This is a genomic window from Streptomyces sp. TSRI0281, from assembly GCF_001905125.1.
GTDB lineage: Bacteria > Actinomycetota > Actinomycetes > Streptomycetales > Streptomycetaceae > Streptomyces.
The window spans coordinates 1-55,249 of record NZ_LWLE01000006.1 but is presented as its reverse complement, the minus strand read 5'-3'; the positions used below and the strand labels follow the sequence as shown (position 1 = coordinate 55,249).

The window sequence follows — 55,249 nt, the reverse complement described above, 5'->3', positions numbered from 1 at the left end:
GGTCCCGGCCGCCGGGACGCCACCCTAGGATCCCCGCATGAGCGATTCCCGCACGAGCGTGAGCGATCAGTCCCGGGACGCGATCGAACAGGCCTGGCGGAGCGTGGTCGACACGGCCCGCCGGTCCGCGGCGGACGGCCTGGTCGTGGGCACGTCGGGCAATGTCTCGGCGCGCGTCGGCGGGACCGTCCTGGTCACCCCCAGCGGGGTGCCCTACGACCGGCTCCGGCCCGAGGACGCGGTCGGCGTCGACCTCGAAGGGCGCCAGATCCTCGGTGAGCTGGCCCCGACCAGCGAACTTCCCCTCCATCTGGCGGTGTACCGCAACAGCTCCGCCGCCGCCGTCGTCCACACCCACGCGGTGCACGCCACCGCCGTCTCCACCCTGGTCACCGAGGTCCCGTCGGTGCACTACGCGGCCGCCCTGCTCGGCGGACCCGTCCGGACGGCCGCCTACGCGCGCTACGGAACGCGGGAGCTGGCCGACAACATGCTCACCGCCCTGCGCGACCGCACCGGCTGCCTCCTCCAGAACCACGGCACCGTCACCTACGGGGGCACCCTCGACGAGGCGTACGACCGCACCGCCCAGCTCGAATGGCTGTGCAGGCTCTGGCTCACCGCGAGTTCCGTACCGGGCCACCGCCCGACCCTGCTCTCCCCGGCCCAGCTGCGCGAGGTGACCGACGCCCTGAAGGGGTACGGCCAGCCCGGCCGGCCCGGCTGATCCCCGCGGCCCTCCCGGTGCGGCCCCCGCACCGGACGGCCCCCGCCCACTGGCACCGCGCACCGCACGCCACGACACTGAAGCCGTGCGCCCGGCAACAGCGACGGCAGCGGCCGTCACCACGATCCTCGGCGCCGGCGCGGCAGCGGTCGCGGCCGGCCGGTACGCCAGCGACGCCGCCCTCAAGGTGCCGTCCGGACGTCCCCTCCCCGCCGACCGCAGAGTCACCGTGCATGCCACGGCGGCCGGGCAGGTCACCCTGACCCGCTCGTTCGCCGCGCTCCGGCCCGGCACGTACGGGCTGGTGGGCCCCGGTGTGCACGCCGTCGTCGGGCCGGTGACCGAACAGGCACCACATGCCCCGGACACCGTCGTCCGCAGGCTGGAACGGGTGAACCACGGCACCCTCAAGGCGGGCACCAAGGTCCGCCTCACCCCCGAGCTGTACAGCGGCGACCCCGGCAGCGCCCTCGGTCTCGACCACAAGGAGGTCGAGATCCCCGGCGAACTCGGCATCCTGCCCGCATGGTTCGTGCCCGGCGCCCGGGACACCTGGGTGATCACCGTGCACGGCCTCGGCACCACCCGGGAACACCCCATGAACCTGATGGGCTTCCTGCACGACCAACGGCTCCCCGTGCTCGGCCTCGCCTACCGCGGCGACGCCGGAGCCCCCCGCTCCGCCGACGGCCTCGGCCACCTCGGCGCCTCCGAATGGCGCGACCTGGACGCCGCCATCCGCTACGCCCTGCGCTACGGCGCCGAGAACGTCGTCCTGTACGGCTGGTCGACCGGCGCCTCGATGGCACTGCACGCCGCGGTCGACTCCGCGCTCCGGGACCGCATCAGCGGCCTCGTCCTGGACTCCCCGGTCATGGACTGGCAGGTCACCCTGCGCGCCCTCGCCGCGGCCCGCCACGTCCCTTCCGCCCTGCTGCCGCTCGCCGTGCGCGCCGCCCAGGGCCGGACGGGGCTGAGCGCGGCCCCGCTGCTGGACACCGCCCTGCCGTCCGCCCTGCACACCCCGACGCTGATCTTCCACGGCCCGGACGACTCCCTGGCCCCCTGGCAGCCGTCCCGCGAGCTCGCCGCCCGCCGTCCCGACCTGGTCAGCCTCCACCCCGTACCGCAGGCTCCGCATGCGGCGATGTGGAATGCCGACCCGGCACGGTACGAAGAGACGCTGCGGCGCTTCCTCACGCCCCTGATGTGAGCCGATACGGGGGGACAGGACCGGTCGGTACCAGGCCGAACACCCCCTCCACGGACCGGTGAACCAGCTTCCGTTTGGGCTTTCGGGCCGTCAGAGGCAAGACTGCTCCCCGTGACGTCCCGTACCCCGCGCGACTCCAGGCTGCGACTTGTCCGCCCGCGACCCCTTGCCACCGCCCGCAAGGCCGTGACCACCCGGCGCACCAGGCCGGCCCCCCGGCCTCCCGAGGGCACTCCGCCCCGGACGGAACTGGCCCGGCAGGCCAGGGCGGTCCTCGCCGATGCCGTACGGATCGCCCACTGGGCCGCCGACGGCCCGAGCCCCGGCACCGCACCCCCGGCCGCCCAGGCCCTGGAACGGGCCGCGGCGGCACTGGAACTCTCCCCGGCCCAGGCACGCGCGGGCTGGGACCGCGCCAGGCTGGCCGGCCTCGTGGAACTGCACGGCGACACCGCACGCCCCGGCTGGCGGCTGCGCGCCTGGGACCGTGACGACTCCGCCGTGCTCCGCGGCTGGGTGGCGCTGTTCGACGCCTGGTCGCTCGTCCACGCCGCGCCCGAGGGCATCGAGGCCACCGCCGTCGCCGAGGCCGTCGAGGCCGTACCCCAGGTACTTTCCCTCCTCCAGCTCTCCGCGGGCCCGGTCACCGTGCCCGCCCTCCTCGACCTCCTCGGCCAGCGCGTCGCGGAACTCCACGAGGAGCGGTGCGAGGTGCCGTACGGCCCCGAGCAGCAGCTCGCGCCGAGCGCGCCGGCCGTCGAGCACACCGACCCGGCAGGGGACGCCGATCTCAACGCGCTCCTGCTCGACTGGGCCCTGGAGGGCCTGGCCGCGGTCGGCGCCCTCACCCTCGGGGCAGGTCACGCCACCCTCACCCCGCTCGGCAACTGGGCGGTCTGGGTCAAGCTGGAACAGATCTGCGTCGCGGCCCAGAGCCCCGCCGGAAACATCGAGCAGTCCGCCGCCGACATGCTGCTCGGCTGCGCACGCCTCACCCCGGGACCGGCCCGCGACGAATACCGGGCCTGGCTCGCCGCCCGGCCCGTCGGCAGCGCCGTCACGGAACTGCTCGCCGTCGCCCGCGGCGAGGACGCCCTGCTGCGCGGCCTGGCCTTCGAGGCGCTCCGGGTGGTCGGCGCCCCGGCCGAACCCGTGGTGCGCTCCGTGGCCACCGACCAGACGCTGCGGCCCTACGCCCTGCTCTGGCTCGCCGAGTACGAGGGGGCCGACCCGGACGACGCCCAGGAGGTCCTGAGCCGCGAGGAAGCCACCTGGCTCTGGGTCGACACCGCCGCCGCCGTCGCCGACCACGGCGAGACCGGACTGCTGGTCCGCCACCTCGACTCCGCCGTCCAGGGCACGGTTCCCGCCCTGCTCGACGAGGTCAGGGCCGTCGGCCACCCGCGCACCGTCCAGGTCCTGGTCGCCCTGGCCGCCGCGCACCCGGACCCGGCCCTGGCCAAGGCCGTGCGCCGCGCAGCCTTCCAGGTCCACACGGGCGGCGCGTAGAGGACCGGGGCGGTCCGGCCGTCCGGCGTCCGTCCATCGGGCGCCCGCCCGGCCGGGCAGCCGATCATCCGCGCATCCGACCGGCCGGGCGTCCGGTCCACCGGACGCCCGGAGCACCGGCGCGGGGAGCTTCGGGGCCTCGGAGCTTCGGGGCTCGGATTTCCGGCGCCGTAGGCCCTGTCACCCCGGGGTCAGCCTGCCGACCCCGGGGCGTACGTCCCGAAGCTCCACACATTGCCCTCCGCGTCGCGCGCCATGTAGTCCCGTGAGCCGTAGTCCTGGTCCGTGGGCGGCATCAGGATCTCCACGCCGTGCTCCACCGCCCGCGCGTGGTGCTCGTCCACCTCGTCCACGACCACGTACACGCCCACCGGGCCCGCGCCCGCCATCGCCCTGGCGAAGACGCCCTCACGGCTCCTGGAGCCGAGCATCACCCGGCCGTTGCCGCAGGACAGCTCGGCGTGCAGCACGCTGCCGTCCTCGCCCTCGTACACCGCTTCCTCGGTGAAGCCGAGGGCCTGCGTCAGCGTTCTGATCGCGGCCTTCGCGTCGTCGTACAGGATCGTCGGGAAGACCGTCGGTACGCCGTCCGCCGCACCAGCCATCACGCTCACCCTCTTCTGCCGTTCGCCCCCGCTCTGTGGTGATCTGCGTCTCAGTCTTCCACCGGCCACCGACAATGCCCTCCCGGACGGCATCCACGCAGGTCGGCCGGAGACGTGGGAGCGCGCCGAGTATCGGCCGGTTCGTCCCGGCGAACGTGCGGAAAAGCAGTTGCACACCGCCAGTAGAATGGGCTGTATGGCCATTCTCCTTGTGCATTAGCGGCGTCGAGAGACCTCCGCCCCTCGTCCCTCCGCCGTCCATAACTGCCCTGGAGTTTTTCCGTGATCACCGCTTCCGGCATCGAGCTGCGCGCCGGCGCCCGCATCCTGATCGAGTCCGCTTCCTTCCGAGTCGCCAAGGGCGACCGCATCGGCCTCGTCGGCCGCAACGGGGCGGGCAAGACCACCCTCACCAAGTGCCTCGCGGGCGAGGGCACCCCCGCGGGCGGCACCATCACCCGGTCCGGCGAGGTCGGCTACCTCCCGCAGGACCCGCGCACCGGCGACCTCGACATCCTCGCCCGGGACCGCATCCTCTCCGCCCGCGGCCTCGACGCGATCCTGCGCAAGATGCGCGAGAACGAGGACCGGATGGCGAGCGGCCAGGGCGCCACCCGCGAGAAGGCGATGAAGAAGTACGAGCGTCTGGAGACGGAGTTCCTCACCAAGGGCGGATACGCCGCCGAGGCAGAGGCCGCCACCATCGCCGCCGCGCTCAGCCTGCCCGACCGGGTGCTCGGCCAGCCCCTCCACACACTCTCCGGCGGTCAGCGCCGGCGTGTCGAGCTGGCTCGCATCCTCTTCTCGGACGCCGACACCCTGCTCCTCGACGAGCCCACCAACCACCTCGACGCGGACTCGATCGTCTGGCTGCGCGACTACCTCAAGACCTACCGCGGCGGCTTCATCGTGATCTCCCACGATGTCGACCTCGTCGAGACCGTCGTCAACAAGGTCTTCTATCTCGACGCCAACCGTGCGCAGATCGACGTCTACAACATGGGCTGGAAGCTCTACCAGCAGCAGCGCGAGGCCGACGAGAAGCGCCGCAAGCGCGAGCGCCAGAACGCCGAGAAGAAGGCCGCGACCCTCAACGCGCAGGCCGACAAGATGCGCGCCAAGGCCACCAAGACGGTCGCCGCCCAGAACATGGCCAAGCGCGCCGACCGGCTGCTGTCCGGACTGGAGGCCGTCCGGGTCTCCGACAAGGTCGCCAAGCTGCGCTTCCCCGACCCCTCGCCGTGCGGCAAGACCCCGCTGATGGCGGAGGGCCTGTCCAAGTCCTACGGCTCGCTCGAAATCTTCACCGACGTCGACCTCGCCATCGACAAGGGTTCCCGCGTCGTCATCCTCGGTCTCAACGGTGCGGGCAAGACCACGCTGCTGCGCCTCCTCGGCGGTGCCGAGAAGGCGGACACCGGCGAGATCATCGAGGGCCACGGACTCAAGCTCGGCTACTACGCCCAGGAGCACGAGACCCTGGACCCGGAGCGCACCGTCCTGGAGAACATGCGCTCCGCCGCGCCCGACCTCGATCTGGTCGAGGTCCGCAAGACGCTCGGCTCGTTCCTCTTCTCCGGCGACGACGTCGACAAGCCCGCCGGCGTGCTCTCCGGCGGCGAGAAGACCCGGCTCGCGCTCGCGACCCTGGTCGTCTCCTCGGCCAACGTCCTGCTCCTCGACGAGCCGACGAACAACCTCGACCCGGCCAGCCGCGAGGAGATCCTCGGCGCGCTGCGTACGTACAAGGGCGCCGTCGTCCTCGTCACCCACGACGAGGGAGCGGTCGAGGCGCTCCAGCCGGAGCGGATCATCCTGCTTCCGGACGGGGTCGAGGACCTGTGGGGTGCGGACTACCGGGACCTCGTCGCCCTGGCCTGATCCACCGGGGATAGATCATTCGGCCTACGCGTGATCCATCATCTGAGTGAGTGCGTCTCATACCTCGGCGTGGCGCCCGGTAGATAGCTGCCGGGCGCACCCATTTCGCTCCGTTCACCCCGCACGGCCCTGACCTGGCGGTTCTCTCGGGCGCTCGTCCCGAGGGCCTTCGGATCCCTGCGGAATGTGCGATTCCGATCGTGTTGGCCGCCTCTCCGGCCGCGAATCCGGTCGTACGTACCTTGCTGAATGGGTGGCCATGAAGCTCATGAGGGGTGATCATGAGAGTCCAGAGCGCACTTCCCATGAGGAGGCACGGGTGGCCGAGACTCTGAAGAAGGGCAGCCGGGTAACCGGCGCCGCGCGCGACAAGCTCGCGGCAGACCTGAAGAAGAAGTACGACTCCGGTGCGAGCATCCGGGCGTTGGCCGAAGAGACCGGCCGCTCCTACGGATTCGTCCACCGGATGCTCAGCGAGTCCGGAGTGACGCTGCGGGGACGTGGCGGAGCTACACGCGGCAAGAAGGCCGCTGCGGCCTGAGGCCGACAGCGGTCGGGGCAGCCGTGGGGCAGGCTCCGGGGCTCACCGGGATACGTGGTGGCCACCCGGCCGGTCAAGCGGTCGTCCGGGTGGTTACTGTTCAGTCACTTAATTTTTGAGTGCTGACTGCACCCGATCCGGAGGCGCCCCATGACCTCGCTCGACTCTGTGCTCGACAAGGACGGCGTACGGCTCACCGTCGAAGACGCGGTTGCCACGGTGACACTCACCAACCCGGCCAGGCGCAACGCTCAGTCTCCCGCTCTGTGGCGGGCGTTGACAGAGGCCGGACGGGTACTCCCCGGCAACGTGCGGGTCGTTGTGCTCCGCGGCGAAGGCAAGTCCTTCTCCGCGGGCCTCGACCGGCAGGCGTTCACCCCCGAGGGGTTCGACGGTGAGCCGTCCTTCCTCGACATGGCGCGCGGCCCGGAGGCCGAGCTCGACGCGACCATCGCCGAGTACCAGGAGGCGTTCACCTGGTGGCGCCGCAACGACATCGTGTCGATCGCGGTCGTCCAGGGTCATGCCATCGGCGCCGGATTCCAGCTCGCCCTCGCCTGTGATCTGCGGATCGCCGCCGAGGACGTGCAGTTCGCCATGCGCGAGACCAGTCTCGGTCTCGTCCCGGACCTCACGGGCACCCACCCCCTGGTGAACCTCGTGGGGTACGCCCGCGCGCTCGAAATCTGCGCCACCGGGCGCTTCGTGTACGCCGAGGAGGCCGAGCGCACCGGCCTCGCCAACCTCGTCGTCCCGGCCGACCAGCTCGACGCGGCCGCCCACGATCTGGCCGCCGCCCTGCTGGCCGCCCCGCGCGACGCCGTCATCGAGACCAAGGCCCTGCTCAGCGGCGCGGCCTCCCGCGGCTACGAGGAGCAGCGCAGCGCCGAGCGCGCCGCTCAGGGCCGCAGGCTGCGCGACCTGGCCGGTCTCACCGACTGACCCGGAGCGATCCGGCCGTCTCACCGACTGACCCGGAGCGATCCGGCCGGTCCCACCGACCGGCCCGGTGCACCGGCCGGCGGGGTCCCGCAGGCCGGACCGGCCTCGACGACCGCACCGGCGGGCGCACCCGTCAGTCCCGCTCCACCACGGCGGTGACCAGTACGGCGACCGGTGGGTGGCCCTCCACGGCCGCCGTCACCGCCGTGCGCACCGCCCGCGCCACATCCAGGGCCCGGTGGTCCCCGGCCGTCGCCACCTCGACCCGCAGATGATCCGCGCCGGTGTGCACGGCACTGCCCAGGACCTGGGTCAGTGCGACGACACCGGGCACCCCGGCGGCGGCGTCGCCCGCCGCCCCGCCGGCCTTCGCGGCCCGTACCTCGTCCTCCGCCGGGGCCGTCACCCGGTCGGGCGCGTCGTCCTCCAGCAGTCCCGTCACCCGCAGGTCCACCTCGGTGACCAGCAGGCCGAGCCGGGCGGAGGCCGCGGTCATCAGCGCGGTGCGCAGGGCCTCGGCGGCATCCGGCAGCGGCCGGTCGGCCGTGGCCGCGAATTCCGCCTCGATCCGCAGCGGCCCGGACGGCAAGGCGCTCGGCGGCGCCGGAACACCCGCGTCCCTGTCCGCCCCGTCCACATCCAGGACCGTTCCGTTCGCTTCCATGGCCACCCCGATCCTGAGCCTGCCGAGTACCGTGCCGGGCCCGGCCGCCGCGCTCCGCAGCACCGAGGCCGCCGCCCGCTCCGCGATCCAGACGCCGTCGGCCGGACCGCCCAGAGGGAGCAGACGGCCGAGGCCGAGCCGTTGACGTACCGCCGCCGTCCATCCGTCGGCCTGCTGTGGGCCGTGCGCCGTTGTCATTGCTCCACCCTGCCGCATCCACGGCGCGAGACGGGGCAAGCGCACCTAATGTGGGCAGGGAAGTCCACACCTGCCCCGAAGGGAAGAGCGGCGATGACTGACACCCCACAGCGGAACCGGCCCGAGAACCCCGGCAAGGACACGGGCGACGACCGGGGCAAAAGCCCGCTGGGCAAGCGCGGCGGGGGAGACCCCGCCACCCGTGGCCGTACCACGATCGCCGACGGCGTGGTCGAGAAGATCGCCGGAATGGCCGCACGCGATGTCGTCGGTGTCCACGCGATGGGCAGCGGCCTCTCCCGGACCTTCGGAGCGGTGCGCGACCGGGTCCCCGGCGGCGGCAAGTCCGTCACCCGCGGGGTCAAGGCCGAGGTCGGCGAATCGCAGACCGCCCTGGACCTGGAGATCGTCGTCGACTACGGCGTGTCGATCGCCGATGTCGCCCGCGATGTACGGGAGAACGTCATCGCGGCGGTCGAGCGCATGGCCGGCCTCGAAGTCGTCGAGGTCAACATCGCGGTGAGCGACGTCAAGCTGCCCGATGAGGACGACGACGAGGACGAGCCCGAACCACGCCTCCAGTAGGTCTCGCGAAAGCCAGTTGAGGAGTCACGATGAGCATGGCTGTGGTCGGCCTGTTGGCCGGCATGGCGCTGGGATTCGCCGGGTACTTCGGCGGGTTCGGTGCCTTCCTACTGGTGGCCGCGCTGGGCGCGGTCGGCTTCATCGCCGGCCGCTTCCTGGACGGTGACCTGGAGCCCGGCGACTTCTTCCGGAGTCGCGAGCGCGGCGACCGGCGACGGTGACGGCGGTGACCGGCGGGGTCGCCGCCGCCGAACGCGGGCAGACCCGGATCGCCGACCGGGTCGTCGCGAAGATCGCCGCGCAGGCGGCGAAGGAAGCGGTCGACGAGCCGCCCGAGGAGGGCTCGTCGCCGCGCGCCACGGTCACCGTTCACCGGGACTCCGCCCGGGTACGGGTCAGTCTGGAGCTCGGCTACCCCAGCGACCTCGGCCGCCAGTGCGGCGCGGTGCGTCGCCGTGTCAGCGAGCGGGTGAAGACCTTGGCGGGGATGGAAGTGCCCGAAGTGACGGTGCAGATCGAGCGACTGCACCCCGCCGGATCGAGCGCCGCGGCACAGGGGAGGATCCGATGACCGAACCTCATGAGCCGACGGGCAGCACCCAGCGGCTGCCCGCGACCGGCCCGCGGAGCGACACGGACGTGCGCGAACCGGACGGGAGCGCGGGCTCGTCCGCCGCCCACGACCCGGCACCCGCACCGGAGAAGGGCGGAGGCAGGGCGGGCCGGTTCTGGTCGGCACGCCGGATTCCCGCGGCCCTGCTCGCCCTGGTGGTCCTGGGCGGCGCCGGTCTGCTGCTCTACGACATCGCCGCGGTACGGGCCGACCACCCGGCGATGCAATGGCGGCGCTCACTCGCCGACGATCTGGCGGAACGGCCGCTGGACAACGTCTGGGTGCTGGTCGGGGCCGGTATCGCGGCCGCCCTCGGCCTCTGGCTGATCCTGCTCGCCCTCACCCCCGGACTGCGCGATCTGCTGCCGATGCGCCGTGACCGTGCCGGTGTACGGGCCGCACTCGACCGGACCGCGGCCGCCCTGGTCCTGCGCGACCGGGCCGTGGAGGTGTCCGGGGTGCAGTCCGTTCGGGTCCGGATGGGACGTGGCAAGGCGGCCGTGCGCGCGGTGTCCCACTTCCGGGAACTCGACGACGTACGGACGGACCTGGACGCCGCGTTGGGGGCGGGTATCAAGGAACTGGGCCTGGCCAGGCAGCCGAGTCTGTCCGTCCAGGTCCGCCGTCCGACGAAGAAGGGGTGAACGGCGTGCTCAGGACCGTCAACCGGGTACTGCTGGGCCTTGCCGGGCTCCTGCTGATCATCGTGGGCGGCGCCGTGCTCGCCGTCGGCCTCGGCGCGTCGCTGCCCTCCTGGTGGCCGTGGGACGCAAAGCACGACGTGCTGCTCAGCGAGGCCGACCGGGACCGCTGGCGGGACGACGGCTGGTGGTGGCCGACCGTCATCGCGGTCCTCGCCGTCCTGGTCGTCCTCGCCCTGTGGTGGCTGCTCGCCCAGCTGCGGCGCGCCCGCCTCTCGGAGGTGCTGGTCGACAGCGGCGACGGCGAGGGCGCGGTGCTGCGGGGCCGGGCGCTGGAGGGCGTGCTCTCCGACGAGGCGGGCGCCCTGGACGGGGTGGCCCGCGCCCAGGTCGCGCTGCTCGGCCGGCGCACCGCGCCCCGGACCAGGGTCCGGCTGCTGATGGAGCCGCACGCGGCCCCGGAACAGACGCTGCGGGTCCTGTCCGACGAGGCGCTGGCCCACGCCAGGGAATCGGCAGGTCTGGCCGAACTGCCCGCCGAGGTACGGCTGAAGGCCGTCAAGCACCGTGCGGAACGGGTGTCCTGACGGCCCTTCGCGGGGGCCTTCGCGCCCGGCACGGGGCCCCTTCGGACGGGTCCGGGCCCGCTCTCAGAACCCGTGCCGTGAGCCGCCGTCGACCGGCACCATGATGCCCGTGAGATAGGACGCGGCGGGGGAGAGCAGGAAGGCCGCGGTCTTCCCGAACTCCTCCGGCGTCCCGTAGCGGCGCAGCGGGATGCGGGCCTCCTTGGCCGTACGGGCAGCCTCCGCGTCGCCGGACAGCGCGTCCAGTTCGCGTACCCGGTCCGTGTCGATCAGCGCGGGCAGCACCCCGATGACGCGGATGCCGCGCGGGCCCAGTTCGTCGGCCAGGGACTTGGCGAAGCCGGCCAGGCCGGGGCGCAGCCCGTTGGAGATGGTCAGCCCGGCGATCGGCTCATGGACCGAGCCGGAGAGCACGAAGCCGATGACGCCGCCCTCGCCGAGCGTGGCGGCCGTCGTCCGGGCGAGCCGCACGGCCCCCAGGAACACCGACTCGAAGGCCGTCTGCCACTGGTCGTCCGTGTTGTCCGCGAGGAAGCCGGGCGCCGGACCGCCGACGCTGATGAGGATGCCGTCCAGACGGCCGAACCGTTCCGTCGCCGTGTCCACCAGACGCTGCGCCGCGCTCGGGTCGGCGTTGTCCGCGGCGACCCCCACGGCGTCCGGCCCCAGTTCGGCGGCGGCCTCCGCGGCCCCCTTCTCGTCCCGGCCGCTGATGATCACCTTCGCCCCGTCGGCGGTCAGGGCACGCGCCGTGGCGTTGCCCAGCCCACGGGTGGCGCCGGTGACGATGTAGACACGGTCCTTCAGTCCAAGATCCATGGCCCTATCCTGCCGCGTCGTCGGCGGTGAGGGCGACAGCGCTGTTCACCAGTCCGATGTGGCTGAAGGCCTGCGGGAAGTTGCCCAGCTGGCGCCGCGCGACCTGGTCGTACTCCTCGGCCAGCAGCCCCACGTCGTTGCGGAGCTCCAGCAGCCGCTCGAACAGCTCCTCGGCCTCGGCCGCCCGCCCGGTCCCGCGCAGCGCGTCGGCCAGCCAGAACGAGCAGACGATGAAGGCCCCTTCGTCACCGGGCAGTCCGTCGACGGAGGTGCCGTCGGTGCTGTAGCGGCGGACCAGGCCGTCGCGGCCCAGCTCCTTGCGTACCGCGTCGACGGTGCCGATGACCCGGGGATCGTCCGGCGGCAGGAATCCCGTCCGGACGATCAGGAGGGTCGCGGCGTCCAGCTCGCGCGAACCGTAGGACTGGGTGAAGGTGTTGCGTTCGGGGTCGTACCCCTCGGCACAGACCTCGGCGTGCACGGCGGACCGCATCGCCCGCCACCGCTCCGCGTCGCCCGGCAGGCTGGGGTTCTCCTCCAGGGTGCGCACCGCGCGGTCGGCGGCGACCCAGGCCATCACCTTGGAGTGCACGAAGTGGCGGCGTTCCCCGCGGATCTCCCACAGCCCCTCGTCCGGCTCGCGCCAGGTGGACTCCAGGAAGCCCAGGAGGCTGAGCTGAAGACTCCAGGCGTGCGGCTTGTCGTCGAGGCCCGCCTCCCGGGCCAGCCGGAGCGAGTCGATGACCTCGCCGTACACATCGAGCTGCCGCTGCCGGACCGCCGCGTTGCCGGTGCGGACCGGCCGGGAGTTCTCGTACCCGGCCAGCCACGGCAACTCCGTCTCCGGGAGCCTGCGCTCGCCCGCCAGGCCGTACATGATCTGGAGGTCGGCGGGGTCCCCGGCGACGGCCCGCAGCAGCCAGTCCCGCCAGGCCGACGCCTCCTTCACATAGCCGGCGGACAGCAGGGCGCCGAGGGTCAGCGTGGCGTCCCGCAGCCAGCAGAAGCGGTAGTCCCAGTTCCGTACGCCGCCGATCTCCTCCGGCAGTGAGGTGGTCGGGGCCGCCACGATGCCGCCGGTCGGTCCGTAGGTGAGGGCCTTCAGGGTGATCAGCGAGCGGAGCACGGCGTCGCGGTACTTGCCCTGGTACGTGCATTTCGCCGACCACTTCGCCCAGTCGGCCAGGGCGTGCTTCAGCGCCTTGTGCGGGTCGACCAGTTTCGGGCGCGGCGAGTGCGAGGGGTGCCAGGTGAGGACGAAGGACACCGACTCGCCCTCGGCGACCGTGAACGAGGAGCAGGTGCTGAACTGCTGCCCCCACGTCTTGACCGGCGGCTCGCTGCGCAGCCAGACGGAGTCGGGACCCGCGACCGCCACCCGGTGGCCGTGCGAGCGGCGCATCCAGGGCACGACCGAACCGAAGTCGAAGCGCAGCCGCAGGACGGAGCGCATGTCGACACTGCCGCTCACCCCCTCGATGATCCGAATGACGTCGGGCGCCTTGTCGCGCTGCGGCATGAAGTCGATGACCTTGACCGTGCCGGTCCGGGTCTCCCAGTACGTCTCCAGCACGAGCGAGTCACCCAGATAGCCGCGCCGGGTGCAGGTGTCCGTGCTGTCCGTGCCCTTGGGGGCGATGCGCCAGTGGCCGTTGTCCTCATCGCCGAGCAGCGCCGCGAAGCAGGCGCCGGAGTCGAAGCGGGGCAGGCAGAGCCAGTCGATGGAACCGTTCCTGCCGACCAGGGCCGCGGTCTGGAGATCGCCGATGAGGGCGTAGTCCTCGATACGTGGAGTCACGCTCTGGCGTGTTCCCTGACCTGCGCCCGGCTAAGCAGACCGGTAGGTGCGCGAGGTGGTTTCCGCGGCCTTCCAAGCGGTCGCGGGCTCGGGCTGCTCGGCCGCTTCGTCCTGCGCGGCGGCCTGCTTCACGGCCTCCAGACGGTCGCGCTTCTCCCGGCGTACGAGAATCACCCAGCCGACCGGGACCCCGGCGGCGAACAGCCACCACTGGACCGCGTACGCCATGTGCGGGCCGATGGAGCTGTCGTCGGGGGAGGCGATCGGCTCGGGCGTGCCGTCGGTCGGCTCGGGCGAGGTCTGCTCGATGTACCCGCCGAGGACCGGCCGGGAGAGCAGCTGGGACTGCTGGGAGCTGTTGATCAGCATCACCTGGCGGTCCGGCAGGCCGGCCAGGTCCTTGATGCCGCTGCTGCCCGTCGTCTCGTCGGCCTTGAGCCGGCCGGCGACGGTCACCTCGCCCCTGGGCGCGGCCGGGACCTTCGGGAATGTCTGCTGGCTCGCGGCGGTGGGGATCCAGCCGCGGTTGACCAGGACGGTGCCGCCGCCCTTGAGGTCCAGCGGGGTCAGGACGTGGAAGCCGATCCGGTCGTCGTCCGAGGTGCGGCGCCGTACGACGACTTCGTGCGCGGTGTCGAACGTCCCCGTGGCGGTGACCGCGCGCCAGTAGTCGGCGCGCGGAACGGTGTGTCCCGGAGAGGTGATCCGGGCGACCGGGACCGGATCCGCCTTCAGGTTCTGCGAGATCAGGGAGTTCTGCGCGACCCGGTGCTGGTGCCGGTGCAGCTGCCAGAAACCCAGCTCGACCATGGTGGGAATCAGGACGAGCGTGAGGAGGGTGAGAATCACCCACTGCCGGGTCAACAGGAAGCGGTACACCCCATGACCGTACAACCGGGGTCATGGGGTGCGGCACTCAGGGGTGGGGCCGGAGCGGCCCCAGGGAGGAACGTTCCGTCATGCTTTGTCCACGATGCCCGCCTTCCCTTCGGCACGGGCGCAGTGGCCCCCGCAGTACCAGTGACCGTCGACCTCCACGCCCTGGCCGATGACCTGGACCCGGCAGTGCTCACAGATGGGCGCCATGCGGTGAATGGCGCAGGAGAAGCAGTCGAAGACATGCACCGCGCCCTGCGCGTGCACCTCGAAGGACATCCCGTAATCGTTTCCGCAGACCTCACAACGTGCCATGCGCCACAGGGTGGGACGCGGGGCGACGGCGGGCGAGCGGATGCCGGGCGAGTCGCGCCCGGTTCACTCCGATGACGGTGCGGGCGCGGGCGCCGTCGCGCCCGGAGAAGCGGGCGGGGGAACGGACGGAGAGGCGGCCGGGGAGGCGGGGGCGACGTCGCGCAGCAGATGGGTGAAGGCGCTCTCCTCCAGCACCGGTGTGCCGAACGACTTCGCCTTCAGCGTCTTGGACGTCGCCGCGTCGGGGTCGTTGGTGACCAGCAGGCTGGTCAGCCGCGACACACTGGTCGCCACATGCAGCCCGGCCTCCACGGCGCGGTCCTCCAGCAGCTCGCGGTCGATCGAGGTGTCCCCGGAGAACGCCACCCGCATGCCCTGCCGGAGGGGCTTGTCCTTCTCGTACCGCCCCGGATTGGGATACGGGCAGGCCGGCCTCTTGCGCGAGGGCCGCCAGCTGTTCTGCTGGTACGAAGCCTGATACCCGATGCGCGGGGTGACCGGGGAATCGGACCACTCGGTCAGCGGGCGGCACTCCAGCAACGGCAGCCGCACCCCGTCACGGGCGGCGGCGTGCAGACTCGGCCGGAACGCCTCGGCCAGCACCCGGGCGTCGTCCAGGGCGTGGTGGGCGTGCTGCTGCACGACGCCGAAGTGGGCGGCGAGCGAGGACAGCTTGTGGTTGGGCAGCGGCAGCCGCAGCTCCTTGGCGAGCGCGATCGTGCACAGCCGCTGCTCGACGGGCGCGACGACCGCGGCGCGGGCGTACTCCCGGGCGAGCATCGACCAGTCGAAGGCCGCGTTGTGCGCGACGAGCACCCGGTCCGCGAGCCGTTCGGAGAGCGCGGCCGCGACCTCCGGGAAGAGCGGTGCGCCCTCCAGCACCTCGCTGGTCAGACCGTGGATCCAGACGGGACCCGGGTCCCGCTCCGGATTGACCAGGGTGTACCAGTGGTCCTCGACGTTGCCCTGGGCGTCGAGACGGTAGACAGCAGCGGACACTATCCGGTCGTCTCGGGCGAGTCCGGTCGTCTCCACGTCGACGACCGCGTACCCCTGTGGGTAGGCGGTCGGCCACGGCGCTGCAATCTGGCGGTCGTCGAGCATGGTCACAGAGAATACGGGCCGCGACTGACAGTCCCCTATTCGGCCGTCTCCGCGACCGGCGGCCCCGGGCGGGTCGGACCGGGGCCGGAGCACGTGAATGAGACCCTCCCCGGGTGACGGACGGACAGGTTCACCACGAACCCCACGGCAATGTACGCGGCTCCCGGCTGAACTGGCTCCGGGCCGCGGTCCTCGGCGCCAACGACGGTGTGGTCTCCACCGCGGGACTCGTCGTCGGCGTCGCCGGAGCAACCGGCGACCGCGGCGCGCTCCTCACCGCGGGCCTGGCCGGACTGCTGGCCGGGTCCATGTCCATGGCGGCGGGCGAGTACGTCTCGGTCTCCACCCAGCGCGACTCGGAGAAGGCGGCGCTGGCCACCGAGAAACGGGAGCTCCAGGAGACCCCCGAGGCCGAACTCGTCGAGCTCACGGGCCTGTTGCAGGGCAAGGGGCTGAGCGAGAAGGTCGCCCGCGAGGCCGCGGTCCAGCTCACCGAGCGCGACGCGCTGCGCGCCCACGCGGAGGTCGAGCTGGGCATCGACCCGGACGACCTGACGAACCCCTGGCACGCGGCGGGCGCGAGCTTCCTGGCGTTCACCGTGGGCGCCCTGCTGCCCCTGCTGGCGATGGTGCTGCCGCCCTCCTCGCTCCGGCTCCCGGTCACGGTGGCGTCCGTGCTGGTGGCGCTCGCCCTGACCGGCTGGTGGAGCGCCCGCCTCGGCGACGCGGCCCCCGGCCCGGCGGTGCTGCGCAACATGTGCGGGGGAGCGGTGGCCATGGGAGTGACGTACGGGGCGGGGGCGTTGCTGGGGGCGGTGGGGGCCTGAGGGCTGTCCGGGCCGTGCTCAGGGGAGATGGACGATGCGCTCCTGCGTGAAGAGTTCCGTGCCGAGGACCGGGACACCGCGGCCGGTTCTGATCGTGAGCCCGTCGAGACTCACGAGCGGACTGAGGTCGATGGGGGCATGGGAGGGGTCCAGGTAGAGGTGCAGCTCCATCAGCGCGGTGAGGTCACGCAGCGGTGCCAGCCCGGCCGAGGACAGTGAACAGCCTCTGAGCGTCAGGGTTTCCAGTGAGGACAGCTCGGCGAGTTCCGCCAGATCCAGTGAGTCCTGGAAGTGGATGTCGAGCCGGGTGAGCCGCCGCCCCAGGGCGGCGCGGCCAAGTTCCAGACAGTGCCCCCGGCTGTAGAGACCGAGCTCGTCAAGGTCGGGCCACCGGTCCAGGCCGTCCAGGCTCATGCCGTCCGTTTCCTTGCCCAAGGACAAGGACCGCAGGTGAGGACCGAGAGGAAGTTCGCCGACACCGGCGACCGGGAACCGGTGATCGAGATGCAGCCGGCGGATCTCGGCGAGCGGCTCCAGTTGGGCCGTCGGCACATCCGGGTGCAGTCCGACCAGCGAGAGCCAGCTCAGCGGAAGCGCGGCCAAGGGGTTCAGGTCGCGCACGGCGGGGCACAGGCTCAGGCCCAGCTCGGTGAGCGAACGCATCGAGGCGAGCGGGCCGAGGTCGGTGAGCGTCTCGTTGGCGTAGACGAAGAGCCGATTCATTCCCTGTCGGAAGAGCAGCGGTGACAGGTCTTCGTGGTCGCCCTGAAGCCGCATGTTCCGGGCCTCGGGGACGTACCGCAGGGCGGCCGTCATCTGCTCGTCGGTCGCCACGGGGAGATGGACCTCGTCCCAGGTGCGCGCCGCCAGTACCTCCCGGGCGTAGGTCTCGGTGTCGAAGGCGCTCCAGCCGTCGCCCAGCTCCTGCGCGACCCACTCCCGCGGGTCGTCCCGGTACCGCTTCACCATGCCGTACGCCGCGTCGCCCCCGATCAGGGCCGCCGTCCGCACCACGAATCCCGCCGCGTACTCATCCTCCACCTCCTCCGGCCCCGGCAGCAGTTCGAGGACCAGCTCCCCGACCTTCGCCAGCTCCTCCGCCTCCTGCGGAGTCCGGGGCGGGAGCAGCTCCGACGTTCTGCGCTCGACCTCCGCCCGTACCGCCGGGTCCAGCTCCGGCGCGTGCGCCAGGCTCGCCGCCGCCAGCAGCACCAGCCGGTGGCGGTGCCTGCGGACCTGGTCGGCCCGCTTCAGCAACTGCCGTAGCAGCCGCCCCCGTTCCTCCACCCGCGCGTGCCCCACCGCCATCTGCACCACGTCGTCCCACTGGTCGTCGTGCGCGTGACGCACCAGCACCCCGAAGTCCCGCGCCTCGACCGCAGCCTTCGCGCCCAGGTAGTCCTGGAACGTCCGGTGGACGAACCCCACCGCGCCCGGCGCGGGTTCGCGGAGCAGACCGCTGCGGATCAGCAGATGCGCGAACACCTGCTCCGGCGTGCCCCGTACCTGGGACATGGACGCCATCCACTCCGCGAGCATCCCCACGACCTCGCCGTGCTCCGCCTCCGCCAGCCCGTTGCGGATCAGCCAGTACGCCAGCCGCTGGAGCAGTGCCGTCTGCTCCTCCCGGGTCAGGTCCACGCCCTCGACGCCGATGATCTCGCGCTCCGAGTCGCGGCGTACGAGCAGCATGTCCAGCGCCGCGTCGTACAGCTCCTTGCGGGCCCTCGGCAGCTGCATCCGGCGGTCGCGGTTCAGGGCGCAGAGCAGGGCGCACATCAGCGGGTTCGTCGCGAGCCGGCCCAGGTCGCGCCGGGTCCCCACCGCATGCCGCAGCGAGCTCTCGTACGTGTCGAGCTCATCGCGCTCCTGCGGCGACCGGCACTCCGAACGGGCGGCCCGGTGCCAGTGCCCGACGAAGGCGCGGATGTCGTCCCGCTCCATCGGCAACAGCGTGTGCGCCTCGAACCCGGCTCCGGACAGCCATCCTTCGGGCACCGCCGACGGCCTGGTCGTGACCACGTAGCGGGCCCGCGGGTAGGCGGCGATGAGGTCCTTGAGCCAGCGCTCCGTACGGTTGCGCAGCCGCTGCGGAACCTCGTCGACCCCGTCCACCAGGACCAGCGCACGGCCGTCCGTCAGCAGCCGGTCCACCCAGCCGGACGGGGCCGCACCGTGCAGCGGGATGCCCGCCGCGCGCAGGAAGTCCTCCGGAGCGGGCAACGTCTCCTGCGCGGTGAAGGCGCGCAGCCGCAGCACGAACGGCACACAGCGGTTCCACTCGGCGAGTTCGTCGCCGAACGTGCGGCGGGCGGCGTTCAGGGCCAGCCACTGCACCAGCGTGCTCTTGCCCGAACCCGCCGGACCGCGCAGCAGCAACCGGTCCGTCCGCCCCAGCGCCTGCTCGATCCTGACCGTCACCCGCTCCGGATGTTCCGGGCCGACGCCGCTGCCGCCGCTGCCGCCGCCGAGCGCGGCACCGTAACCGCTCACCGCCAGGCTGAGGTAGGCCGTCTCCAGCGGCCATTCGCCAGCCGACCGCCCGAGCGTCAGGCCGAACAGTCCCAACCGGCTGTTGGCCGTCGCCACGAAATCCGCGTAGCGCCGCTCGAAGTCCATCGCCGCCGCATCGGGGCGCGGGCCGACCCGGGAGCGTACGTCCTCCACCAGCTCCCGGGTCCGTCCGGCCTCGCGGACCTGCTCCACCGCCGCCCGTGCCGCGAACGAGGGGTGCGCGGTCAGCTGTTCCACGGCATGGGCGCAGCACCGGCCGAGCAGCTCCTCGTACAGTTCGGCCGCGCGCGACGAGAGCCCGGCGGCGGGGGCCGACAGCTCCGCACGCAGCCGGTCGGGCTCCAGCTCCAGGGCGAACAGCCGCTCCGCGCCCAGCTCGCCCGCCGACGCGAAGGTGTCCTGTACGGAGGCGAGGGCGGCCAGGCGCTCGTGCTCGGGCAGATCGGCGTACGACTCCGCGAGGCGTCCGCCGAGAACCTTCGCCAGCCGGTCGGGCTTCGCCGGGCGGGGGAGCGGGCGGACCGGATCGGTGACCAGCCCCGCGCCCGGCCTGGGAGTCAGCAATGACTTGGCCACCGCCCCGAGGACCGTGGTGGCCAGCCGAATCAGGGCAACTTCCGTACCGGACACGTGCGTTCCTCCCCGTTGCCGACGCGCGTGCCGGAAATCCTACGACGGGACGATTGGTGGAAAGTGCCAAATACTGCTGACGCCATGTCTCGCATACTTGTGGGTAACAACGTCTAGCCCTGGCAGACCGGCGGCTCTACGGTGCTGGGATGGAGCCGAACCTGCCCGATGTCGTGCTGTGGTCGATACCGGCCTTCGTCCTGCTCGCCGTGATCGAGATGGTCAGCTACCGGTTCCATCCGGACGACGAGGCCGCCGGATACGACACCAAGGACGCCGCCACGAGCGTCACCATGGGGCTCGGCAGCATCGGCTTCGACCTGCTGTGGAAGCTGCCCGTCGTCGCGGTCTACATGGCCCTGTACGAACTGACCCCGCTGCGCGTGCCCGTCCTGTGGTGGACGGTCCCGCTGATGCTGCTGGCCCAGGACTTCTTCTACTACTGGTCCCACCGCGGCCACCATGTCATCCGGATCCTCTGGGCCTGCCATGTGGTCCACCACTCCAGCCGGAAGTTCAACCTCACCACCGCGCTGCGCCAGCCCTGGACCTCCGCGACCGTCTGGCCGTTCTACCTCCCCCTGATCGCCTGCGGGGTGCACCCGGCTGCGCTCGCCTTCTGCCAGTCGGCCAACCTCGTCTACCAGTTCTGGGTGCACACCGAGCGCATCGACAAGCTGCCCCGGCCCTTCGAGTACGTCCTCAACACGCCCTCCCACCACCGGGTGCACCACGCGTCGCAGGGCAGCTATCTGGACCGCAACTTCGGCGGCATCCTGATCGTCTGGGACCGGCTCTTCAAGTCGTTCACCGCCGAGACGGAGCGGCCCGTCTTCGGGCTCACCAAGAACATCGCCACCCACAACCCCCTGCGCGTCGCGACCCATGAGTACGCGGCCATCGCCCGCGACGTACGGGCGGCGGAGAGCTGGGGCGAGCGGGCCGGGCGGATCTTCCGCGGCCCGGGATGGCAGCCCACGGCAGTCTCCGGCGCCACGGCAGTCTCCGGCACCACGGCAGTCTCCGGCGCCACACCCGGCACCGGCACCACACCTGCCTCCACGTCGGCCCCCGGCACCGTCCCCGCCGTCACCCAGGGCACCACGTCCGCCTCCACCCTCCCCTCCACCCTCCCCTCCGCCTCTGCCTCTGCCTCCGTTCCCGCCCCGAAGCGCGCCGCCGCCCCCGAGGCCACCCGATGACCGCCGAGGCCCCCGGACGCGGGCAGCGGTTCGCCCGCCCCCTGCTCATCGCCTTCCTCGTCGCCGCGGCCGTCGACCTCGCCGGGCTGCTGGCCGACGCGGGGACCGTCCACCTCGTCGCCAAGCCCCTGCTGATGCCGCTGCTCGCCGCGTACGCCGCGGCCCGCGGCGGCCCCGGGCCGCTCATCGCCGCCCTGCTCTTCGGCTGGGGCGGCGACACCCTGCTGCTGCCCGACCACGACCTCGCCTTCCTCGCCGGCATGGGCTCCTTCGCCGCGGGCCACGTCTGCTACCTGTGGCTGTTCGGGCGCACCCGCGCCCCGCTGCCGACAGCCCTCGGATACGCGGTCGTCCTCGCCGCCTTCCTCGTACCGATCTGGCCCGATCTGCCGGCCGAACTGCGCGTCCCGCTGACCGGCTACAGCCTGCTGCTCACCGCCATGGCCTGGCGGGCGGGCACGCGGGGCCGCCGGGCCGCGCTCGGCGGCGCGCTCTTCCTGCTCTCCGACGCGCTCATCGCCACCGGCATCGCCCACTGGCCGCAGCTGCCCGTGCCCGACTTCTGGGTCATGCTCACCTACATCGCGGCCCAGCTCCTGCTCACCGTCGGGATCCTCGCATCGGGGGCGAAAGCGACCGATGCCGGACCCGGGGCGTACCGTGAGCGAAGTATCAGCAGATGAGATGAACAAGGACCCCCACGCATGCGCGCCACCGTGATCCACGCCCCCCACGACATCCGGGTGCAGGAGGTGCCGGACCCGACGATTCAGCAGCCCACCGACGTGGTGCTGCGGGTCCTGCGGGCCTGTATCTGCGGCAGCGACCTGTGGGCCTACCGCGGTGAGTCCGCCCGACAGCCGGGCCAGCGCATCGGTCATGAATTCCTCGGCGTCGTCGAGGAGGCGGGCTCCGGGGTCAACGGCTTCGCCGTCGGCGACCTCGTCGTCGCCCCGTTCGTCTGGTCCGACGGCACCTGCGCCTACTGCGCACAGGGCCTCACCACCTCCTGCCCGCAGGGCGGCTTCTGGGGCTCCGTGGGCTCCGACGGCGGGCAGGGCGAGGCCGTGCGCGTGCCGTTCGCCGACGGCACCCTGGTCAAGCTCCCGGCCGCCGCCGCGTCCGACGACCGGCTCCTCACCGCCCTGCTCGCCCTCTCCGACGTGCTGGGCACCGGCCACCACGCCGCCGTCGGCGCGGAGGTGCGCCCCGGCAGCACCGTCGCGGTCGTCGGTGACGGCGCGGTCGGCCTGTGCGGGGTCATGGCCGCCAAGCGGCTCGGCGCCGAGCGGATCATCGCGCTGGGCCGGCACACGGCCCGCACCGACATAGCCCGCGCCTTCGGTGCCACCGACGTGGTCGCCGAGCGCGGGGACGCGGCCCTCGCGGCCGTACGGGAGCTGACCCGCGGCGAGGGCGCCCACTGCGTGATCGAGGCCGTCGGAACCGAGCAGTCGATGCGCACCGCCATCGGCATCGTCCGCGACGGCGGCTCCATCGGCTACGTCGGCGTTCCGCACGGCAGCGGCACCGGTCTGGACCTCGGCGTCATGTTCGACCGGAACATCGCGCTGCGCGGGGGCGTCGCCCCCGTACGCGCGTACATCCCGGAGCTGCTGCCCGACGTGCTGGACGGCACGATCGACCCCTCGCCCGTCTTCGACGTGACCGTCGGCCTCGACGAAGTGCCCGGCGGCTACAAGGCGATGGACGAGCGCACGGCCCTGAAGGTGCTCATCAAGCCGTAGCCGTACCCGCCCCGTCATCGGGACGGCGGAAGGGGCCGGAAGCACCTGCTTCCGGCCCCTCCTCGTCCCCTACGATGTCAGCGGCGGACCGCGTCCAGCGCGTCCACGATTCCGGCTCCGTAGAAGCCGTTGTTCTGCTTGCCGCCCTCGCAGACCGCGTCGATCTTGCCGTCACCGTTGTAGTCGTACGGTGCGCCGCACGCGGTGGCGTCGGCCTGGTGCGTCAGCAGCCACTTGACCTCGGCCGCCGAGGCGTACGGGTGCGTCGACTTGATCAGCGCCGCGACTCCCGCGACATGCGGGGAGGCCATGGACGTACCGGCCTTGTAGCCGAACTTGCCGCCCGGCAGCGTGGACAGGATCAGTCCGCTGGTGGCGGGCGGGGCGGGGGTCTGGTAGACCGTCGAGTCGCCGCCCGGGGCCGCCACGTCGATGATCCCGCGGCCGTAGTTGGAGTACGAGGACTTCAGGCCCTTGGCGCCGGTCGCGGAGACCGTCACGACACCCGGCACCCCCGTCGGGATGTCGAGGCACTCACGCGGGTTGATCGTCCGGGTGACCGGCTCCGTGTCGTTCGGGCTGGTCACATCCTCGATCTCGTCGGCGGCGAGGTCGTGCTGGGAGTTGCCGGCCGCGGCGACGTTGACCGTGCCCCGGCGCTCCGCGTACTTCGAGGCACGCGCGACGGCCTCGACCAGGGCACCCTGGTCCGGGTCGTTCTTGCAGTTGAACAGCCACGGGTCGGTGTAGTAGCTGTTGTTGGTCACATCGACGCCGTGCTCGGCGGCCCAGACGAAGCCGCAGACGACGGCCTCGGTGTAGAAGAACCCGCCCGGGTTCGAGACCTTGATGCCGGAGACCTTCACGCCCGGCGCGACACCGGTCACGCCGACGCCGTTCTTCGCCGCGGCTATGGTGCCCGCCACATGCGTGCCGTGGTCGCTCTCGCCCGCCGCCGGACGCCAGGATCCGTCGGTGGTGTCCGGCGCACCGGAGACACAGTTGGCCGAGGCCGCGCGGTCGAAGTTCGGGGCCAGGTCCGGGTGTGTGTCGTCGACACCCGTGTCGATCACGGCGACCGTGACCCGCTTGGAGCCGAGCGACTTCTCGTGCGCCTTGTCCGCCTTGATGGCGGGCAGGTCCCACTGCAGGGGCTCCAGCGGGTCCTGACCGGCGGTCGCGTCCGCGGCGGCGGCCTCGGCCTGCGCCGCGGTGAGCGGCTGCGCGGCGGCGCCGACGTCCTTGGTGGCCTGCGGCACGATCGGGTTGGTGCGGGTCGCACCGGCGGAATCGACGCCCCTGACCCGCCGGATGGTCTTGCCGAAGTCCGGGTTCTGCGAGTGGGCGACTATGACACCTATTTGTTCATAGGCGATCACGACCGTGCCACCGGCCTTGGCTATCGCCTTCTTCACCTGCTTGACGGTGCCGTGACCGCCCTTGGTGTTGACGACGTAGGACAGCTTCGGCCCGTCGGCCGGGGCGGCCGCCGACGTCTCGTCCGCCGGGGCGGCCGTGGCCGTCGCCGCCGGGAGGAAGCCGAGCGTGGCCGTGAGCGCGAGTCCGACGGGCAGCGCGAGTGCGCGGGTCCGTCTGGATGCCAGATGAGCCATGGGTTCTCCACATCATCCGTGCCAGTCGACCGGACACCTGGCGTGTTCGGTCGAGTACATGACGAGTGAAGTTATCGCTGATCATCCCGGCGCATCAATGAGTACGGGCAAGTGAGTTCGAAGAGTGACCGGCTCGGGTGCGTGCGAACGGGTGAGCCGGAGACATCGAAAGCGGCGGTGAACCGCTTCGTCGTCCCCTCCGTGCCGTTGTCAGAGGAGTCGCATCACTGCCCCTCCCCGACACCGAGGCTCCCCTGTGAAAAGCACCGCTACCCCTGCTACCGCACCCCCGTCGCGAGGAGATTCCGTGGCCACCGATGCACCGCCGCCCCCAGGAAGTACGGACGGCAGCCCTGTTCAGCCCACGACCGAGGCGTTCGTCGCGGCGCAGGAGAGCGCGGAGTTCGCCGAACTGCGCCGGGCACACCGCTCCTTCGCCTTCCCCCTGACCGTCGCCTTCGTCAGCTGGTACCTGCTCTACGTACTGCTCTGCAACTACGCGGGCGGCTTCATGAGCACCCGGGTCGTCGGAAACATCAACATGGCGCTCGTCCTCGGGCTCGCCCAGTTCGCCACCACGTTCCTCATCGCCTGGCTGTACTCGCGCCACGCCGCCCGCAAGCTCGACCCGAAGGCCGCAGCGATCAAGTCCCGTATGGAGGCCGACGCATGAGCGCCGCCGTCGCACATCCCGCTGTCCAGCTCGCCGCCGAAGGGGCCGGCGAACACCGGACGCTGATCATCACCCTGTTCGGCGTCTTCGTCGTCGCGACCCTCTTCATCACCGTGTGGGCGGGCCGTCAGACCAAGAGCGCCGCCGACTTCTACGCGGGCGGCCGTCAGTTCACCGGATTCCAGAACGGCCTCGCGGTCTCCGGCGACTACATGTCCGCCGCGTCCTTCCTCGGCATCGCGGGCGCCATCGCGCTCTTCGGCTACGACGGCTTCCTGTACTCCATCGGCTTCCTCGTCGCCTGGCTCGTCGCCCTGCTCCTGGTCGCGGAACCCCTGCGCAACTCCGGCCGGTACACCATGGGCGACGTCCTCGCGTACCGCATGCGCCAGCGCCCCGTCAGGACCGCCGCCGGTGCCTCCACCATCGTCGTCTCGATCTTCTACCTGCTGGCACAGATGGCCGGCGCCGGGGTGCTCGTCTCGCTGCTGCTCGGCATCACCAGCGACGCCGGGAAGATCGCCATCGTCGCCCTGGTCGGCCTGCTCATGATCGTGTACGTCACCATCGGCGGCATGAAGGGCACCACCTGGGTGCAGATGGTCAAGGCCGTCCTGCTGATCGCGGGCACCCTGCTCATCACCTTCCTGATCCTGCTGAAGTTCAACTTCAACATCTCCGACCTACTCGGTACCGCCGCCAGTAACAGCGGCAAGGGATCGGCGTTCCTGGAGCCCGGCCTCAAGTACGGTGCCACCGGCACCTCGAAGCTGGACTTCCTCTCGCTCGGGATCGCCCTGGTCCTCGGTACCGCGGGCCTGCCGCACATCCTGATCCGCTTCTACACCGTCCCCACCGCGAAGGCCGCCCGTAAGTCCGTGAACTGGGCGATCGGCATCATCGGCGCCTTCTATCTGATGACGATCGTGCTCGGCTTCGGCGCCGCCGCCCTGCTCAAGCCCGGCGACATCATCGCCTCGAACAAGGCCGGAAACACCGCCGCCCCGCTCGCCGCCCTGGAGATCGGCGGCGGCTCCGGATCCACCGGCGGTGCCATCCTGCTCGCGGTGATCTCCGCCGTCGCCTTCGCGACCATCCTCGCCGTCGTCGCCGGACTCACCCTGGCCTCCTCCTCGTCCTTCGCGCACGACATCTACGCCAACGTCATCCGCAAGGGGAAGGCCACCGAGAAGGAGGAGATCCGCGCCGCCAAGTGGGCCACCGTCGCCATCGGCATCGTCTCCATCGGCCTCGGCGCGATGGCCCGCGACCTGAACGTGGCCGGACTCGTCGCCCTGGCCTTCGCGGTCGCCGCGTCGGCCAACCTCCCGACGATCCTCTACAGCCTGTTCTGGAAGCGCTTCACCACCCAGGGCGCCCTCTGGTCCATCTACGGAGGTCTCGCCTCGTCCGTGCTGCTGGTGCTCTTCTCGCCGGTCGTCTCCTCCAAGGCCAGCTCCATGTTCCCCAGCGTCGACTTCGCCTGGTTCCCGCTGGAGAACCCCGGCCTGATCTCCATCCCGCTGGGCTTCCTGCTCGGCTGGGCCGGCTCGCTGCTCTCCAAGGAAGAGCCCGACAAGGGCAAGTACGCCGAGCTGGAGGTCAAGTCCCTCACCGGCGTCGGAGCCCACTGAGAGCGGAATTCCCCCCGGAGCGTTCGGCGGATCGCTCACCCCCTCGCCCCGGCCGCGTCGTAGGGTCCTACGACGCGGCCGCGCCGCACCTCGTGGCAATCGGGCCCGCTCGATGTCAGCTCTCTCGCGTAGTCTCGAAAGAGCCGGCAACCGAGACCGCGACCGCGGACGGACACCACCGGGGGAGGGGGCCCACAGTGCTCATCGACACCTACGACCGAGTAGCCACCGATCTGCGCGTCTCTCTGACCGACAAGTGCAACCTCCGCTGCACCTACTGCATGCCGGAAGAGGGCCTGCAGTGGCTGGGCAGGAGTGAGCTGCTGTCCGACGACGAGATCGTCCGCCTCATCCGCATCGCCGTCACCACCCTCGGCATCACCGAAGTCCGCTTCACCGGCGGCGAGCCCCTGCTGCGCCCCGGCCTCGTCTCCATCGTCGAGCAGTGCGCCGCGCTCACCCCGCGCCCCAGCATGTCGCTCACGACCAACGGCATCGGGCTCAAGCGGACCGCCGCCGCGCTGAAGGCCGCCGGTCTGGACCGGGTCAATGTCTCGCTCGACACCCTGCGCCCCGACGTCTTCAAGACGCTCACCCGCCGCGCCCGGCACCAGGACGTGCTGGACGGCCTCGAAGCCGCCGGTGAAGCCGGACTCACCCCGGTCAAGGTCAACTCCGTCCTGATGCCCGGCCTCAACGACGACGAGGCCCCCGACCTGCTCGCCTGGGCCGTCGACCACGGGTACGAGCTCCGCTTCATCGAGCAGATGCCGCTGGACGCCCAGCACGGCTGGAAGCGCGACGGCATGATCACCGCAGGTGACATCCTCGCCTCGCTGCGTACGCGCTTCGCCCTCACCGCCGAGGGCGAGGACGCCCGCGGATCCGCCCCCGCCGAGCGCTGGACCGTGGACGGCGGCCCGCACCGCGTCGGAGTGATCGCCTCTGTCACCCGCCCGTTCTGCCGGGCCTGCGACCGCACCCGGCTCACCGCGGACGGTCAGGTCCGCACCTGCCTCTTCGCCCGCGAGGAGACGGACCTGCGCGGCGCCCTGCGCTCGGACGCCCCGGACGAGGAGATCGCCCGGATCTGGAAGCTCGCGATGTGGGGCAAGAAGGCCGGCTCCGGACTGGACGACCCGTCCTTCCTCCAGCCCGACCGGCCCATGTCGGCGATCGGCGGCTGACCGGCGGCTGGTGCGGGCGACCCGGCCCACCCGGTTGCCGGTGTCAGCGATCGGTGGCCGAGGACTCCCACTCCTCCAGCGTCACGACATCCTTGAGGAATCCCCGTACTCCGAGGAACGAGGACAGATGTTCCCGGTGCTCCTCGCAGGCCAGCCAGGTCTTGCGGCGCTCGGGGGTGTGCAGCTTGGGGTTGTTCCAGGCGAGTACCCACACCGCGGCGGCGCGGCAGCCCTTGGCGGAACAGAGCGGTGCGCCGGCGGCGCTCTCGGCGGAAGTCTCGGGGAAGTTCACAGGCTCAACCCTAAACGGCCGCGATCGACCGCAAGTCAGGGCCACGAAAGGCCCTCTGACGCATCCCCTGCCGGAGAAAGGGCGACGCCGAGCAGCCACGGGGGGAGCTGCCCGGCGTCGGTCCGTCGCTCCGACGGGGGATGCGGAGCGCCTACAAAGTATGTCATGGGGACCAGGGTGCGGTGCACCGGAACGTCATGATTGATCTGAGGATTTCTTGAGCTTCGGGGGACTCGGAGCGACCGTCGGCCTTACCCGCTCAACTGTGCTCGTGCGGCTGCCGGGCGTCATCGGCCGGGCCGTCCTGGACGCCGGATTCCGCGGGGCCGGATGCCGGCGCCGCCGCAGGGGCCGCTCCGACAGCGGGCCGCATCGGTTCCGAGACGAACGTCGACGGCAGTGAAGGCGCGTTCTCCCGGCCCGCGTTGGCGATCACCACCGCCACGTACGGCAGCAGAATCCCCAGCGCGAGCCCCACGATCGCCACATGCCGCTCGACGTTCCACAGCACCGCAGCCAGCACCACCGACACCGTGCGCACGGACATGGAGATCACATAGCGCCGCTGCCTGCCCCGGACGTCGTCGGCCAGGCCCTGACGCGCCCCCGTGATCCGGAAGACCTCCGCACCGTGCTGCTTGCGCATCATGTTCCCACCACCGGATCGCTGTGCCGGACACTCCCAGGACCGGGCCGCGTCCACGGTACGCCCGGCATCCGCCGGGTACGAGACCGGGGCGTGCCGTACGCGGCGCGACCACCCCACCCCTACGCATCCCCCCGCACCGCTCCCGTATACCTCTCCCCGTTCGGACCCGTCCGAAATGCGCTGTACGGGGGAGGGGGCAAGACTGGGCGGACGCGCGCACCGCGCCGTACGAGGAGGCGATATGAGCTGGTTGTGGGCAATCATCGTGGGTCTGGTGCTCGGTCTGATCGCCAAGGCGATCCTTCCCGGCAAGCAGAACATCCCGCTCTGGCTGACGACCGTCTTCGGCATCATCGGCAGCATCCTCGGCAACGCCGTGGCGACCTGGATCGGTGTCAACGACACCAAGGGCATCGACTGGACACGTCATGTGCTGCAGCTGATCGGCGCCGTGGCCGTCGTCGGTGTCGGAGACATGCTCTGGGCGTCGATCCGGGGCAGCAGAAAGAGAACCTGACCCGCACCGGTCGCCGACGGTGACCGAGCACCGGGACCGAGCACCGGGACCGAGCACTGCGGCCGGACACGCGAGACGCGTGTCCGGCCGCAGTGGTGTGCGCGTGTCCTACGGGCTCAGCCGCCCGTGACCTCGACAGCCGCCAGGTTCTTCTTGCCCCGGCGCAGCACCAGCCAGCGCCCGTGCAGCAGTTCCTCACGGGCCGGAGCGGCTTCGCCGTCCGTGACCTTGACGTTGTTCACGTAGGCGCCGCCCTCCTTGACCGTGCGGCGGGCCCCCGACTTGCTCGGCGCCAGGCCGACCTCCACCAGAAGGTCCACCACCGGGCCCAGCTCGGTCACCCGCGCGTGCGGCACCTCGGAGAGCGCCGCACTCAGCGTCGCCTCGTCCAGTTCGCCCAGCTCACCCTGGCCGAAGAGCGCCTTCGACGCCGCGATGACCGCCGCGCACTGCGCACCGCCGTGCACCAGGGTGGTCAGTTCCTCGGCCAGCGCACGCTGTGCCGAACGGGCCTGCGGCCGCTCCTCGGTCAGCTTCTCCAGCTCTTCGAGCTCCTCGCGGCTCCTGAAGCTGAGGATGCGCATGTACCGGGAGATGTCCCGGTCGTCCACGTTCAGCCAGAACTGGTAGAACGCGTACGGCGTCGTCATCTCCGGATCGAGCCAGACGGCGCCGCTCTCGGACTTGCCGAACTTGGTGCCGTCCGCCTTCACCATCAGCGGCGTCGCCAGCGCGTGCACGGTGGCACCCGGCTCCAGCCGGTGGATCAGGTCGATGCCCGCCGTGAGGTTGCCCCACTGGTCGCTGCCGCCCTGCTGGAGAACGCAGCCGTGGCGCCGGTAGAGCTCCAGGAAGTCCATCCCCTGGAGCAGTTGGTAGCTGAACTCCGTGTAGCTGATGCCCTCCTGCGACTCCAGCCGACGGGCGACCGAGTCCTTGGTGAGCATCTTGTTGACCCGGAAGTGCTTGCCGATGTCCCGCAGGAACTCGATCGCGGACATCCCCGCGGTCCAGTCCAGGTTGTTCACCATCGTGGCGGCGTTCGGGCCCTCGAAGGCGAGGAAGGGCTCGATCTGCTCCCGCAGCCGCTGCACCCACCGGGCGATGGTCTCCGGGTCGTTCAGCGTGCGCTCGGCGGTGGGACGGGGGTCACCGATCTGACCGGTGGCCCCTCCCACCAGAGCGAGCGGACGGTGCCCCGCCTGCTGGAGCCGGCGCACGGTGAGCACCTGCACCAGATGCCCGACGTGCAGACTCGCCGCGGTGGGGTCGAAGCCGCAATAGAAGGTGACGGGACCGTCCGCGAGAGCCTTGCGCAGTGCGTCCTCGTCAGTGGACTGGGCGAACAGCCCGCGCCACTTCAGCTCGTCGACGATGTCCGTCACGGTTCCGGTGCTCCTTCGTGATCAATCGGAGTGAAGATCTCTGTGCCAGTCTAGGCGGGTCATACGCCCGGGCTGACCGAGCTCATATTGAAGTCCGGGATGCGCAGGGCGGGCATCGCGGCCCTGGTGAACCAGTCGCCCCACTCGCGCGGCAGCGTCTTCTCGGTGCGCCCCGCCTCGGACGCCCGGGACAGCAGATCGACCGGCGACTCGTTGAACCGGAAGTTGTTCACCTCGCCGATCACCTCACCGTCCTCCACCAGATAGACGCCGTCCCGCGTCAGCCCGGTCAGCAGCAGCGTCGCCGGGTCGACCTCCCGGATGTACCAGAGGCAGGTCAGCAGCAGGGCCCGCCCGGTCGTCGCGGCCACCATCTCCTCCAGCGACCGCTCACCGCCCCCGTCGAGCAGCAGGTTGTCGATGGGCGGGGCGACCGGCAGCCCGGTCAGGCCCGCCGTGTGCCGGGTGGTCGTCAGCCGCTCCAGCCGGCCGTCCTTCACCCAGTCCGTCGACGCCAGCGGCAGCCCGTTGTCGAAGACGGAGCCGCTGTCCCCGGAGGTGTGCGCGATCACGAACGGCGCCGACTCCAGCCCCGGCGCGTGCGGATCGCTGCGCAGCGTCAGCGGCAGCGGCGACAGCGTCTCGCCGAGCCGGGTACCGCCACCGGGCGTGGAGAAGACCGTGCGGCCCTCGGCGGCGTCCCGCGCGGTGGACGACCAGAGCTGGTAGATGAGCAGGTCGGCCACGGCGGTCGGCGGCAGCAGCGTCTCGTACCGCCCGGCGGGCAGTTCGATACGGCGCTCGGCCCAGCGGAGCCGCTGCGCCAGTTCCGCGTCCAGGGCCGCCGGGTCGACATCCTTGAAGTCCCGGGTCGCCCGGCCCGCCCACGCCGACCGGGTCCGGTCGGGGGACTTGGCGTTCAGCTCCAGCGTCCCGTTCGGCTGGTCGTGGCGCAGCCGCAGCCCCGTCGACGTACCCAGGTACGTCGAGTTCATCTCATGGCTGGCGAACCCGTAGAGCTCCCGGCCGCCGGACCGGGCGCGGGCGAACGCGTCGCCGAGCGCCGGGGCGAAGTCGGCGAAGACGTCCGAACCCGTCTCGGCCGGTGCGTCCGTGAAGTCGGGGGAGGAGGGCACCCCGGAGACCAGCAGCTGCGCGTCCTCGGCCGGACCGGCCCCGCGCGCCGCCGCCTCGGCGGCGCGTACGAGCGGCTCCAGGTCGTCCGCGGTGACGGCGGACCGGGACACCACACCGGAGGCCGTCCCCTCGGCACCGTCGACCGTGGCGATGACGGTGAGGGAGCGCCCCCGGGTCACGCCGTTCGTGGTCAGCGCGTTGCCGGCCCAGCGCAGATTGGCGGAGGAGCTCTCGTCCGCGATGACGACACACCCGTCGGCGGTGGACAGGGCCAGGGCCTGCTCGACGATCTCGTACGGCTTGCTGACGCGGCTCATCGTCCGGCCTCCTGCGTCGTGTTGAGGATGTTCACGCCCCGGAAGAGGGCGGAGGGGCAGCCGTGCGAGACCGCCGCGACCTGCCCCGGCTGGGCCTTGCCGCAGTTGAACGCGCCGCCCAGGACGTAGGTCTGCGGGCCGCCGACCTTCTCCATCGAGCCCCAGAAGTCCGTGGTCGTCGCCTGGTAGGCGACATCGCGCAGCTGACCGGCGAGCCTGCCGTTCTCGATCCGGAAGAAGCGCTGCCCGGTGAACTGAAAATTGTATCGCTGCATGTCGATCGACCAGGAGCGGTCGCCGACCACGTAGATCCCGCGCTCCACCCCGCCGATCAGGTCCTCGGTGGACAGTCCGCCGGGATCCGGCGCCAGCGACACATTCGCCATGCGCTGTACGGGGACGTGGCCCGGCGAGTCCGCGTACGCGCACCCGTTCGACCGGCCCAGACCCGTCAGCTTCGCGATCCGCCGGTCCAGCTGGTAACCCACCAGCGTGCCGTCCTTGACCAGGTCCCAGGACTGGGCCTCGACGCCCTCGTCGTCGTACCCGATGGTCGCGAGCCCGTGCTCGGCCGTGCGGTCGCCCGTCACATTCATCACGGGGGAGCCGTACGCCAGCTTGCCCAGCTGGTCGAACGTGGCGAACGAGGTTCCGGCGTACGCCGCCTCGTACCCCAGCGCGCGGTCCAGCTCGGTGGCGTGGCCGATCGACTCGTGGATCGTCAGCCACAGGTTCGACGGGTCGACGACCAGGTCGTACGTCCCCGATTCGACGCTCGGCGCCCGCATCTTCTCGGCCAGCAGCCCGGGGATCCGCTCCAGCTCCGCGGCCCAGTCCCAGCCGGTGCCGGTGAGGTACTCCCAGCCCCGGCCCACCGGCGGCGCGATCGTCCGCATGGAGTCGAACTCACCCGTCGTCCCGTCCACCGCGACGGCGGTGAACTGGGGGTGCAGCCGCACCCGCTGCTGGGTGGTGACGGTGCCCGCGGTGTCCGCGTAGAACTTGTTCTCGTGGACGGTCATCAGGGACGCGTCGACATGCGCGACCCCGTCGGCCCCGAGAAGCCCGGCGCTCCACTCCGCGAGCAGCCCCGCCTTCTCCTCGTCCGGTACGGAGAAGGGGTCGATGTCGTACGCGGAGACCCAGGTCCGCTCACCGTGCACCGGCTCGTCCGCCAGTTCCACGCGCTCGTCCGAACCCGCCGCCGCGATCACCTTCGCCGACAGCTTCGCCATGGCGACGGCCTGCGAGGCCACCTTCGCCGCCGCGTCCATGGTGAGGTCGACACCCGAGGCGAAACCCCACGCCCCGCCGTGCACGACCCGCACCGCGTACCCGAGATCGGTACTGTCCGACGCCCCGGCGGGCCGGGCGTCCCGCAACCGCCAGGACGCGCTGCGTACCCGTTCGAAACGGAAGTCGGCATGCACGGAGCCCAGCGCGCGGGCGCGCGCCAGCGCCGCGTCGGCGAGGGCGCGCAGCGGCAGGGCGAGGAACGACTGATCTACCTCATGGGGCACAGGGGATTCCCTTCTCGATACACCACGGCAGTGAACCACGCCGGAGGGTGACCGCACCGGGGGATATCGAGCCGTACCTCCGGTATCCCGGGGTACCACCGGGCCCGGTGGTACCCCGGGGCCGGACTGTAGGAACCCCACAGCACCTCGGGGACCGCGCTGTCGGAGGCCGATTCCTCGATCGGTGCGCGGTACCGATAGGTTTTCGATGTACCAGACCGCCAAGGAAAGGGTGATCCGTTGAGCCGCTCGGTTCTCGTCACCGGAGGAAACCGGGGCATCGGCCTCGCCATCGCCCGCGCTTTCGCCGACAACGGCGACAAGGTCGCGATCACCTACCGCTCCGGCGAGCCGCCCCAGGTCCTCACCGAGGCGGGCTGCCTCGCGGTCCGCTGCGACATCACGGACGCCGAGCAGGTGGAGCAGGCCTACAAGGAGATCGAGGAGAAGCACGGTCCCGTCGAGGTACTGGTCGCCAACGCCGGTATCACCAAGGACCAGTTGCTCATGCGGATGTCCGAGGAGGACTTCACGTCCGTACTCGACACCAACCTCACGGGCACCTTCCGGGTCGTCAAGCGCGCCAACCGCGGCATGCTGCGCGCCAAGAAGGGCCGCGTGGTCCTGATCTCCTCCGTCGTCGGTCTCCTCGGCTCGGCCGGACAGGCCAACTACGCCGCGTCCAAGGCCGGTCTGGTCGGTTTCGCCCGTTCGCTGGCCCGTGAGCTCGGTTCGCGGAACATCACTTTCAACGTCGTCGCGCCCGGTTTTGTCGACACCGACATGACCCAGGCGCTCACCGAGGAGCAGCGCAAGGGCATCGTGTCCCAGGTGCCGCTCGGCCGCTACGCGCAGCCCGGGGAGATCGCCGCCGCGGTGCGCTTCCTCGCCTCCGACGACGCGTCGTACATCACTGGAGCCGTCATCCCCGTTGACGGCGGATTGGGCATGGGTCACTGATCACCATGAGCGGAATTCTCGACGGCAAGCGCATCCTGATCACCGGGGTGCTGATGGAGTCGTCCATCGCGTTCCACACCGCGAAGGTGGCCCAGGAGCAGGGTGCCGAAGTCATCCTGACGGCCTTCCCCCGGCCCACGCTGACCGAGCGCATCGCCCGGAAGCTGCCCAAGCCGGCCAAGGTCATCGAGCTGGACGTGACCAACACCGAGCACCTGGACCGCCTCGCCGGTCTCGTCCGCGACGAGCTCGGTTCGCTGGACGGCGTCGTCCACTCCATCGGCTTCGCGCCGCAGGACGCGCTCGGCGGCAACTTCCTCAACACCCCGTTCGAGTCGGTCGCCACCGCGATGCACGTCTCGGCGTTCTCGCTGAAGTCGCTGGCCATGGCCTGCAAGCCGCTGATGAGCGAGGGCGGTTCGATCGTCGGCCTCACCTTCGACGCCCAGTACGCCTGGCCGCAGTACGACTGGATGGGCCCGGCCAAGGCCGCGCTGGAGGCCACCTCCCGCTACCTCGCCCGCGACCTGGGCAAGGACGGCCTGCGCTGCAACCTGATCTCGGCCGGACCGATCGGCTCCATGGCCGCCAAGTCCATCCCCGGCTTCTCGGAGCTCGCCGACGTCTGGAATCACCGCTCCCCGCTGGCGTGGAACATGGCCGACCCGGAGCCGGCCGGCCGGGGTGTCGTGGCGCTGCTCTCGGACTTCTTCCCGAAGACGACGGGTGAGATCATCCACGTCGACGGCGGCGTGCACATGATGGGCGCCTGACCGCTCCCGGCAGCCCTTCCCGCGCGTTCCCTTTCCCGCGTACGGCCTCGGCCGCGTATCCCCTGCCCGGTGTTCCGGGGGCGATACGCGGCCGAGGCCGTTCTGCCCGGCGCTCAAGTCGAAAAGATGGGCGATCCACCGCAGAATGTGGAGGAACCGGACTTATTGTCAGGCTGCGGGAGGGAGATCGCTGTGCGCCCCACGCGTCGCCGAACCCGGTTCCTGCTCGCCGCCTCCGTGATCGCCGTCGGTCTGGCCGTCCCCGTCGGGGTCCAGGCCGCGAACGGCGCCTCCACCGGACCGGCGCCGGCCGCCCCCGAACCCGAACCCGCGGGCTCGGAGTGCCGTACGACGGTCGAGGGCTCCCGGGTCGTCGCCTACTGCCACAACCCGTACCCCTCCACCGACCTGGTGCAGCTGCACACCGAGTGCGGCCGCTGGTGGGACATCGACGCGGACGGCACGGCGGTCGCGGTGGAGCCGGGCCGGACCGTACGGCTCGACGACCGCTGCTGGAAAGAGGTCGCCACGGCCTGGGTCAGCCACCGTCCGGGCCCGGCCTGAGCCGGAGGCCGAAGGCCCGGTCGGACCGCTCGGCCTAGGCCCGGTCCGCCAGGCAGGTCAGCGCATGCCCCGCGGCCTCGGACGCCGCGGTCTCGGCGTCCCCGGCCCGGATCGCCTCGACCAGCCGCGCATGGTCCATATGGTTCTCCGGCCGCAGCTCGGGGCCCACATCACCGCGCAGATAGTCGCGCAGCAGATCGCCGAGGTCGGCGTACAGCTCGGTCAGTACGTCGTTGTGGGAGGCTGCGACCACCGCCAGGTGCAGGGTCGCGTCCGCCGCGACGAACGCCTCGGCGTCACCCGCGGCCCAGGTCTCCTCGCGCCGCGCCATCAGCGTGTCCAGCTGCTTCAGATCCCGCTCGGTGCGCCGCACGGCGGCGAGCCGGGCCGCCGAGGACTCCAGTGTCGAACGCAGCTCGGCGATGTGGCGCGGGTCGGCGCTCGCGAACCGGCGGTGCATCACCCCGGCCAGCTCGCTGGTGGCGATGACATAGGTGCCGGAGCCCTGCCGGATGTCCAGCAACCCGTTGTGCGCCAGCGCGCGTACCGCCTCGCGGACGGTGTTACGGGCCACCCCGAGCTGCTCGACCAGCTCGGGTTCGGTGGGAATCCGCGCGCCCACGGGCCACTCGCCCGAGGTGATCTGATTCCTCAGCTGGGCAATCACCTGGTCGGCGAGTGCCGAACGCCGCGGAGACGTCAGCGCCATGCTGCTCCTTGCTCGTGATCGTGAAGCCTGAACCGTGAAACCGGTATCGGTGAAGCCTGATCGATGAAGCCTGAACCGTGAAGCCTGAACCGTGAAGCCGGTATCGGTGAACCGAACCGTGAAGCTGAACCGTGCGGTCCTGCGATTCTGTCAGGCGAACGGGAGGCGGCGATCGATTGGACAATCAATCATCCCATGATTCTATGATGTCCTCATGCCGGACGACGAGACCCAGACCCTGAACCACGCCACCGAGGCCCGCGACCCCGCCGTTCCACCGGCCCCGCGGACCCTCAAGGCCGCCGACGGGCCCGCCCCGTGGCTGCTGCGTCTGGTCACCGTCGGTCTCGTCCTGGCCGCGCTCAACCTCCGCCCCGCCATTACCAGCCTCGGCGCCCTCCTCGAAGAGGTCCGCGACGGGCTGCACATGAGCGGCAGCGTCGCCGGTGTCCTCACCTCCGTACCGCCGTTCTGCTTCGCGGTCTTCGGTGTGATGGCCCCACGTCTGGCCCGCCGCTTCGGCGCGGGCGCCGTCGTCTGCGCGGGCATGGTCGCGATCGCCACCGGCCTGGCGATCCGCCCCTTCATCGGCGGCACGGCGGGCTTCCTCGCCGCCAGCGCCCTCGCCCTCATGGGCATCGCCGTCAGCAACATCCTGATGCCGGTGATCGTCAAGCGCTGGTTCCCCGACCGCGTCGGCAGCATGACCGGCCTCTACTCCATGGCCCTGGCCCTCGGCACCGCGCTCGCGGCGGCGGTCACCGTGCCCATGACCGACGCGCTGGGCGGCCACTGGCAGACCGGGCTGGCGATCTGGGCCGTGCTCGCCGCCGCCGCGGTCCTGCCCTGGATCCCGCTCGTACGGGACCGGCACAGCGCCCCCGGACAGACCTCCCGGCAGCAGGGGACGGTCCCCGCCCTCAAGATCACCCGCAGCCGGACCGCCTGGGGCCTCGCCTGCTTCTTCGGCCTCCAGGCCACCGCCGCGTACATCACCATGGGCTGGATGCCGCAGATCTTCCGGGACGCCGGAGTCTCGGCCGGTACCGCGGGCGTCCTGCTCGCGGTCACCATGGCCATGGGCGTACCGCTCGCCTTCGTCATCCCCCGGGTCGCCGGCCGGATGAGGCACCAGGGCCCGATCGTCGTCGTCCTCGGCTTCTGCGGCCTCATCGGCTACGCCGGGCTCTACCTCGCCCCCGCGGCCGGAGCCTGGGCCTGGGCGCTGCTGCTCGGCATCGCGAACTGCGCCTTCCCGCTCGCCCTCACCATGATCGGCATGCGGTCCCGGACCGGCGCGGGTGTGGTCAGGCTGTCCGCCTTCGCCCAGTCCACCGGCTATCTGATCTCGATCCCCGGCCCGCTGCTCGTCGGCGTCCTGTACCAGCACAGCGGCGGCTGGGGCCTGCCGATCGCCCTGATGGCGGGTCTGATGATCCCGCAGATGGTGGCCGGAGTGCTGGCCGGCCGGGACCGGACGATCGAGGACGAATGCTGAGATGCGAGACTGGCCCCATGCCAGTGCTCGATCCGAATCCCCAGAACGGTCAGAAGAAACTCCTTCTCGTCTTCGGGGCGATGCTCCTCGTGACGGTGATCATCGGGGTCATCGCCTCGATCGCCTCCCCTTGACGAACCCCGGGGGGTGGGGATAGCCCCCCATCCCCTAGGGGGACAGGGTCAGGGTGAAGTGGGTGGGTCACCGGATGGGCCCGGCGCCGTGCGATCCGTAGGTTCGGGGTATCAGAACCGATGCCCCACGGAGGCGGACATGTCGGCCCGTACGCACACCAGCTCCCACCGCCAGGCCGCGGGGAGTGCCGACATCCGGCTGCCTTGGTGGGGCATCGCTCTGCCCGCCGTGGCGTTCGCCGCGCTCCTGATGCTGATCGTGAACCCGGGCCAGGCCCAGGCCGCCTCCGGAGATCCCGCGATCGGGCAGCTGATCGAGCGCGTCATCGCCCTGCTGTCCCGCTGACAGGCTGCCCGGTGTCCCGCCGCGACAGGCTGTCCCGCCGACGGATCCGCGCGGGGGGCCGCGGTGCCGAACCGCTTCGGCCCGCACATCAACACCCTGCGCCGGAGGGCGCATTTCGTGCGAAGCTGAGGTGTATGAGCGTCGATACACCTCGCAGGATCGTCCTTCTCCGGCATGCCAAGGCTGAATGGTCGCAAGCGTCCGACCATGAGCGGCCGCTCGCCGAGCGCGGCCGCAAGGACGCGCCCGTGGCGGGCCGAAAGCTCGCCGATTCCGGCATCGCATTCGATCTGGCCCTGTGCTCGACCGCCACCAGGACACGCGAAACCTGGAAGCTGGCGGTCCACGAGTTCGCGCAGCGCCCCAGGACCGTGTACGAGGAGAGGCTGTACGACGCGTCCCTCGGCGAACTGGTTGCCCTGTTCAACGAGACCCCCGACGAGGTGCGCAACCTCCTGGTCATCGGGCACAACCCGGGCATGCACGGCGCCGCCGACGCTCTGTCGGGCTCCGCCGAGGCGGACACCCTGGCCAGGATGACCAGGGACGGCTTCCCGACCGCCGCCTATGCCGTGGTCGAGTTCTCCGGCTCCTGGAAGAGCGTGGAGCTCGGGTCCGGCAAGCTCACCGAGTACTGGACGCCCAACGACTGAGTACCGGCAACGGCCGGGTCCCGCCGCGGCAGCGGAGGCAGCGGGCCCCCAGCAGAAGAGAAGGGCCCCCGTCACGCGCCGTGCGCGTGACGGGGGCCCTTACCGCTCTTCGGCGTCCGGTCCCGGTCAGTCGACCAGGCCGTCCGCCGCCTCGACCTCCTCGCGCGTGATGCCGAGCAGATACAGCACGGTGTCGAGGAACGGCACGTTCACCGCGGTGTGCGCGGCCCTGCGCACCACCGGCTTCGCGTTGAAGGCGACGCCGAGGCCGGCCGTGTTCAGCATGTCCAGGTCGTTGGCACCGTCACCGATCGCCACGGTCTGGGCCAGCGGCACCCCGGCCTGCTCGGCGAAGCTCCGCAGCAGCCGGGCCTTGCCCGCCCGGTCCACGATGTCGCCCACGACCCGGCCCGTGAGCTTGCCGTCGACGACCTCCAGCGTGTTGGCGGAAGCGAAGTCGAGGTTGAGACGTTCCTTGAGGTCGTCCGTGACCTGGGTGAACCCACCGGAGACCACGCCCACTTGGTACCCGAGCCGCTTGAGCGTACGGATCAGGGTGCGGGCGCCGGGCGTCAGCCGCACCTCGGCCCGCACCTTGTCCACCACCGACGCGTCGAGGCCCGCCAGCAGCGCCACCCGGGCGTGCAGCGACTGCTCGAAGTCCAGCTCGCCGCGCATCGCCTGCTCGGTCACCTCGGCGACCTCGGCCTCGCAGCCCGCGTGCGCCGCGAAGAGTTCGATGACCTCGTCCTGGATGAGCGTGGAGTCCACGTCCATGACGACCAGCCGCTGCGCCCGGCGGCTCAGCCCTGCCGATACGACGGCGACATCCACGCCGATCTCCGCGGCCTCGGTGGCCAGCGCGGTCCGCAGCGCCTCGGTCCCCGTACCGGACACCGCGAACTCGACGGCCGTGACCGGGTACTTCGCCAGCCGGAAGATCCGGTCGATGTTGCCGCCGGTCGACGTGATCCTGGCCGCTATGGCGGCGGTCGACTCCGCGGTGAGCGGGTGGCCCAGCACGGTCACATGGGAACGGCCGTCACCGCGGGGCCGGTTGTCACCGATGCCCGAGATGATCTCGGCCTGCAGCTTCAGCGAGTCGGCCCAGCTGTGGACGGTCGCCCGCAGGTCGCCCGCGCTCGTACCGCCCGCGGTCGGGGCGGTGACCAGGGCGCACAGGACGATACGGCCACGGGTGACGACCTGCTCGATGTCCACGACGTCGACGGAGTACGCGGCGAGGGTGTCGAAGAGCCCGGCGGTGATGCCGGGACGGTCCTTCCCGAAGATCTTGACGAGAAGAGTGGGTGCGTCGCTGCCCTGAGGGGACTCGGGCGGCTCAGGAGACAGGGGAGGCTGAGGGGGCTGAGATGCGCTCATGGTGTGCCCACCGTATCGGTCCCGCGGCCCGGCCCCCAGGCCCGTCCCGCGTACCGGACGAAATGGCGCGGGCGTACGGCGATCGCGGACAAAATGCCCGGCAGGGGGGTGTGGGGCATTACCGGGCGCCGGACGCCGCGCGGATATTTCAGGGCCGTCGCTATCGGCCGGGATGTGCTGGATCGGACCGTCTGCTCATGATTCGTCCGCACTCATGGCCATTCCTGACCTCCGGGCCCCTTTTTCCCGGGGCCGGGGTGCGTCCACGCAGGTCTCCGCCCCGTCTTCACCCGCCCGACTTTCGGAACGGGGACTGCTCCTGGAATAGTTCCCCACGATGTTCAGCATCCCTAGACTCCCTGCAATGGGGGTGACTCGGGGGACAACTAGTGGGGCGCGGAGTGCCGGAACTCGTACTGGAATTGAATGGAAGGACCTGGACGCTCGATCCATCCAGGTCGTACACCCTTGGACGCGATCCGCAGGGAGACCTGACGATCGACGACGCCAGGGTGTCGTGGCGGCATGCCACGATCAGCTGGAGGGGCGGTAGTTGGTTCATCGAGGACCACGGCAGCACCAACGGCACCTATGCGCAGGGGCAGCGGATCCACCAGCTGGAGATCGGACCCGGCTCCGCGGTGCACCTGGGCAACGCCACCGACGGACCTCGGCTGAGCCTCACCGGTGCGGCGGCTGCCGCGGGCGCCGGCGTCCACAGCGGCCAGGCGGCGGGAGCCCAGCAGGCCCCCGCGCAGCCCCACCAGGCTCCGTACCAGGCCCCGCAGCAGGGCGGCGCGGGCTGGCCGGGCCAGCAGGGCCCCGCCCAGCATCAGCAGCAGGCGTGGCAGCAGGCCCAGCCGCAACAGGCTCAGGCCCAGCCACAGGTCCCGCACCAGCAGGCCCCGGCACAGGGACACGGTGGCGCTGCGGGGGCGCCGCCGGTCTACGGGGACCGCAGCCCGACCACGTTCCACCAGCTGGACCTCGGCCGGGTGATGCGGATCGGCCGTGCGCTGGAGAACGAGCTGGTCGTCTCCGACCTCCAGGTCTCGCGCCACCACGCCGAGTTCCGCGCGACGCCCGACGGCCGCTTCGAGATCCGTGACCTCGGATCCCACAACGGTACGTACGTCAACGGTCAGCCGCTCCACAAGTCCGGCTCCGCGCTCCTCGGCCCGAACGACATCGTCGGTGTCGGTCACTCGACGTTCCGCCTGGTCGGCGACCGGCTGGAAGAGTTCGTCGACACCGGTGAGGTCTCCTTCTCCGCCCGCCACCTCACGGTGACGGTCGACGGTGGGAAGCAGATCCTCAAGGACGTCTCCTTCGGCGTCCCGGAGAAGTCGCTCATCGCGGTCATCGGCCCGTCCGGGTCCGGCAAGTCCACCCTGCTCAAGGCGCTCACCGGCTACCGGCCCGCCAACCAGGGTGACGTCCTCTACGACAACCGGAACCTCTACAAGCAGTTCGCCGAGCTGCGCCAGCGCATCGGTCTGGTCCCGCAGGACGACATCCTGCACAAGGAACTCACCGTCACCAAGGCGCTCAAGTACGCCGCCAAGCTCCGCTTCCCCGCGGACACCACCGAGGCCGAGCGCCAGGCCCGGATCCTCGAAGTGCTGGCCGAGCTGAAGCTCGACATCCACAAGGACAAGAAGATCACCTCGCTCTCCGGGGGCCAGCGCAAGCGCGTCTCGGTGGCCCTGGAGCTGCTGACGAAGCCCTCGCTGATCTTCCTGGACGAGCCGACCTCCGGCCTCGACCCGGGCATGGACCGCGATGTCATGCAGCTGCTGCGCGGCCTCGCGGACGACGGGCGCACCGTCCTGGTCGTCACGCACTCCGTGGCCGAGCTGGCGATCTGCGACAAGCTCCTGGTCATGGCCCCGGGCGGTTCCGTCGCCTACTTCGGCCCGCCGGAGGAGGCACTCAACTTCTTCGGCTACACCACCTGGGCCGATGTTTTCTCCGCGTTCGAGAACTACCGCGACTACGACTGGGCGGGACGCTGGCGCGGCTCGCAGCACTACCAGATGTACGCCGCGGACATCGACGCCGTCGCCGCGCAGTCCGTACACATGCCGCCACCGCAGCAGCTGCGCCCGCCGAAGCCGCAGGGCTGGATGACGCAGCTGTGGACGCTGATCCGCCGCTACGTCTCGGTGATCGCGTCCGACAAGGGCTTCATGGGCCTGATGGTGATCCTGCCCGCGGTGCTCGGCGTGGTCAGTGTCGTCATTCCGGCGGAATTCGGTCTGGCGGCGCCCACGCCGCCGTCCCGGTTCAACGGCAAGGCCGGGACGATCATGCTGATCCTCGCGGTCGGCATGTGCTTCTCCGGCGCCGCCAACTCCGTACGAGAACTGATCAAGGAACGCGTCATCTACGAACGGGAACGGGCCACCGGCCTGTCCCGCTCCGCCTATCTGATGTCCAAGGTGATCGTCCTCGGCGTGATCACGGCCCTCCAGGGCGTCATCATCTGCGGCATCGGCTTCGCCACCCGCGATCTGCCGGCAGAGGGCCTGATCATGCCCCCGGCCGTCGAGATCTGCCTGTCGATCATCGCGCTGGGCTTCACCTCGATGATGTTCGGCCTGGTGATCTCCTCGCTGGTGAAGACCTCCGAGAAGACCATGCCGCTGCTGGTCATGTTCGCGATCATCCAGGTCGTCTTCACCGGCGTGCTCTTCCAGGTGTACGGGTCGCCCGGCCTGGAGCAGTTCGCCTGGCTGATGCCGTCCCGCTGGGCCATGGCCGCGGCCGGTACGACGCTCGACCTGGCGCACCTCATGCCGCCGTGGGACCCGGAGAACCCGACCGACCTCGACCCGCTGTGGGAGCACACGGCCGGCCAGTGGGGGATGAACATCGCGGTGCTGGTGGTACTCGGTCTCATCTGCGGCTTCGCGGTCGCGCGCCTGCTGCGCCGCCACGAGCCCGAGGTCATGCGCAAGTAGCCCGCTCGCAAGCACGCGACGCACGGCGCGGCACGCGACGCACGACGCCGGAGGGCGGCACCCCCGCACGGGGTGCCGCCCTCCGGCATGAGACGTGGGACGCGAGCGCGCCGTTCGGGCGCTGCGCGGGTGGCTCAGTACGCGCTGTTGACGTTGTCGATCGAGCCGTACTTGTCGGCGGCGTAGTTGGCCGCGGCGGTGAGGTTGGCGACCGGGTCGTACTGGCTGTGCGGCGTACCGGAGACGTGGTAGGCGTCGAAGGTCGGCTTGATGATCTGGAGCAGGCCGATCGAGGGGACGCCGTTCTGGGCGTTGATGTCCCAGCCGTTGATGGCGTTCGGGTTGCCGGTGGACTCCCGCATGATGTTGCGGTGCAGTCCGTCGTACGAACCGGGGATGCCCTTGGTCTTCATGATGGACAGGGCTTCCTTGATCCACCCGTCCAGGTTGTCGGCGAAGACGGGGGTACGTGCGGCCGAGCGGCTCGCGGCCTGGGCGGTGCGCTTCTTCGCGTCGGCCTTGGCCTTCGCGGCGGACTTCGCCTTCGCCTCGGCGGCTGCCTTGGCCTTGGCCTGGGCGGCGGCCTTGGCCTTCGCCTGCGCATCGGCTGCTGCCTTCGCCTTCACCGCGGCGGCCTTGGCCTTCGCGGCGTCGGCGGCCTTCACCAGCTGCTCGGCGGTGGAGTGCTGCTCGATGATGCTGGCCTGCACGGTCTTGGCCTGCGGGACGCTGCCGGCCGACGTGAAGGCCACCGGAGCGGCGGACAGGGCCGCGGGGGCGCTCTCGGCCTCGGCGTTGGACGGGACGAGGGAGAACACCAGGGCGGCGGCGCCGAGTGCGGACACACCGGCGACGGAGAGCTTCTGGGTCTTGTTCAGACGACGGCGACGGCCGGGAATGCTGGACGCGGACATACAGGCCTACCTCTTCGAATAGCAGGTGTCCTCACGGAGGACGAGACGGGAAGCGGCGACGCATCTCCGTCGGGGACGGCTGCAATTCTTAGCGCCAGCAAAATGCTGTGGCAAAGGTGTGACGTACGAAGCCTGGTAGTGGATCGGGGGAGCGCTCGTACGTGCTCGCCCCCGCTCATGCCCACCCAATTGCCCCTTGTGTACCCACTAGCAGTCTTCGTAAGTGACGTGGGTCCTATGTGCGGGCTCACATCGGCCGCGTAACGGTTTCACCACCCGTTGCACAGGCAATGCGGAGCGTGAGGTTCCTCATCCGGGAGAAGGAGGCGGACATCCCCGGACTCATGCCGGAGGCGCAGCTGCCGCCCTGCCCCGCCACACCTGGGGCGTAGCGCCGCCCCACGCCCCCGGACCGCCCCCGACCGCCCCCGACCGGACGACCCCCGACCGTCTCCGGACGTGGCGGGCCGATCCCGTACGGACCCGATCCCGCCCGGCCCCGGCCCCGGCCCGGTCCCGGCCCCGGTCACCGGGCCGTACGGACCTAGGACCGAGGGCCGAGGGGCGGCGGGACAAAGTCCTGGTCCCGCACGCTCCCCGACGCCGTCCACAGCCCGATACGGCTGTCGGACCCCGCCGGTACGGTGAGGGCCATGAGTCACCGCCCACCGTCCGCCCTCGCCGCGGTGAGTGCCGCGCTGCTCGCCATGAGCCGGCATCTCGAAATGCGTGACGTCCTCAAGACGATCGTCACCTCCGCCCGCGAGCTGCTCGACGCCGAGTACGCGGCCCTGGGCGTCCCCGACGACCACGGCGGCTTCGCCCAGTTCGTCGTGGACGGAATCACCGATGAGCAGTGGAAGGCCATCGGCCCGCTGCCCCGGCAGCACGGCATCCTCGCCGCGATGCTCCAGGAGGCGAAGCCGGAGCGGCTCGCCGACGTCCGTGAGGACCCCCGGTTCGGCGGCTGGCCCGACGCCCACCCCGACATGTCCGACTTCCTCGGCCTGCCCATCCGGGACGGCGACGAGATCATCGGCGCGCTCTACCTCGCCAACAAGAAGTGCCCCAAGCCGGAGGGCAGCTGCGGCTTCACCGACGAGGACGAGGAACTGCTGTCGATCCTCGCCCAGCACGCGGCGATCGCCCTGACCAACGCCCGCCTGTACGAACGCAGCCGCGAGCTGACCATCGCCGAGGAACGCTCCCGCCTCGCCCACGAACTGCACGACGCGGTCAGCCAGAAGCTGTTCTCGCTCCGGCTCACCGCACAGGCGGCCGCCGCTCTCGTCGACCGCGACCCGGCCCGCGCCAAGGGCGAGCTCCAGCAGGTCGCCGCGCTCGCCGCGGAGGCCGTGGACGAACTGCGCGCCGCCGTCGTCGAGCTGCGCCCGGCCGCGCTCGACGAGGACGGCCTGGTCGCCACCCTCCGTACGCAGATCCAGGTCCTGGACCGGGCCCACAGCGCCGCGGTCACCTTCGAGAGCGCGGGCGTACGGGCCCTGCCCGCCGCTCACGAGGAAGCGCTGCTACGGGTGTCCCAGGAAGCCCTGCACAACGCCCTGCGCCATTCCGGCGCCGGGCATGTCACCGTCACGCTGGCCCGGCACGGCCCGGCCACGCTGCTGCGGATCACCGACGACGGCAGCGGGTTCGACGTCACGGCGGTCCGTCGCGCGGGCCGCCATCTGGGCCTCGTCTCGATGCGCCACCGGGCCGGCAGCGTCGGCGGGAAGCTCACCGTTGAATCGGAGCCCGGCAAGGGCACCACGATCGAGATGGAGGTGCCCGGTGGCTGACAAGATCATCAGGGTGCTGCTGGTCGACGACCACCAGGTGGTACGCCGAGGCCTGCGTACGTTTCTGGAGATCCAGGACGACATAGAGGTCGTCGGCGAGGCCGCCGACGGCGCCGAGGGCGTGGCCAGGACGGAGGAGCTCCGGCCCGATGTCGTACTGATGGACATCAAGATGCCCGGAACCGACGGCATCGAGGCTCTGCGCAAGCTCCGCGAGCTGGACAACCCCGCCAAGGTCCTCATCGTCACCAGCTTCACCGAGCAGCGCACGGTGGTCCCCGCCCTGCGCGCGGGCGCCTCCGGTTACGTGTACAAGGACGTCGACCCGGACGCCCTGGCCGGAGCCATCCGCTCCGTCCACGCGGGCCACGTCCTGCTCCAGCCGGAGGTGGCCGGGGCGCTCCTGGCCCAGGACGACGCGGGCAACGGCACGGGCCGGGGGAGCACCCTCACCGAACGGGAACGGGAAGTGCTGGGCCTCATCGCCGACGGCCGTTCCAACCGCGAGATCGCCCGGGCCCTGGTCCTCTCCGAGAAGACCGTCAAGACGCATGTGTCGAACATCCTGATGAAGCTGGATCTGGCGGACAGGACCCAGGCGGCTCTCTGGGCCGTACGCCACGGGGCCGCAGGCTGAGCGGAACGTTCCGGTGCTGAGCGGGACCCGAGCGGAACGTTCCAGTCCGGGATGAGATTCATACTGTCGGGTGTATGTCACCCGAACGGCGCATCCCGGCGGGGTCCACGGCGTTCTTCAGGGCGTGCTGCGGCGGTCGGCCGCGGCGTTTCCAGGAGGATCCTGAAGTGAAGAACCTGAAGAAGGCCGCTGCCGTCACCATGGTCGCCGGTGGACTCATCGCCGCCGGTGCCGGTGCCGCCTCGGCCACCGGACACAGCGGCGCGGCCGCCCACGGCACCGCCGCCCACTCCCCGGGCGTCGCCAGTGGCAACGTCGCCCAGGTCCCGGTGCACATCCCGGTGAACGTGGTCGGCAACACCGTCAACGTGATCGGCCTGCTCAACCCGGCCTTCGGCAACTTCGGCCTGAACCACTGACCGACCCGGTCCCGAAAGCCGGGCGGCCCCACCGAGGGGCCGCCCGGCTTTCGGGACCGTCCGTCGATCGAGGACGAACCTCCCCGGCGCCCGGGCAAGCGACACAGTCCCGACAGTCCCGCGCGCACCCCCGCGAGGGCTACCCCGCCCCCGCTACCCCCGACCCCGCTCCACGTCCTCCACATACGCGTTGTACGCCGCCACCTGCGCCCGCCGCGCCACCCGCTCCACCGGCCTGAGCGCCTCGCCCCGGGCCGAGATCTCGGACGCGCTCACCGCGCCCCCGTGCCCGTTCTCGTACGCCACCGAGACGAGCAGGCCGACCCGCTGAGCCAGCTCCAGCACCCGCACCGCCCGCGGCGGATATCCGGGCGCCAGCACCTCGCGCCCCCGCTCCGCCCGCGCCCGGTACGCGTCCACGGCCGCCTCCGCCACCGGCCCCGACCCGGCCACGTCCAGCCGCGACAGCACCGCCGTCGCATCCCGCAACGCCTCCGCCAGCTCCCGCTCCGCCTCACTCAGCGACGGCACATCGGCCGGCGGCGCCTCCCGCACCGGCAGAACACGCCACACCACCTCGACGTGCCGGTCCCCGACGGGCCCCGCTCCACTCACCTCCGGGATCAGCCCGTACGGCACACCGGACGTGACCACCGCCTCCTCGGCCTCCAGGGCCCGCGCGTTGAACTCCGGCGGCCCGCTCAGCCCCAGCGGATGCCCCGGCACCGGCAGGGCGACCCGGAAGCCGGTCGCCCCCAGCCTCCGCAGCCGCCCGAGCGCCAGCGTGAGCCCGACCGGCCCCGCCTCACCCGGCAGTCCCTCGACGCGATGCACCGCGTCCTCCCCGACGATCGCGAGGGCGGCGTCGTCCGGCGATACAAGTCCGGCCAAAAGCGCGTTTCCCCAGGCGGCCAACAGCCCTGAGCGTGGTTCCGAAAGCATGGGAACAGCCTAGGGAACGGACCTCACGCCTGAAGCACTCTTGCGGTGGCGTAGGTTTTCCCTGGGAGCTGTGCCTACAGGCACGCGACGATCTCGAGACTGCATGGGGAGACAACGCGCTCATGAGCGATGTACTGGAGCTGGTGGACGTATCCGTGGTCCGCGACGGACGCGCTCTGGTGGACGACGTCTCCTGGTCGGTCAAGGAGGGGGAGCGCTGGGTCATCCTCGGCCCGAACGGCGCCGGCAAGACCACCCTCCTCAACATCGCCTCCAGCTACCTCTTCCCGAGCACCGGCACCGCCCGGGTCCTGGGCGAGCGGCTGGGCGGCGTCGGCACCGACGTCTTCGAGCTGCGCCCCCGCATCGGTATCGCGGGCGTGGCCATGGCCGAGAAGCTGCCCCGGCGCCAGACCGTGCTGCAGACGGTGCTCACCGCCGCGTACGGCATGACCGCCACCTGGCACGAGAACTACGAGGCCGTCGACGAGGAGCGCGCCCGCGCCTTCCTCGACCGGCTCGGCATGACGGACTACCTGGAGCGCAAGTTCGGCACGCTCTCCGAGGGCGAGCGCAAGCGCACCCTGATCGCCCGCGCCATGATGACCGACCCCGAGCTGCTCCTCCTCGACGAGCCCGCCGCCGGGCTCGACCTCGGCGGCCGCGAGGACCTGGTCCGCCGCCTCGGCCGGCTCGCCCGCGATCCGTACGCCCCCTCCATGATCATGGTCACCCACCATGTCGAGGAGATCCCGCCCGGTTTCACCCATGTTCTGATGATCCGCCAGGGCAAGGTGCTCGCGCTCGGCCCCATGGAGACCGAGCTCAGCTCCCGCAACCTCTCCCTCTGCTTCGGTCTGCCGCTCATCGTCGAGCACACCGGCGACCGCTACACGGCGCGCGGTCTGCCGCTCGGCTGAGCCCGGGGCGCCGCCCCGCCCGCAGCGCGCCGCCCGGCCGCTCACCGGCACCGCCACGGCGCTCCGCACGCCCATCTGTCGCACCCCGTCCCCACGTTGGCCGTCCGGGGCCCTGTCGGTGCGGGTCTCACGGTCCTACGATGACCATGTGGACATCGACGCGTGGGTGTGGTGGCTGATCGGCGCGGTGGGACTGGGCATCCCGCTCGTCCTGACCGCGATGCCCGAATTCGGGATGTTCGCCGTCGGAGCGGTGGCCGCCGCGGTCGTAGCGGCCCTCGGCGGTGGCATCGTCGCCCAAGTACTGGTCTTCGTCGTGGTCTCGGTGGCGCTCATCGCCGTCGTGCGCCCGATCGCCGCCAGACATCGCGCGGGCCAGAGCCAGTACGCCACCGGCATCGACGCGCTGAAAGGCCGTCAGGCCGTCGTACTGGAACGGGTCGACGCCGCCGGCGGCCGTATCAAGCTCGGGGGTGAGATCTGGTCGGCCCGCACCCTGGACAGCGACCAGAGTTTCGAACCCGGCCAGCAGGTCGATGTCGTGGACATCGACGGAGCAACGGCCGTGGTGATGTGACCGAACCGTGCACGGGGCGGGCCACGGTCTGCCAGACTCGAAGTCGATCATGTCGATCATCATGAGAACCGTACGGTCGTGAGACCCCGGCACTCACGAGAGTTCGACCCCGATCATCGCGATCCGTCGGCAACCGAAGGGCACGAGACACACGATGCAACCGATCATCATCGTCCTGATCATTCTGGTGGTGCTCGTCTTCATCGCCCTGATCAAGACGATCCAGGTCATCCCGCAGGCCAGTGCGGCCATCGTGGAGCGGTTCGGCCGCTACACCCGCACCCTGAACGCGGGCCTGAACATCGTCGTCCCGTTCATCGACTCCATCCGGAACCGCATCGACCTGCGTGAACAGGTCGTGCCCTTCCCGCCGCAGCCGGTGATCACTCAGGACAACCTGGTCGTCAACATCGACACCGTCATCTACTACCAGGTGACCGACGCCCGCGCGGCGACCTACGAAGTCGCGAGCTACATCCAGGCGATCGAGCAGCTCACCGTCACCACCCTGCGCAACATCATCGGTGGCATGGACCTGGAGCGGACCCTGACCTCCCGCGAGGAGATCAACGCGGCCCTCCGCGGAGTCCTCGACGAGGCCACCGGCAAGTGGGGCATCCGCGTCAACCGCGTCGAGCTCAAGGCGATCGAGCCGCCCACCTCCATCCAGGACTCGATGGAGAAGCAGATGCGCGCCGACCGGGACAAGCGCGCCGCGATCCTCACGGCCGAAGGCATCAGGCAGTCCCAGATCCTCACCGCGGAGGGCGAGAAGCAGTCCGCGATCCTGCGCGCCGAGGGCGAGTCGAAGGCATCGGCGCTGCGTGCCGAGGGTGAGGCACAGGCCATCCGTACGGTCTTCGAGTCCATCCACGCCGGAGACCCGGACCAGAAACTCCTCTCGTACCAGTACCTCCAGATGCTCCCGAAGATCGCCGAGGGCGACGCCAACAAGCTCTGGATCGTGCCCAGCGAGATCGGCGACGCCCTCAAGGGCCTCAGCGGAGCCTTCGGCAACCTCGGCGGCGGCGTCCCCGGCTTCGACACCACCAAGCAGCGCCGCGAGGAGCCCCCGGTCGACTGACCGGAGCAAACCCCGCCACGGGCTGCCCCGTCAGCCCTGGCGGTGCGCGACGACAGCTACGGCAGCTCGCGGCCTGGTCGGAACGCCCGCATACCTCCCGTATACGGACGTCCCTCCGCCCGGCGATGCACCGCATCCGACGCCGCGCGCCGACCCAACGGGACTTCGGGACACCCCTGGCCCCGGACGAACCCGCCGTCGTGCATGATCAGTGAGGCCCCTCGACCTTCATGGCGGGGAGGCATCACTGACCATCGAAGGAGATGGCCTTGTCCATCTGGGAAATACTCGCGATCTTCGCAGCCGGTGTCGGCGCGGGCACGATCAACACGATCGTCGGCTCGGGCACATTGATCACCTTCCCCGTACTGCTCGCCACCGGCCTGCCGCCGGTCACCGCCACCGTCTCCAACGCCCTCGGCCTGATCCCCGGCTCCATCAGCGGAGCCATCGGCTACCGCAAGGAACTCGCCGGACAGCGCCGCCGCGTCCTCAAGCTGAGCATCGGCGCCGTGATCGGCGGCCTCACCGGGGCGACCCTCCTGCTGGCCCTGCCCTCCACGGCATTCGAGACGATCGTGCCGATCCTGGTGGCGCTGGCCCTCGTCCTCGTCATCCTGCAGCCCCGCATCAGCAAAGCGGTCCAGCGCCGACGCGAGCGCACCGGCACACCGGCCCGCGCCGACGGCGGCCCGCTCCTGTTCACCGGCCTGATGCTCGCCAGCGTGTACGGCGGCTACTTCACCGCTGCCCAGGGGATCATCTACCTCTCCCTGATGGGCATGCTGCTCGACGACACCATGCAGCGGCTCAACGCGGTCAAGAACGTCCTGGCCGCCGTCGTCAACAGCATCGCCGCACTGTTCTTCCTCTTCGTCGCGGACTTCGACTGGACGGCCGTCCTGCTGATCGCGGTCGGCTCGGCCATCGGCGGGCAGATAGGGGCCAAGGTCGGCCGCCGCCTCAGCCCCACCGTGCTGCGCTGCCTGATCGTCGCGGTCGGCACCTCCGCCATCGTCCAACTGCTGCTCCGCTGACAGACGGAAGCCCGCCTCCCTGCGGAGGCGGGCTTCGGGTACGGCATCGGGCGTACGCCGACTAAGCCGCCGAACGTTCCAGCCACTCCGGCAGCGCCGAGCGGTCACCGGCCCCCATCGCCAGCAGCATCGCGTCGGCCGGCGAGGGCACGAACGGCTGCCGCAGCAGCGGCATCCCCGCCTGCTCGGGCGTACGGGCCGCTTTGCGGTGATTGTCCTCGGCACACGAGGCCACCGTGTTCAGCCAGGTGTCCTGACCGCCCTGGGCACGCGGCACCACATGGTCGACGGTGCTGGCCCGCCGTCCGCAGTACACGCACCGGTGCTGGTCACGTATGAGCACGCCCCTCCTGGACCACGGGGCCTGTCTTCGGAACGGCACCCGTACATACCGGCAGAGCCTGATCACCCGGGGCACCGGAATATCCACGGCGGCACCACGCATACGGAGTCGGGGATGCGACTGCTCGACGACGGCCTTGTCCGTCAGGATCAGTACCACCGCACGGTTGAGAGTCACCGTCGACAGCGGCTCGAAGCTCGCGTTGAGAACCAGCGTGTCACGCATCCTGCCCACCTCCCGTGTGCCGCCCGCCCCCTGGCAGGCCCGGATCAACTCTGGCTGGGCGGGCCGCGATGGACAACGTAATAAAAAATGCCCTGCTCTGATCTCTCCAAGACCAGAGCAGGGCAAACAACAGAAGAACTAATCGCCGGCGGGACCCGTGTACTCCCCGACCAGCTGAGCACGGCCGAGCGTGTGGAACCGCAGATTGAATCCGGCCACCGCGGGGGACACCTCGCTGTCGATCCCGAGCTTCTCGCTGTCCACCGCGTACACGGTGAACACATAGCGGTGGTTCTCCCCGGCCGGTGGCGCGGCACCGCCGAAGTCCTTCGACCCGTAGTCGTTACGGATCTGTACGGCGCCCTGGGGAAGACCCTCGAACGTCCCGCTGCCCGCACCGGCCGGCAGCTCCGTGACGGATGCGGGGATGTCGAAGACCACCCAGTGCCAGAACCCGCTGCCCGTCGGGGCGTCCGGGTCGAAACACGTCACGGCGAAGCTCCGGGTCCCCTCCGGGTGGCCCTCCCACCGCAGCTGCGGCGAAGTGTTCCCCGCCGCGAGCACCTGCGCGTCCGCCAGCACGGCCCCCGGTGCGAGATCCTCGCTCACCACGGTGAACGAGGGGACCTCGGGATGGAAGTCGTGCGGCAACGGCGCCCTCTTCGGCTCGGTCACGTCAGCACCTCTCCTGATCGGCTCTTCTGCTGTCAGCAGGTCTCCCCACCGACACTAGAGCCAGTTGCGCTGCCCGCCGACCTGGGCCAGCCACTCGTTGAGGTACGCCGCCCAGTCGGTCTGCTGGAAGTCGGTCAGCGAGACCTTGAACGCCCGGTACGAGTCGCTGCCCTCGCTGAAGAGCCCCGGCTTCTTGTCCATCTCCAGGATGACGTCCATCTCGCGGTCGTCCGCGACGAAGGTGAGCTCGACCTGGTTCAGCCCGCGGTACTGCTGCGGCGGGAAGAACTCGATCTCCTGGTAGAACGGCAGCCGCTGACGTGTGCCGCGGATGTGACCACGCTCCATGTCGGCACTGCGGAAGCCGAAGCCCAGCTGCCCGAAGGCGTCCAGGATGGCCTGCTGTGCGGGCAGCGGGTGCACATTGATCGGGTCCAGGTCGCCGGAGTCCAGCGCGCGGGCGATCTCCAGCTCGGTCGTCACGCCGATGTTCATGCCGTGCAGCTGCCGGCCGGCGAACATCGTGACCGGCGTCTCCCACGGAATCTCCAGGCCGAACGGCACCACGTGCACGGCACCGGCCTTCACCTCGAAGGCACCACCGAGACGCAGCTTGGTGAACTCGATGTCCTGCTTGGTCTCCTGGTCATTGCCCTCGACCTCGACCCGCGCCTGCAGACCGACGGAGAGCCCCTCGATCTGCTGGTCCACGGACCCGCCCTGGACCCGCACCTCACCCTGGACGACCCCACCGGGGACGACGTTGACCTCGGTGAGCTCGGTCTCCACCGAAGCGCCACCGGCACCCATGCTCGCGAGCAGCCGCTTGAAGCCCATGTTTACTCCTTCTTGGTCCTGACCCCTACATACGCGCCACGACCGTAGCCGGTTCCCGTACGGGCGCAGCCAGTACCCTCGGAAGCCATGAACGAGGGCATGGACCGTACGCCGCTGACGCGGGAGTGTTTCGACCGATCCGTACTCGATGTCGCCCCCGGCCTCCTCGGCGGCACGGCCCGCAACAGAGTGAGGTCCGGTCCGCCGGGCACATCTACCGGGCACGTCTACGGCTGCTTCCCCCACGGCATGTCACGTCGGTCGGCATGAACGTCGAGGATCTCGTTCGCCCCGCCGAGGAAGTCGCCCCCGAACTGCTCGGTGCTGTCCTCACCCACGAGACACCCGAGGGAACCGTGCGTATCACCATCACGGAGACCGAGGCGTACTCCGGTGCGGCCGACCCCGCCTCCCACGCCTACCGGGGCAGGACACCCCGAAACGCCGCCATGTTCGGGCCCGCGGGACACCTGTACGTCTACCGGTCCCACGGTCTCCACTGGTGCGCCAACATCGTCACCGGCACGGAGGGCATCGCCACGGCTGTCCTCATCCGGGCGGGCAGGGTCATCGAAGGGGAAGACCTGGCCCGCAAGCGGCGAGGGGCCAAGGTCGAGAGCCCACGTCTCGCGCGGGGTCCCGGGAACTTCTGCCAGGCGCTCGGCATCACGGCGGAGCACAACGGCGCAGACCTGCTGACAGGCGCCTCGGTCGCGCTGTCCGCGGGTGAGCCGGTACCCGCCGCACTCATCCGGGCCGGTCCTCGGGTGGGCGTGAGCAAAGCCCACGACTGGCAGCACCGCTTCTACCTCGCCGGTGATCCGACGGTCTCGGCGTACCGACTGAGCCCGAGAGCCAAGCCGTCCGCCGGAGCCTGAGTCCAACCGCCGTTGCGTCGTGGTTCCGAACCCCCCTCGCGACCAGGTACGCGGCGGTCCCCACACCGGTGCGGGCGGCGACGGGGCCCACCGGCCCTGGCGGCTCACGGATCGACGGCCGACCCCGCGGTGAGCCCCTGCTGGGCCCCCGTACCCCACCACCACGCAACTTGACGGCCCCCTGGCGGACGCCTAATGTAGTCCGAGCCGCTTGACACGGGCATCGCTGTCGGCACGGTCCATCGGATCGGGTCGAGCATCCCGAAGCGGCCAAACCACTACCTACGACTCACCCCTGACGGGTGCGAATTCGGCATGCCCGTAATTCGTCCGGGCGGCTCGATTATGAGCCGCCCAGGGATTCGGCTAAAGTAGTGAACACGCCGAAAGGCAAAGGCCACTCCGCAGGCCATCGGAATCGAATTCGGACCGGAAACGGAACGAAAAAGAGTCTGGTAAAGTCGGACTCGCCGGAAAGGGAAACGCGAAAGCGAAGAACTGGAAAGCGAAAACTGC

Annotated in this window: 56 protein-coding genes; 35 read left to right on the top strand and 21 right to left on the bottom strand. The window is 70.8% G+C overall.

Annotation, left to right across the window (positions count from 1 at the left end; all coding sequences use genetic code 11):
* Nucleotides 1-37: 37 nt before the first annotated feature.
* The 3 genes from A6A29_RS12960 (at nt 38) to A6A29_RS12950 (ending at nt 3,449) form a co-directional block, all read left to right on the top strand.
* Nucleotides 38-727: a class II aldolase/adducin family protein gene (locus A6A29_RS12960; RefSeq protein ID WP_385730946.1), complete on the top strand. Its 690-nt coding sequence runs from the start codon at nt 38-40 to the stop codon at nt 725-727.
* A gap of 85 nt (nt 728-812) precedes the next feature.
* Complete coding sequence (locus A6A29_RS12955; RefSeq protein WP_073720211.1) at nt 813-1,940, top strand: alpha/beta hydrolase; 1,128 nt, start codon at nt 813-815, stop codon at nt 1,938-1,940.
* A 186-nt stretch (nt 1,941-2,126) separates the two neighbouring features.
* On the top strand, nt 2,127-3,449 hold the full coding sequence (locus A6A29_RS12950; RefSeq protein ID WP_073720346.1) for a hypothetical protein: 1,323 nt from the start codon (nt 2,127-2,129) through the stop codon (nt 3,447-3,449).
* Nucleotides 3,450-3,640: 191 nt separating this feature from the next.
* On the opposite strand, the gene A6A29_RS12945 is transcribed toward A6A29_RS12950, so the two are convergent.
* Nucleotides 3,641-4,054, bottom strand: coding sequence for a VOC family protein (locus A6A29_RS12945; RefSeq protein WP_073720210.1), 414 nt, complete (start codon nt 4,052-4,054; stop codon nt 3,641-3,643).
* 282 nt (nt 4,055-4,336) lie between these two features.
* On the opposite strand from A6A29_RS12945, the gene A6A29_RS12940 reads away from it, so the two are divergent.
* The 3 genes from A6A29_RS12940 to A6A29_RS12930 all read left to right on the top strand — a co-directional run bounded on the left by A6A29_RS12940 (nt 4,337) and on the right by A6A29_RS12930 (nt 7,418).
* Nucleotides 4,337-5,935: an ABC-F family ATP-binding cassette domain-containing protein gene (locus A6A29_RS12940; RefSeq protein WP_073720209.1), complete on the top strand. Its 1,599-nt coding sequence runs from the start codon at nt 4,337-4,339 to the stop codon at nt 5,933-5,935.
* A 319-nt stretch (nt 5,936-6,254) separates the two neighbouring features.
* Nucleotides 6,255-6,476 carry a helix-turn-helix domain-containing protein gene (locus A6A29_RS12935; protein WP_007263382.1) on the top strand — a complete coding sequence of 74 codons (222 nt, stop codon included), beginning with the start codon at nt 6,255-6,257 and terminating at the stop codon, nt 6,474-6,476.
* A gap of 150 nt (nt 6,477-6,626) precedes the next feature.
* On the top strand, nt 6,627-7,418 hold the full coding sequence (locus A6A29_RS12930) for an enoyl-CoA hydratase/isomerase family protein (protein WP_073720208.1): 792 nt from the start codon (nt 6,627-6,629) through the stop codon (nt 7,416-7,418).
* Between the two features lie 133 nt (nt 7,419-7,551).
* On the opposite strand, the gene A6A29_RS12925 is transcribed toward A6A29_RS12930, so the two are convergent.
* Nucleotides 7,552-8,280 (bottom strand): hypothetical protein, encoded by a 729-nt coding sequence (locus A6A29_RS12925; protein ID WP_073720207.1) that lies wholly within the window; start codon nt 8,278-8,280, stop codon nt 7,552-7,554.
* A gap of 93 nt (nt 8,281-8,373) precedes the next feature.
* On the opposite strand from A6A29_RS12925, the gene A6A29_RS12920 reads away from it, so the two are divergent.
* The 5 genes from A6A29_RS12920 to amaP are packed head-to-tail and all read left to right on the top strand — an operon-like array spanning nt 8,374 to nt 10,706.
* Nucleotides 8,374-8,865, top strand: coding sequence for an Asp23/Gls24 family envelope stress response protein (locus tag A6A29_RS12920; protein ID WP_073720206.1), 492 nt, complete (start codon nt 8,374-8,376; stop codon nt 8,863-8,865).
* Nucleotides 8,866-8,894: 29 nt separating this feature from the next.
* Entirely contained in the window at nt 8,895-9,086 is a 192-nt protein-coding gene (locus A6A29_RS12915) for a hypothetical protein (RefSeq protein WP_073720205.1), read from the top strand.
* Entirely contained in the window at nt 9,083-9,436 is a 354-nt protein-coding gene (locus A6A29_RS12910) for an Asp23/Gls24 family envelope stress response protein (protein ID WP_073720204.1), read from the top strand. The genes A6A29_RS12915 and A6A29_RS12910 overlap by 4 nt, the downstream gene beginning before the upstream one ends.
* Nucleotides 9,433-10,122 carry a DUF6286 domain-containing protein gene (locus tag A6A29_RS12905; protein ID WP_073720203.1) on the top strand — a complete coding sequence of 230 codons (690 nt, stop codon included), beginning with the start codon at nt 9,433-9,435 and terminating at the stop codon, nt 10,120-10,122. Before A6A29_RS12910 ends, A6A29_RS12905 begins: the two co-directional genes overlap by 4 nt.
* 5 nt (nt 10,123-10,127) lie before the next feature.
* Nucleotides 10,128-10,706, top strand: a complete 579-nt coding sequence (gene amaP, locus A6A29_RS12900) for an alkaline shock response membrane anchor protein AmaP (RefSeq protein WP_385730955.1) — start codon at nt 10,128-10,130, stop codon at nt 10,704-10,706.
* Between the two features lie 63 nt (nt 10,707-10,769).
* On the opposite strand, the gene A6A29_RS12895 is transcribed toward amaP, so the two are convergent.
* The 5 genes from A6A29_RS12895 to A6A29_RS12875 all read right to left on the bottom strand — a co-directional run bounded on the left by A6A29_RS12895 (nt 10,770) and on the right by A6A29_RS12875 (nt 15,624).
* The gene (locus A6A29_RS12895; RefSeq protein ID WP_073720201.1) at nt 10,770-11,525 is read right to left on the bottom strand and encodes an SDR family oxidoreductase; all 756 of its coding nucleotides are present in this window, start codon (nt 11,523-11,525) and stop codon (nt 10,770-10,772) included.
* A gap of 4 nt (nt 11,526-11,529) precedes the next feature.
* Entirely contained in the window at nt 11,530-13,323 is a 1,794-nt protein-coding gene (locus tag A6A29_RS12890; RefSeq protein ID WP_073720200.1) for a glycoside hydrolase family 15 protein, read from the bottom strand.
* Between the two features lie 30 nt (nt 13,324-13,353).
* Nucleotides 13,354-14,202, bottom strand: coding sequence for an SURF1 family cytochrome oxidase biogenesis protein (locus A6A29_RS12885; protein WP_073720199.1), 849 nt, complete (start codon nt 14,200-14,202; stop codon nt 13,354-13,356).
* Between the two features lie 78 nt (nt 14,203-14,280).
* Complete coding sequence (locus A6A29_RS12880) at nt 14,281-14,514, bottom strand: hypothetical protein (protein WP_073720198.1); 234 nt, start codon at nt 14,512-14,514, stop codon at nt 14,281-14,283.
* A gap of 63 nt (nt 14,515-14,577) precedes the next feature.
* The gene (locus A6A29_RS12875; RefSeq protein WP_073720197.1) at nt 14,578-15,624 is read right to left on the bottom strand and encodes a DEDDh family exonuclease; all 1,047 of its coding nucleotides are present in this window, start codon (nt 15,622-15,624) and stop codon (nt 14,578-14,580) included.
* 107 nt (nt 15,625-15,731) lie between these two features.
* Between A6A29_RS12875 and A6A29_RS12870 the strand changes: the two genes are divergently transcribed.
* A complete protein-coding gene (locus A6A29_RS12870; protein ID WP_073720196.1) occupies nt 15,732-16,445 on the top strand; it encodes a VIT1/CCC1 transporter family protein in 714 nt (237 codons plus the stop codon).
* Nucleotides 16,446-16,463: 18 nt separating this feature from the next.
* On the opposite strand, the gene A6A29_RS12865 is transcribed toward A6A29_RS12870, so the two are convergent.
* Nucleotides 16,464-19,589 carry an NACHT domain-containing protein gene (locus A6A29_RS12865; RefSeq protein ID WP_073720195.1) on the bottom strand — a complete coding sequence of 1,042 codons (3,126 nt, stop codon included), beginning with the start codon at nt 19,587-19,589 and terminating at the stop codon, nt 16,464-16,466.
* Nucleotides 19,590-19,738: 149 nt separating this feature from the next.
* Here A6A29_RS12865 and A6A29_RS12860 point away from each other — a divergent pair, with 149 nt between their 5' ends.
* From A6A29_RS12860 to A6A29_RS12850, 3 genes are read left to right on the top strand one after another with little or no spacing between them, the layout of a single operon-like run.
* Entirely contained in the window at nt 19,739-20,791 is a 1,053-nt protein-coding gene (locus A6A29_RS12860) for a sterol desaturase family protein (RefSeq protein ID WP_073720194.1), read from the top strand.
* Nucleotides 20,788-21,474, top strand: coding sequence for a lysoplasmalogenase (locus A6A29_RS12855; protein WP_073720193.1), 687 nt, complete (start codon nt 20,788-20,790; stop codon nt 21,472-21,474). Before A6A29_RS12860 ends, A6A29_RS12855 begins: the two co-directional genes overlap by 4 nt.
* 21 nt (nt 21,475-21,495) lie before the next feature.
* Nucleotides 21,496-22,539 carry a zinc-dependent alcohol dehydrogenase family protein gene (locus A6A29_RS12850; protein ID WP_073720192.1) on the top strand — a complete coding sequence of 348 codons (1,044 nt, stop codon included), beginning with the start codon at nt 21,496-21,498 and terminating at the stop codon, nt 22,537-22,539.
* 77 nt (nt 22,540-22,616) lie between these two features.
* Here the strand turns inward: A6A29_RS12850 and A6A29_RS12845 are convergent, their stop codons facing one another.
* On the bottom strand, nt 22,617-24,152 hold the full coding sequence (locus tag A6A29_RS12845) for a S8 family peptidase (protein ID WP_073720191.1): 1,536 nt from the start codon (nt 24,150-24,152) through the stop codon (nt 22,617-22,619).
* Nucleotides 24,153-24,459: 307 nt separating this feature from the next.
* Here A6A29_RS12845 and A6A29_RS12840 point away from each other — a divergent pair, with 307 nt between their 5' ends.
* The 3 genes from A6A29_RS12840 to moaA all read left to right on the top strand — a co-directional run bounded on the left by A6A29_RS12840 (nt 24,460) and on the right by moaA (nt 27,646).
* Nucleotides 24,460-24,825 (top strand): DUF485 domain-containing protein, encoded by a 366-nt coding sequence (locus tag A6A29_RS12840; protein WP_073720190.1) that lies wholly within the window; start codon nt 24,460-24,462, stop codon nt 24,823-24,825.
* Nucleotides 24,822-26,459 carry a solute symporter family protein gene (locus A6A29_RS12835; RefSeq protein ID WP_073720189.1) on the top strand — a complete coding sequence of 546 codons (1,638 nt, stop codon included), beginning with the start codon at nt 24,822-24,824 and terminating at the stop codon, nt 26,457-26,459. The genes A6A29_RS12840 and A6A29_RS12835 overlap by 4 nt, the downstream gene beginning before the upstream one ends.
* A 197-nt stretch (nt 26,460-26,656) precedes the next feature.
* A complete protein-coding gene (moaA, locus tag A6A29_RS12830) occupies nt 26,657-27,646 on the top strand; it encodes a GTP 3',8-cyclase MoaA (RefSeq protein WP_107468205.1) in 990 nt (329 codons plus the stop codon).
* 43 nt (nt 27,647-27,689) lie between these two features.
* Here moaA and A6A29_RS12825 read toward each other — a convergent pair whose 3' ends face one another.
* Both A6A29_RS12825 and A6A29_RS12820 read right to left on the bottom strand, forming a co-directional pair.
* Nucleotides 27,690-27,938, bottom strand: a complete 249-nt coding sequence (locus A6A29_RS12825; RefSeq protein ID WP_073720188.1) for a hypothetical protein — start codon at nt 27,936-27,938, stop codon at nt 27,690-27,692.
* Nucleotides 27,939-28,197: 259 nt separating this feature from the next.
* Nucleotides 28,198-28,584 carry a DUF3099 domain-containing protein gene (locus A6A29_RS12820; RefSeq protein WP_079182733.1) on the bottom strand — a complete coding sequence of 129 codons (387 nt, stop codon included), beginning with the start codon at nt 28,582-28,584 and terminating at the stop codon, nt 28,198-28,200.
* A 244-nt stretch (nt 28,585-28,828) separates the two neighbouring features.
* On the opposite strand from A6A29_RS12820, the gene A6A29_RS12815 reads away from it, so the two are divergent.
* Complete coding sequence (locus tag A6A29_RS12815; RefSeq protein ID WP_073720186.1) at nt 28,829-29,104, top strand: GlsB/YeaQ/YmgE family stress response membrane protein; 276 nt, start codon at nt 28,829-28,831, stop codon at nt 29,102-29,104.
* A gap of 116 nt (nt 29,105-29,220) precedes the next feature.
* On the opposite strand, the gene tyrS is transcribed toward A6A29_RS12815, so the two are convergent.
* From tyrS to A6A29_RS12800, 3 genes are read right to left on the bottom strand one after another with little or no spacing between them, the layout of a single operon-like run.
* Nucleotides 29,221-30,489 (bottom strand): tyrosine--tRNA ligase, encoded by a 1,269-nt coding sequence (gene tyrS / locus A6A29_RS12810; RefSeq protein WP_073720185.1) that lies wholly within the window; start codon nt 30,487-30,489, stop codon nt 29,221-29,223.
* A gap of 59 nt (nt 30,490-30,548) precedes the next feature.
* Nucleotides 30,549-31,943, bottom strand: a complete 1,395-nt coding sequence (locus tag A6A29_RS12805) for a metallopeptidase TldD-related protein (RefSeq protein ID WP_073720184.1) — start codon at nt 31,941-31,943, stop codon at nt 30,549-30,551.
* Nucleotides 31,940-33,463 (bottom strand): TldD/PmbA family protein, encoded by a 1,524-nt coding sequence (locus A6A29_RS12800; RefSeq protein ID WP_073720183.1) that lies wholly within the window; start codon nt 33,461-33,463, stop codon nt 31,940-31,942. Before A6A29_RS12800 ends, A6A29_RS12805 begins: the two co-directional genes overlap by 4 nt.
* A gap of 240 nt (nt 33,464-33,703) precedes the next feature.
* Between A6A29_RS12800 and fabG the strand changes: the two genes are divergently transcribed.
* From fabG to A6A29_RS12785, 3 genes are all read left to right on the top strand, one after another.
* Nucleotides 33,704-34,423 (top strand): 3-oxoacyl-[acyl-carrier-protein] reductase, encoded by a 720-nt coding sequence (gene fabG / locus A6A29_RS12795; protein ID WP_073720182.1) that lies wholly within the window; start codon nt 33,704-33,706, stop codon nt 34,421-34,423.
* A gap of 5 nt (nt 34,424-34,428) precedes the next feature.
* The gene (fabI, locus tag A6A29_RS12790) at nt 34,429-35,196 is read left to right on the top strand and encodes an enoyl-ACP reductase FabI (RefSeq protein WP_073720181.1); all 768 of its coding nucleotides are present in this window, start codon (nt 34,429-34,431) and stop codon (nt 35,194-35,196) included.
* Between the two features lie 192 nt (nt 35,197-35,388).
* Complete coding sequence (locus tag A6A29_RS12785) at nt 35,389-35,760, top strand: hypothetical protein (RefSeq protein ID WP_073720180.1); 372 nt, start codon at nt 35,389-35,391, stop codon at nt 35,758-35,760.
* Between the two features lie 34 nt (nt 35,761-35,794).
* On the opposite strand, the gene A6A29_RS12780 is transcribed toward A6A29_RS12785, so the two are convergent.
* Nucleotides 35,795-36,469, bottom strand: coding sequence for a FadR/GntR family transcriptional regulator (locus A6A29_RS12780; protein WP_073720179.1), 675 nt, complete (start codon nt 36,467-36,469; stop codon nt 35,795-35,797).
* 214 nt (nt 36,470-36,683) lie between these two features.
* Here A6A29_RS12780 and A6A29_RS12775 point away from each other — a divergent pair, with 214 nt between their 5' ends.
* From A6A29_RS12775 to A6A29_RS12765, 4 genes are all read left to right on the top strand, one after another.
* On the top strand, nt 36,684-37,967 hold the full coding sequence (locus tag A6A29_RS12775; RefSeq protein WP_073720178.1) for a CynX/NimT family MFS transporter: 1,284 nt from the start codon (nt 36,684-36,686) through the stop codon (nt 37,965-37,967).
* A 17-nt stretch (nt 37,968-37,984) separates the two neighbouring features.
* Nucleotides 37,985-38,101: an SGM_5486 family transporter-associated protein gene (locus A6A29_RS47505; RefSeq protein ID WP_266808408.1), complete on the top strand. Its 117-nt coding sequence runs from the start codon at nt 37,985-37,987 to the stop codon at nt 38,099-38,101.
* A gap of 139 nt (nt 38,102-38,240) precedes the next feature.
* A complete protein-coding gene (locus A6A29_RS12770) occupies nt 38,241-38,447 on the top strand; it encodes a hypothetical protein (protein WP_073720177.1) in 207 nt (68 codons plus the stop codon).
* 134 nt (nt 38,448-38,581) lie between these two features.
* Nucleotides 38,582-39,100 carry a SixA phosphatase family protein gene (locus A6A29_RS12765; RefSeq protein ID WP_073720176.1) on the top strand — a complete coding sequence of 173 codons (519 nt, stop codon included), beginning with the start codon at nt 38,582-38,584 and terminating at the stop codon, nt 39,098-39,100.
* Between the two features lie 126 nt (nt 39,101-39,226).
* Here A6A29_RS12765 and serB read toward each other — a convergent pair whose 3' ends face one another.
* Nucleotides 39,227-40,483: a phosphoserine phosphatase SerB gene (gene serB, locus A6A29_RS12760; RefSeq protein ID WP_073720175.1), complete on the bottom strand. Its 1,257-nt coding sequence runs from the start codon at nt 40,481-40,483 to the stop codon at nt 39,227-39,229.
* Nucleotides 40,484-40,872: 389 nt separating this feature from the next.
* Here serB and A6A29_RS12755 point away from each other — a divergent pair, with 389 nt between their 5' ends.
* A complete protein-coding gene (locus A6A29_RS12755) occupies nt 40,873-43,446 on the top strand; it encodes an ABC transporter ATP-binding protein/permease (RefSeq protein WP_073720174.1) in 2,574 nt (857 codons plus the stop codon).
* 134 nt (nt 43,447-43,580) lie between these two features.
* Here A6A29_RS12755 and A6A29_RS12750 read toward each other — a convergent pair whose 3' ends face one another.
* Entirely contained in the window at nt 43,581-44,360 is a 780-nt protein-coding gene (locus tag A6A29_RS12750; protein ID WP_073720173.1) for a transglycosylase SLT domain-containing protein, read from the bottom strand.
* 653 nt (nt 44,361-45,013) lie between these two features.
* Between A6A29_RS12750 and A6A29_RS12745 the strand changes: the two genes are divergently transcribed.
* From A6A29_RS12745 to A6A29_RS12735, 3 genes are all read left to right on the top strand, one after another.
* Nucleotides 45,014-46,159: a GAF domain-containing sensor histidine kinase gene (locus tag A6A29_RS12745; RefSeq protein ID WP_073720172.1), complete on the top strand. Its 1,146-nt coding sequence runs from the start codon at nt 45,014-45,016 to the stop codon at nt 46,157-46,159.
* On the top strand, nt 46,152-46,796 hold the full coding sequence (locus A6A29_RS12740; RefSeq protein ID WP_073720171.1) for a response regulator: 645 nt from the start codon (nt 46,152-46,154) through the stop codon (nt 46,794-46,796). Before A6A29_RS12745 ends, A6A29_RS12740 begins: the two co-directional genes overlap by 8 nt.
* 167 nt (nt 46,797-46,963) lie before the next feature.
* Nucleotides 46,964-47,215: a chaplin gene (locus A6A29_RS12735; protein ID WP_073720170.1), complete on the top strand. Its 252-nt coding sequence runs from the start codon at nt 46,964-46,966 to the stop codon at nt 47,213-47,215.
* A gap of 153 nt (nt 47,216-47,368) precedes the next feature.
* Here A6A29_RS12735 and A6A29_RS12730 read toward each other — a convergent pair whose 3' ends face one another.
* Nucleotides 47,369-48,157: a hypothetical protein gene (locus A6A29_RS12730; protein ID WP_073720169.1), complete on the bottom strand. Its 789-nt coding sequence runs from the start codon at nt 48,155-48,157 to the stop codon at nt 47,369-47,371.
* Nucleotides 48,158-48,279: 122 nt separating this feature from the next.
* On the opposite strand from A6A29_RS12730, the gene A6A29_RS12725 reads away from it, so the two are divergent.
* The 4 genes from A6A29_RS12725 to A6A29_RS12710 all read left to right on the top strand — a co-directional run bounded on the left by A6A29_RS12725 (nt 48,280) and on the right by A6A29_RS12710 (nt 51,775).
* Nucleotides 48,280-49,077 (top strand): ABC transporter ATP-binding protein, encoded by a 798-nt coding sequence (locus A6A29_RS12725; RefSeq protein ID WP_073720168.1) that lies wholly within the window; start codon nt 48,280-48,282, stop codon nt 49,075-49,077.
* 148 nt (nt 49,078-49,225) lie between these two features.
* Nucleotides 49,226-49,654 (top strand): NfeD family protein, encoded by a 429-nt coding sequence (locus A6A29_RS12720; protein ID WP_073720167.1) that lies wholly within the window; start codon nt 49,226-49,228, stop codon nt 49,652-49,654.
* A gap of 154 nt (nt 49,655-49,808) precedes the next feature.
* The gene (locus A6A29_RS12715) at nt 49,809-50,738 is read left to right on the top strand and encodes an SPFH domain-containing protein (RefSeq protein WP_073720166.1); all 930 of its coding nucleotides are present in this window, start codon (nt 49,809-49,811) and stop codon (nt 50,736-50,738) included.
* Between the two features lie 263 nt (nt 50,739-51,001).
* A complete protein-coding gene (locus A6A29_RS12710; protein ID WP_107468204.1) occupies nt 51,002-51,775 on the top strand; it encodes a sulfite exporter TauE/SafE family protein in 774 nt (257 codons plus the stop codon).
* Nucleotides 51,776-51,836: 61 nt separating this feature from the next.
* Here the strand turns inward: A6A29_RS12710 and A6A29_RS12705 are convergent, their stop codons facing one another.
* The 3 genes from A6A29_RS12705 to A6A29_RS12695 form a co-directional block, all read right to left on the bottom strand.
* Nucleotides 51,837-52,343, bottom strand: coding sequence for an HNH endonuclease (locus tag A6A29_RS12705; protein WP_073720165.1), 507 nt, complete (start codon nt 52,341-52,343; stop codon nt 51,837-51,839).
* Nucleotides 52,344-52,481: 138 nt separating this feature from the next.
* Entirely contained in the window at nt 52,482-53,018 is a 537-nt protein-coding gene (locus A6A29_RS12700; RefSeq protein WP_073720164.1) for a YbhB/YbcL family Raf kinase inhibitor-like protein, read from the bottom strand.
* Between the two features lie 54 nt (nt 53,019-53,072).
* Entirely contained in the window at nt 53,073-53,855 is a 783-nt protein-coding gene (locus tag A6A29_RS12695) for a sporulation protein (RefSeq protein ID WP_073720163.1), read from the bottom strand.
* Nucleotides 53,856-54,121: 266 nt separating this feature from the next.
* Here A6A29_RS12695 and A6A29_RS12690 point away from each other — a divergent pair, with 266 nt between their 5' ends.
* Nucleotides 54,122-54,733: a DNA-3-methyladenine glycosylase gene (locus A6A29_RS12690; protein ID WP_073720162.1), complete on the top strand. Its 612-nt coding sequence runs from the start codon at nt 54,122-54,124 to the stop codon at nt 54,731-54,733.
* The last annotated feature ends 516 nt before the right edge of the window (nt 54,734-55,249 follow it).

What these genes read in the sequence shown, in the direction of transcription:
- A6A29_RS12705 (WP_073720165.1), bottom strand. Translation starts at nt 52,343, where the DNA reads ATGCGTGACACGCTGGTTCTCAACGCGAGCTTCGAGCCGCTGTCGACG.
- A6A29_RS12845 (WP_073720191.1), bottom strand. Translation starts at nt 24,152, where the DNA reads ATGGCTCATCTGGCATCCAGACGGACCCGCGCACTCGCGCTGCCCGTC.
- A6A29_RS12745 (WP_073720172.1), top strand. Translation starts at nt 45,014, where the DNA reads ATGAGTCACCGCCCACCGTCCGCCCTCGCCGCGGTGAGTGCCGCGCTG.
- A6A29_RS12820 (WP_079182733.1), bottom strand. Translation starts at nt 28,584, where the DNA reads ATGCGCAAGCAGCACGGTGCGGAGGTCTTCCGGATCACGGGGGCGCGT.
- A6A29_RS12905 (WP_073720203.1), top strand. Translation starts at nt 9,433, where the DNA reads ATGACCGAACCTCATGAGCCGACGGGCAGCACCCAGCGGCTGCCCGCG.
- A6A29_RS12805 (WP_073720184.1), bottom strand. Translation starts at nt 31,943, where the DNA reads ATGAGCCGCGTCAGCAAGCCGTACGAGATCGTCGAGCAGGCCCTGGCC.
- A6A29_RS12725 (WP_073720168.1), top strand. Translation starts at nt 48,280, where the DNA reads ATGAGCGATGTACTGGAGCTGGTGGACGTATCCGTGGTCCGCGACGGA.
- A6A29_RS12690 (WP_073720162.1), top strand. Translation starts at nt 54,122, where the DNA reads ATGAACGTCGAGGATCTCGTTCGCCCCGCCGAGGAAGTCGCCCCCGAA.
- A6A29_RS12930 (WP_073720208.1), top strand. Translation starts at nt 6,627, where the DNA reads ATGACCTCGCTCGACTCTGTGCTCGACAAGGACGGCGTACGGCTCACC.
- A6A29_RS12920 (WP_073720206.1), top strand. Translation starts at nt 8,374, where the DNA reads ATGACTGACACCCCACAGCGGAACCGGCCCGAGAACCCCGGCAAGGAC.
- A6A29_RS12835 (WP_073720189.1), top strand. Translation starts at nt 24,822, where the DNA reads ATGAGCGCCGCCGTCGCACATCCCGCTGTCCAGCTCGCCGCCGAAGGG.
- A6A29_RS12770 (WP_073720177.1), top strand. Translation starts at nt 38,241, where the DNA reads ATGTCGGCCCGTACGCACACCAGCTCCCACCGCCAGGCCGCGGGGAGT.
- A6A29_RS12695 (WP_073720163.1), bottom strand. Translation starts at nt 53,855, where the DNA reads ATGGGCTTCAAGCGGCTGCTCGCGAGCATGGGTGCCGGTGGCGCTTCG.
- A6A29_RS12765 (WP_073720176.1), top strand. Translation starts at nt 38,582, where the DNA reads ATGAGCGTCGATACACCTCGCAGGATCGTCCTTCTCCGGCATGCCAAG.
- A6A29_RS12815 (WP_073720186.1), top strand. Translation starts at nt 28,829, where the DNA reads ATGAGCTGGTTGTGGGCAATCATCGTGGGTCTGGTGCTCGGTCTGATC.
- A6A29_RS12915 (WP_073720205.1), top strand. Translation starts at nt 8,895, where the DNA reads ATGAGCATGGCTGTGGTCGGCCTGTTGGCCGGCATGGCGCTGGGATTC.
- A6A29_RS47505 (WP_266808408.1), top strand. Translation starts at nt 37,985, where the DNA reads ATGCCAGTGCTCGATCCGAATCCCCAGAACGGTCAGAAGAAACTCCTT.
- A6A29_RS12855 (WP_073720193.1), top strand. Translation starts at nt 20,788, where the DNA reads ATGACCGCCGAGGCCCCCGGACGCGGGCAGCGGTTCGCCCGCCCCCTG.
- A6A29_RS12715 (WP_073720166.1), top strand. Translation starts at nt 49,809, where the DNA reads ATGCAACCGATCATCATCGTCCTGATCATTCTGGTGGTGCTCGTCTTC.
- A6A29_RS12850 (WP_073720192.1), top strand. Translation starts at nt 21,496, where the DNA reads ATGCGCGCCACCGTGATCCACGCCCCCCACGACATCCGGGTGCAGGAG.
- A6A29_RS12710 (WP_107468204.1), top strand. Translation starts at nt 51,002, where the DNA reads ATGGCCTTGTCCATCTGGGAAATACTCGCGATCTTCGCAGCCGGTGTC.
- fabI (WP_073720181.1), top strand. Translation starts at nt 34,429, where the DNA reads ATGAGCGGAATTCTCGACGGCAAGCGCATCCTGATCACCGGGGTGCTG.
- A6A29_RS12750 (WP_073720173.1), bottom strand. Translation starts at nt 44,360, where the DNA reads ATGTCCGCGTCCAGCATTCCCGGCCGTCGCCGTCGTCTGAACAAGACC.
- A6A29_RS12960 (WP_385730946.1), top strand. Translation starts at nt 38, where the DNA reads ATGAGCGATTCCCGCACGAGCGTGAGCGATCAGTCCCGGGACGCGATC.
- A6A29_RS12925 (WP_073720207.1), bottom strand. Translation starts at nt 8,280, where the DNA reads ATGACAACGGCGCACGGCCCACAGCAGGCCGACGGATGGACGGCGGCG.
- A6A29_RS12860 (WP_073720194.1), top strand. Translation starts at nt 19,739, where the DNA reads ATGGAGCCGAACCTGCCCGATGTCGTGCTGTGGTCGATACCGGCCTTC.
- serB (WP_073720175.1), bottom strand. Translation starts at nt 40,483, where the DNA reads ATGAGCGCATCTCAGCCCCCTCAGCCTCCCCTGTCTCCTGAGCCGCCC.
- A6A29_RS12945 (WP_073720210.1), bottom strand. Translation starts at nt 4,054, where the DNA reads ATGGCTGGTGCGGCGGACGGCGTACCGACGGTCTTCCCGACGATCCTG.
- A6A29_RS12780 (WP_073720179.1), bottom strand. Translation starts at nt 36,469, where the DNA reads ATGGCGCTGACGTCTCCGCGGCGTTCGGCACTCGCCGACCAGGTGATT.
- A6A29_RS12895 (WP_073720201.1), bottom strand. Translation starts at nt 11,525, where the DNA reads ATGGATCTTGGACTGAAGGACCGTGTCTACATCGTCACCGGCGCCACC.
- A6A29_RS12775 (WP_073720178.1), top strand. Translation starts at nt 36,684, where the DNA reads ATGCCGGACGACGAGACCCAGACCCTGAACCACGCCACCGAGGCCCGC.
- A6A29_RS12730 (WP_073720169.1), bottom strand. Translation starts at nt 48,157, where the DNA reads ATGCTTTCGGAACCACGCTCAGGGCTGTTGGCCGCCTGGGGAAACGCG.
- A6A29_RS12880 (WP_073720198.1), bottom strand. Translation starts at nt 14,514, where the DNA reads ATGGCACGTTGTGAGGTCTGCGGAAACGATTACGGGATGTCCTTCGAG.